Consider the following 57,671-nt stretch of genomic DNA (forward strand, 5'->3'; position numbering starts at 1 on the left):
AAGATGCCGCCGCCAATGGTTTTACGAGGCTCGAGCAAACTTGCGTTCCGGGCCTGAATAGTCAGGGTTGGTCTTTTGGCCGATGTGCGCCAGTGCTTGTTTTGCAACGTTTGGGGGTCGCCATGAGTATTTTTGCGTATCGGAAACACCTGCGTTTTCTCAGCCAGACGCATCGGCGCCAGTGGTGGGATCAGCGGAAACGGCTTACGCCACGGGTCAGGATCAGCGGAGCATACGTGCCACCCAGCGTCACCCGCGAATTCGCCTACGTGAAGGTGGGTTGAGCGCTTGAGTTGAGCGCCGTTTGCCTGAAAAAGCGGCACCATTTGAAGATGCCTCGCTTGACGCTTTCCGGTCGGCGGGGCTTTTCATTTTTTGGGCGCTAAAAGCAAAGTGTAATGAATCATTACTTTGGTGACATTCGGAATAACGTCCCTGACAACGGCGGGAGCCGGTGACTTTCTCAGCAAACCCTTAATCCGTCTCGAAACGCCCTTGCGTCAAGGCTGGCGCGGCTGTCGGCATGCTTGAAATTCGGCAGACAAAACCCACTTTTAGGACTGTACATATTGCAATTTGCAACAAATGCTTAAGGTGGAATTCAGGGTTTTTAGCTACATTGAATGCATGTCGTTGCGGTAACCGGTCATGTGTACAGGACCGCGGCGTGGAGAATAAAAGTGAAAAAGATAGTGCAGGTTCTGGCAGCTGCCGCGCTTGGCGTTGGCCTTGTGAGCGCCGCGCAGGCGCACGTTTCGGTGGGTATTGGCATTGGGGTGCCGATCGCGCCGGCTTATCCCGTGTATGCGGCTCCGCCCCCGCCCGTGTATTACGCGCCGGGCCCGGTTGTCTATGCACCGCCGCCCGTGGTCTACGCGCCGCCGCCCGTAGTGGTGGGTGGTTACTACGGTGGCGGCCCGTACTGGCGCGGTCATTATCGCGGTGGTTATGGGTACGGATACCATGGCGGATATCGCGGCTACCACGGTGGTTACGGTGGCTGGCGTCATTGAAATTCCACGTATGAGCGGATCGGCTAACTGACTATTTGACGGTTGGTTTGGCTGGTTGGTTTGGCTGATAAACAGCGCAACACTGGCGTCGAGCCGGGTTGCGCTGTTTTATTTTTGGCCGGGTTTTTCAACGCGGCGCAGACCAGGCGCTCGTGTTGGTCATTCGGCCAGCTTTCCAAACGCTCCACGATGCTGGGACAATAGAGCTTCCTCAACCGTCCCCTTGAGTTCCGATGTCAATCCTCCTTCCCGCACCTACCTACGCCGACGTCGCCGACGCCGCAGAACGTATTGCCGGCGCTGCGCATCGCACGCCCGTAATGACTTCTCGCACCGCCGACGCGCTCACCGGCGCGAGCCTGTTCTTCAAGTGCGAAAACTTCCAGCGCATGGGCGCGTTCAAGTTTCGGGGTGCGTTCAACGCGATCTCGCATTTCTCCGAGTCCCAGCGGCAGGCCGGCGTCCTGACGTATTCATCGGGCAATCACGCGCAGGCAATCGCGCTGTCGGCGCGCATCGCGGGCATCAAGGCGACGATCATCATGCCGGAGGACGCGCCGGCTGCGAAGATGGAAGCCACGCGGGGTTATGGCGGCGAAGTGATCACCTACGACCGGTACACCGAGAATCGCGAGGAGATTGGTGCGAGGCTCGCGCAAGAGCGTGGCATGACGCTGATTCCGCCTTACGACCATCCGCATGTAATCGCGGGGCAGGGGACGTCGGCGAAAGAACTCATCGAAGAAACAGGGCCGCTGGATTATCTGTTCGTGTGCCTGGGTGGCGGAGGCTTGCTCGCCGGGTGCGCGCTGGCGGCGGCTGAGCTGAGCCCGTCATGCACGGTGATCGGCGTGGAGCCGGAGGCGGGCAACGACGCGCAGCAGTCGCTCGAACGTGGCGAGATCGTCCATATAGAAGTGCCGCGCACGATTGCCGACGGCGCCGCTTCCACGCACGTGGGTGAATACAACTTCCCGATTCTGAAGCGCTACGTGGACCGCGTTGTCACCGTCAGCGACGACCAGCTCGTGCAGACCATGAAGTTCTTCGCACAGCGCATGAAGATGGTGGTCGAGCCAACGGGTTGTCTGGCTGCGGCCGCGGTGCTGCAGAACATCGTGCCGGTGAAGGGCAAGCGGGTGGGCGTGGTGATCAGCGGCGGCAATGTCGACCTGGCGCGATTCGCTCAATTCATCGCTTGATAGCGCCAACGTTTTAACCTCACAACGTCTGCGCGCCCTTCAGGATCAGGTCGTGATAACCGTTCACGATCACGCTGTACGCAAAGTACGCGAACAGCACCGCCGATAAAACGTGGCAAGCGCGCAGCAACGCAGTCCCTGCGCGTTTGCGGCCGTGGCTGGCGAGCGTACAAATAAAGACCGTCCAGGCGAGCCCGCCGCAAAAGAAGCCGATGAGAAACACCGATGCGCTTACCGGGCCCGTCGCGCCGGCTTTCGCGATTAGTGCGCCGCCCACGGCCGCGAACCAGAGGATCGCGCTGGGTGAAGACACAGCGAGCAGGGTGCCGCGCATGAAGCTGCGCAGGTGAGAGGGACGCGGCGTGGCAATGAGATCGGGTTCGCCCGCAACCGGCGGCGCCGATGCCGGGAACAGCGCTTCACGTGCCATTTTGAAGGTCAGGAACAGCAGCACGATCGAGCCGCCTATCCATACGACCCAACGCACGGTGTCGAACTGCAGTAGCGCAGCCATGCCCGCCAGCGCGAGCGCTGCATAGATGAGATCGCCGAAACAGGTGCCAAGGCCGAGCATCATGCCCGGCTTGAAGCCGTGGGAAAGCGTCAGTGAAATGATCGCGACGTTTGCGATACCAATATCCAGACACAGCGACAACGACAGAAAAAATCCATCAGACAGCAATGGCAAAACGTGCATCCCGACTTTCCTTTTTGATCTTTTTGTATTGAGCGAAGCGGATTGTCCGGCTTCGCGTATTCATCTTGCTGTGGCGTGCGGGGCAACCCGTCGAACGCCCGGGTCTGCGTACTAACTAAACGCGTTCGAGCGGCATCGACACCACCAGCCGTCCCGTCTCGATCCCCATCGTGTTGCGCATCGGCGGGTTTCTATACGCAGCGAGTTTCGCGCGCTGCGTTTCCTGGCCAATATCAAGTTGCGCCAGAACATGCGCGACGATTGCGTAAAGCACGGCCGTGTTGCCGTCTTCCACCTTGACCGCGATGCCCAGCGCCCCGCGCGTACTGGTAGCACGTACACCGATCGCATAACTCGCATCGGCGCCTACTTTGCCGACCAGATCGCCGTCGAAGGCTTGCATCAACGCGGTACAGAATCGGCCGTTACCCGCGACGAGTTCCGGATATGTCGTCATCGCGCGATAGATCCGGGCCAGGGCTTTCGCGCGCGGGGTGATTTCAACCTCAGCATTCGCCAGCTTCATGAACAGCCGGGCGAGCCGATCCAGCGGGAACGCAGGCGTAGGCAGATTGCAGCCATCAGTGGCCCATTGCACGCCGTCTTCCGGCAGATCGCAGAGCTCGGCAACGGTGCGTTTCACTCGAACCTGCAGCGGATGCTCGGGCAGGTGATAGTCAATAACTGCAGCGCCCAGCGCCCGCGCACCCGCCAGCATGCCCGCATGTTTGCCAGAGCAATTGCTGCATACGCCGGTTGGCGTGTAGTCACGCCTGATCCACTCTTTCCAGACCGCGTCCGACAAAGGCGCGTGGCCGCCGCATCGAAGATCGGCTTCGGCGACGTGCGCCTTTGCAAGCATGGCGCGCGTGCGCTCGATGTGGCGCGGCTCGCTGTTATGCGAGGCACACATCAGCGCGAGATCGGCGTCGTCGAAACCGAAACGGTCCAGCGCACCCGTTTCCAGCACCGCGAGCGCTTGCGCCGGTTTTGCCGCCGAGCGCGCAAGCGTCATCCGTGACGGATCGCCGAACGCGTAGATCAACCGGCCTTCGGCATCGACGACCGCCACATGCGCGGCGTGCGTGTTTTCAACCAGATCCCCTCGATAAACCGTCGCCGCAATGCTCATGAGCGCTTCCCTCCGGAAAAGCCGATTTCGTCCCACAACGCGTCGACGCGCCGTTTGACCGCATCGTCCATCGTGATCGGCCGGCCCCATTCGCGGTCCGTTTCGCCGGGCCATTTGTTGGTGGCGTCGAGCCCCATCTTCGATCCTAGCCCGGCCTTCGGCGACGCGAAATCGAGATAGTCGATCGGGGTGTTATCGACGAGCACCGTATCGCGCGACGGATCAATGCGCGTGGTGATCGCCCAGATCACTTCCTTCCAGTCGCGAATATTCACGTCGTCGTCCACCACCACGATGAACTTCGTATACATGAACTGGCGCAGGAAGCTCCAGACGCCGAACATCACGCGCTTCGCGTGGCCCGGATAACTCTTCTTGATCTGCACGATCGCCATTCGATAACTGCAGCCTTCGGGCGGCAGATAGAAGTCGGTGATCTCGGTGAACTGCTTTTGCAAGAGCGGCACGAACACTTCGTTGAGCGCGACACCGAGCACGGCCGGTTCGTCGGGCGGCTTACCTGTATAGGTAGAGTGATAAAGCGCGTCGCGGCGCATGGTGATCTTTTCGACAGTGAAGACCGGGAACCATTCTTGTTCGTTGTAATAGCCGGTGTGGTCGCCGTACGGGCCTTCGAGCGCATGTTCGTATTTCGCCGACGACGAATTGATTGGCCGCGGCGGCGCGCCGGCGGGCAGCGGCGCAACAGGACCGTCCTGCGGATAGATGAAGCCTTCGAGCACGATCTCCGCGCGCGCGGGTACCTGCAACGTATCGACACCCGGCGTAAGGCATTTCGCCAATTCGGTTCTTGCGCCGCGCAACAACCCGGCAAATTGATATTCGGAAAGCGAGTCCGGCACGGGCGTCACGGCGCCGAGAATGGTGGCCGGATCGGCGCCAAGCACCACCGCCACCGGATACGGTTTGCCCGGGTTGGCGAGCGCGAATTCGCGGAAATCCAGCGCGCCGCCCCGATGCGCGAGCCAGCGCATGATCAATTTGTTACGCCCGATCAACTGCTGCCTGTAGATGCCGAGGTTCTGCCGCGTCTTGTTCGGGCCGCGCGTGACCGTAAGTCCCCACGTGATGAGCGGACCGGCGTCGCCCGGCCAGCACGTCTGAATGGGCAGGCGCGCCAGATCGACGTCTTGTCCTTCCCATACGATCTCCTGGCAGGGCGGCGAACTGACCGTTTTCGGCGCCATGTCCCAGACGGCTTTCGCCAGCGACAGCAACTTGCCCGCGTCCTTCAGGCCTTTCGGCGGCTCCGGTTCCTTGAGCGCCGACAACAACCGGCCAACGTCGCGTAGCGACTCGAGCGCGGCTTTATCGCTGAGAAGACTGGGATCGGCCGCCGCCTGCGCTTCCGTTTCAATACCCATGCCGAGCGCCACCCGCCTTGGTGTACCGAACAGGTTGGCCAGCACAGGCATGGAGTGTCCCGTCGGTGCCTGGAACAGCAACGCGGGGCCACCCGAACGCAGCACGCGATCCGAGAGTTCGGTCATTTCAAGGACGGGCGAAACCGGCTGACTGATGCGGCGCAATTCGCCGAGTGTTTCGAGGCGGGCGGTGAAGTCGCGCAGGTCTTTGTATTTCATCGGCTAAAGGGAAGGGGGCCTGCGGGAAGCGCGATCTGTGTAAAGGGATACGGACAGCAGACGCGACGGCTGAAATAGCGGCTCAAGCGGCGTTCAGGTCCCTTGTGAGGAACTTTCGCGCGCGGGCGATTGTCGATTTTACCTGTCTTGAGGTCGGTACGTCAGAGCACACAACGGCACAATTCCGGCGCTTCCGCTGGAAAGTGGCTTGGCAGGCCGTTCTCGGCGCCCTGAACAGTGTTCATAATTACTGAAAGTAATAGCTTTTACATTTACCAGCATTGACGGATCATTTGAGCCTGCTAGAATCCGTTGGCATTGACAACACCAATTGAAACTTTTTACCACTGCCTCAGGTCTTTTGAAACGACGCGACGCGTCACCTGCGCCGGATTTGTACGGTGAATCAAGGCTTTGGTTTTCTTGCCGGCGCTCTTCTTCGCCGGTTTTTCGCGTGGTGACCTGTGTGCGCGCCCTGGCATGTCCTTCGTGCCGCGCGGACCCGGAAACAAAATGTTCCGGTCAGGTTTCCCCAACGGTTTGTACCGTTTTCCCGATACCGCTCGTGGCTAACCCAGAGCTGGCGGTGTCGATTTCTGCGTGGTGGACCAGTTTTTCAGGTTTTCATCTGCGGAAATCATGCAATTTGGGAGATCCATCCAATGAATGCTTGGTTGTCGTGGCGTCCCGACGCTCGCCTGGCGCTTCATCTGCGCGCTGTGCTGCGTCGCGCCAAACACATGAGTCTGACGGTTTTTAGCCTGGTTGGTTGTGCCGCTGTAGTGACCGCGCTGGCCCTCTGGCTGCTTCCAGCCTGGCGCGGCTCCTTGGCCGCCAAGCTGATGCCGCTGGTTTCGGCCGCTGTACAAGCCGGCCCGGCCCGGTTGCTCTCCGGACAACCCTTTCCCCCCTTCGCACTCGGTCATCAGCGTGAAGAGGATCTTCGCAACGGCAATGCCGAGCCAACATCGTTAGGCGCCGCAGCCAGCGACGACGACAGCACCCGTAAGCTGACTGGTGGCCTGAGTCTCGCCGTATCGCCGAACGGGCTCGATCCCCGCACGCTACCGACCGTTTCGACGCTTGCCAGCGCGATTTCGTCGCAACGGGTTGTCGCCGATGCCCGTGACGACCGCGTGCTCGTGTCGGATCGTGAGCAAAACTTGGTGGCGAACTTCATTGCGCGGCGTTATCACGTGGCGCAGGAGCCGGTTGGTGAGTTGGTGAAAGCCGCCTTCGATACCGGCCGCGAGGTTGGCCTCGATCCTTTGCTGCTGCTGTCCGTCATGGCGATCGAATCGGGTTTTAATCCGTACGCTGAAAGCGGTGTGGGCGCGCAAGGGTTGATGCAGGTGATGTCGAAGGTTCACTCCGACAAATTCCAGTACTTTGGTGGCTCGCACGCAGCGCTCGAACCCCTCGCGAACATCAAGGTCGGTGCGCTGGTGCTGAAAGATTGCATCGCGCGCGGCGGTTCGGTGGCAGGTGGATTGCGCTTCTACGTGGGTTCGACGGCACAGGACGACGGTGGTTACGGCGCCAAGGTGCTGGCCGAACGTTCACGCCTGCGCGATGTAGCGCGTGGCCGCAACGTGCCGATCATCACGCCGCAAGCGCCGGTACAGCCTGCGCCGAAGCAAGTGGTGGCGTCGGTTTCTCCGTCTAACTCCGGGTCAGGTGAAAAGCGCGTGCATGCAACGCTCGACGGCGCTCCCGCCATTACGGCGCCGGCCAAGGCGGCACCGCAAGCCAGCGCCCATAACAATACCGACGACGCAGACGCGCAAACGAAGCACGTAGCTTCGGCGGAGTTCGGCGCTTAAAGCGCGCGTTGAGAGCAAAAGCAGGACGCCCGGCTGGTTGATCGCAGGCCGGGTAAGACAAAAAAGCCGTTCCAACGCGAGTTGGAACGGCTTTTTTGCTTCTGTTTTCTGAGCGATCGCTAAAGAGACTCGAGCCACCTCAAAGCTGCCGTTCAAACCCTAAACAGCGCTCCCAGCCGTTGCACGGCCTCTTCAAGCTGTGAGTACGCGGTAGCATAAGACAGCCGGATATAGTCTTGCGGCGCATGGAAGCCGAAATCGGTGCCCGGTACCAGCACGACACCGGCGTCGTGCAGCATGGAACGCGTCAGAGCGTTGCTGTCGCCGGCAGCCGGATGCGCGACGTGCCGTGTATCGGCATAAACGTAGAACGCGCCGTCCGGCACGACAGGCACTTCGAAACCAAGCGAACGCAACGCCGGCACGATGAAATCCCGCCTGCGCCCGAATTCCAGGCGCCGCGACTCGTAAATCGCGAGCGTAGCCGGCTCGAAACACGCCAGCGCCGCGTGTTGCGCGAGCGCCGACGCGCAGATGAACAGGTTCTGCGACAGCTTCTCCATGGTGGCGACCATCGCTGGCGGCACCACGAGCCAGCCGAGCCGCCAGCCGGTCATGTTGAAGTACTTCGAAAAACTATTTACCGTGACCACGTCGTCGCCCAGCGAAAGGGCCGAAACGGGCTTCGCGTCGTAGCTCAGGCCCTGATAAATCTCATCGACGATCGTAAAACCGCCGTGCGCGCGCACCACATCGACGATTTTCGCCAATTCATCCGGTTCAATGGACGTGCCGGTCGGGTTGGATGGCGACGCAAGCAGGACGCCACGCGTGGCGGACGTCCAGTGCGCTTCGACCTGAGCGGCCGTCAACTGGAACCGCTCGGCCGGACCGCTCGGGATCAGGACCGGACGGCCTTCGGTGGCGGCCACGAAATGGCGATTGCACGGGTAGCACGGGTCAGGCATCAGCACTTCGTCGTCGCGATCGACCAGCGCGGTGCACGCCAGCAGCAACGCGGCCGACGCGCCTGCGGTCACCACAATGCGCGCTGGATCGATATCGAGCCCGAACGCGTCGCGATAGTGACCGGAAATAGCCTCGCGCAACGACGCCAGTCCAAGCGCATTCGTGTACTGCGTGACGCCGCGACGCAAGGCGTCGGTGGCGGCTGCGATCACCGGTTCCGGCGCCGTGAAATCCGGTTCGCCGATACCCATGTGAATGATGTTGCGGCCCGCCCGTTCGAGCGCCTGCGCTTCTTTCGCCAGTTCCATCACATAGAACGGCTCGATGGCGTCAACGCGGGCGGCGTACCGGATAGCGTCGCGTGGGATAGCTGCGTTCAACGGTTCTTTTGCGAAGTTCATGAATTGGAAAGACCGTTTGCTCAGCTGCGTTGCCCGCGGCCTTGCGCTTCCGTTGGCCGCAACTGGATGGCGAGTTTATCGAGCACGCCGTTCACGTATTTGTGGCCGTCAGAGCCGCCGAACGTCTTGGTCAGCTCGATCGCTTCGTTGATCACCACGCGATAAGGAATGTCCAGGTGATGCTTGAACTCGAACGCGGCGACCATCAGCACCGCGCGTTCGACCGGCGAAAGCTGTTCGAGCGGACGGTCGAGGCACGGCTGCAATTCGGCGGAAATGATGTCCGCTTCCTTGATCACGCCGTGCAGGATTGCGTCCAGATGTTCCTGGTCGGCCTTGTCGAAACCTTGCGCACCGCGCAACTGCGCGTCGATCTCGCCACTGGGCGCGCCCGATAGCAACCATTGGTAAAGCCCTTGTGTCGCGAGTTCGCGCGAGCGTCGTCGAGCGCTTTTCATGCGCGGTCCTCTTCGTCTTCGTCTTCATCGTCGCCGCCGAGTTGTTCCAGCGCGACCGACAGATTCGCCATTTCCACCGCCACGCGTGCTGCGTCGCGGCCCTTTTCCGTCATGCGGGCAACGGCTTGCTCGTCGTTTTCGGTGGTCAGGATCGCATTGGCGACCGGTGTGCCGAAGTCGAGCGCGATACGGGAAACACCGGCGCCGCTTTCATTCGATACCAGCTCGAAGTGGTACGTCTCGCCACGGATCACCGCGCCGAGCGCGATCAATGCATCGAACTGCCCCGATTCAGCCAGCTTTTGCAGCGCCAGCGGAATTTCGAGTGCGCCCGGCACGGTGACGAGCAGTACGTCTTCACCGATCACGCCAAGTCGTTCGAGTTCTTCCGTGCAGGCGTCCACGAGGCCATTGCAGACCGGTTCGTTGAAGCGCGATTGCACGATGCCGATGCGCAGTCCGTCGCCGTCGAGGTTCGGTTGGTATTGTCCGATTTCCATTATTTATCCGTTTTCAGTGTGTTGCAGTGTGGTGGTTGGCGCTGGTCAGACCGAGCGCAAATGGGCGATGGAAGCAGGGTCGGCCGAATCTGCCGAGGTCGTAGCGGGGCAGCCCGGCATGGGGATGAACCCGGTCACCTCCAAGCCGTAACCCGACATGCTGCCGAGTTTGCGGGGATTCGACAGCACCTGCATCTTGCCTACGCCCAATTCGCGCAAGATCTGCGCGCCGATGCCGTAGGTCTTGAAATCGACCGGGCGGCGTTTGAGTTCGGCCGCTTTGTCCTCGCGCTCGAACGCCTGGAAAACATCGACGAGATGCTCTTTCGTGTCGCCGCAATTGAGCAGCACGATAGCGCCCAGGTCGCGGGCGGCGATTTCCTTCATCGCGGCGTCGAGGGTCCAGGAGTGCGTGGACAAGTCCACTTCGAGCAGATCCAGCACCGACAGCGGTTCATGCACGCGCACCGGCGTTTCCCGATCCGGCGACGGTTGCCCGCGCACCAGCGCGATATGCGGCGAACCGCTAGGCTGGTCGCGATACAGCACCGCGCGAAACGCGCCATGCGCCGTCTGCATGGTGCGTTCGGCGACCCGCTCGACAATCGACTCCGTGCGCGAGCGGTAGTGAATCAGGTCGGCGATCGTGCCAATCCGGATGCCGTGCAATTCAGCGAATTCGATCAGATCGGGCAGCCGGGCCATTTCGCCGTCGTCCCGGATCACTTCGCAGATCACCGATGCCGGCGTCAGGCCCGCCATTGCTGTCAGGTCGCAGCCCGCTTCCGTATGTCCCGCGCGGACCAGCACGCCGCCCGGTTGCGCCATGATCGGAAAGACGTGACCCGGCTGGACGATATGCTCGGCTTTCGCGTCGTGCGCGACCGCTGCCTGAATGGTGCGGGCGCGGTCCGAGGCGGAGATGCCGGTGGTCACGCCTTCGGCCGCCTCAATGCTGACCGTGAACGCCGTCCCGTACTGGGTGCCGTTTCGCTGCGTCATCAGGGGCAGGTTCAGCTGGCGGCAGCGGTCCTGCGTGAGTGTCAGGCAGATCAGTCCACGGCCGTAGCGCGCCATGAAATTGATCGCTTCCGGCGTCACGAAATCGGCGGCGATGACGAGATCGCCCTCGTTTTCGCGGTCTTCTTCGTCGACGAGGATCACCATCCGGCCAGCCTTCAGCTCGGCGATGATCTCTGGGGTGGAGGCGAGCGTCATTGCAGTGGTCGTCCGGTGCGAGAAAGGGCGTATTTTACGCCACCGCCGATGTCAACGCGCTGGTTTTGCCGGTTTTGGGCTGGCGTTGGCCATCCGGCTGGGTATTGGCTAGACGTGAAGGCCGCCGTTCGCGCCTATCCGGGGCTCACGTAGGTATCGCCGACCATCAGGTGCACGATTTCATCCCCGTTGGTTTGCTGGACCTGCCGCTCGCCGGCTACCTCGCCGCGCCGCAGCACGACAATGCGATCGGCGATTGCAAAGATGTCGTGCAGGTTGTGCGAGATCAGGAGCACGGAGACACCCTCGGCCTTCAACGCCGTAATCAACTCCATGACCTTGCGCTGCTCGGGCACGCCCAGCGCGGCGGTGGGCTCGTCCATGATGAGCACTCGGGCGTTCCAGTAAATGGCACGGCCAATTGCAATGGCCTGCCGCTGTCCGCCCGAGAGCATCTTCACCGGACCACCGAGCTTGCGCTCGGGAATCACGATGTCGAGGCGCTTCAGCACTTCGCGTGCGACTTGCGCCATGCGCGGCCGGTCGATGACCTGAAAGCCCAGTTGCCGGCGTAGCGGTTCGCGTCCCAGGAAGATATTGCTGCCCACGTCCAGGTTGTCCGCCAGCGCCAGATCCTGATAGATCGTCTCGATCCCGCGGGCGCGCGCGTCCTGCGGATCGCGCAATTGCAACGGCGCGCCATCGAACAGCAGTTCCCCTTGATCGGCGCGGTAGACACCTGAAATGATCTTGATCAACGTCGACTTGCCCGCACCGTTGTCGCCGGCGAGCGCGAGCACTTCGCCCGGCAGCAACTGCAACGACACGTGCTTGAGCGCCTCCACGCCGCCAAAGCGGATCGAGACGTCGCGCACCTCAAGGATCGGCGTGGTCATTGGGCGCCTCCGAGACGATCCTTGTATTGATCGATCAGCACCGACAGGATAATGACGATGCCCACCACGATGAATTGCCAGAACGCGTTGACATCGACGAACACCAGTCCGAACTGGATCACAGCGATGATCAGCGCGCCGATCAGCGTCCCCACAACATTGCCGGTCCCGCCGAACAGGCTTGCGCCACCGATCACCACGGCGGCGATCGAATCGAGCAGCATCGGCTCACCGGCGTTGGCGGCGCCTGCGGCAAAACGCGCGGTATAGATGATCCCGCCGACCGCGGCGAACGCGGCGGCGATCAGGTACACCACGAGCAGGTGGCGTTTGACGTTGATGCCGGCCCGCACCGCCGACTGCGGATTGCCGCCGATCGCGTAGGTGTACTGGCCAAAGCGTGTCTTCGATAACAACAGATGCATGATCACGAGCAGCACCCCGGTCAGCACCACCGGCCTCCAACCGGCGCCGAGCCAGGCGAGCCCCACGTTGTCCACCGAGACCGTCATGCCGCTGCCGGCCGCGAGAAAGCCTGCACCGCGCGCCACGCCGTACATGCCGAGCGTGCCGATAAAAGCCGGCACGCCAAGCCACGCGATCAGCACGCCGTTGACTAACCCGGGGATCAGGCAAACCACAACCGTGAGCGGGAGCGACACGATCAGGATCCACGGCGAGCCGCTGCCGAACAGCGTGAACTGTGCAACGCAAACGGCCGCGAGTCCCATCACGAATCCCGCGGACAGATCGATGCCGGCCGTGATGATCACGAAGGTCTGGCCGATGGCCAGCAGTAGCGGAGCGGCGGCGGCAAGGCCAATCGATTGCAGGTTGTAGGCGTTAAAAAGAAACGACCGATGAGCCGAGATCTGCGCATACACCTCGAAAAAGGCGAGCAGGGCGGCGAGGAACAGCCACGGCCATAGCTTGGTAATCAGCGCGATCTTGTCGAGACGCGAGTTATCCATGAAATTATCCGCAATAGGAGGAAGACCCGCGTGCGCGGCGACGCACGCGGAGGAGACGATCTATGCGTCTATGATTTAAGCCACTCTGCTTGGGCTAGTTCGAATAGATGTATTTCTGCATGTCGGGTTTGTCGATATTGTCTTTATCGAGAACCTCGAAACCCGTGCTCTTGAGGGTGGGAATCTTCTTGCCGTGAATGACATCGGCGGCGTATTTGACGCCGTAATAGCCGATTTCGTCCGGGCGCTGTGCAATCGCGATATCGACCAGGCCGCTCTTGATTTGCTTGTCGATGCCTGGCACCGCATCGAATACGACCACCTTGACCACGCCTTGTTTGCCCGCCGCCTTGACGCCTTGCGCCGCACCGCTGCCGGAGAAGGTGTTGGCGCCGAACACGCCGGCGAGATCCGGATTGCGCGCCAATACCGCCGCTACGTGAGCCGCGGCCTGGTTAGCATCGTCCTCGTTGTACAGCGTTTGCAGCACGGTGATGTTCGGGTGCTTCTTCATCTCCTCTGCGAAGCCTTCAGCGCGCGCGTCCGTGCTCGAGATGCCTGGCTTGTTGTTCTCGCAATAGACCGTGCCCTTGTCGCCGATGGCTTTGGCAAGCGCGCGTGCCGCGACTCGGCCGCCTTCGAGATTGTCTGACGCAATATACGAAAGCGGGAAATCCGCATTGCCCTTGCCGGTCTGATAATGTCCATCGCCAATGTAGGTGTCGACGGTAATGACCTTGATGCCGGCGTCCGCAGCTTCTTTCAGCGGTCCAATGAGCTGTTGCTTATCGACGGGTGAAATCAGGAGTACGTCAGGATGTTTGGCGATAAACGCCTTGAGGATTGGCACTTGCTCGCTGGTATTCCATTCTTTGGGAACCTGGAACAGCAACTCGACTTTCTCTTCCTTGGCGGCTCGTTGCGCACCGCGATGCATTGTGAAGTAGAACGGATCAACTACGCCGGGCAGAAGTGCAACCACCGGATGAGCAGCATCCGCGTGTGCAAGTCCCGACAGCGAACAAGCGATGATCGTTGAGGCAGCGACGATACAGCGGGAAACGAAACGCTTCATTTTGTCTTCCTCCAGTTGAGTCCGACTTGGCGACGCCCGACTTGTTTTGCACGCTTCTTGGCGACGGCTATCGGTTGTTCGGCAGTATAGGCGCGAGCGGTGTCAGTGACCATTGGAATGACAGCGCCAGATTGCGTGTCAACCGGTAGCCCGTTTAGCGGTGTGGTGTTTAGTGGGTTCGCGAAAATTTTCGACTATGCGCACGGCGATCGGCTCGTTGCGCGCTCAATTCGTCGATGCGCTCAATGCAGGCGCAGCGGCCCATCTCATGCGGCGCTGCTACGCCCATGGCACCGCAATTAGCACGAATAAATCCGGAGCCAACTACGACCCATGCAAGGCGTTCGTTAGATTTGGTAAAGAGTTTTAACGCGTGGCGACACATAAGCGTTTGACTAAATAAAACCTCTCTATGAGTGATATTACCTAGCTCGGGATTTTTATTTTGAATTGCTAAAGATTACTTTTCTTTCGCCGTTAAAAGATGTACCCACGCTCCGTCGGCAAAAGAAAGTGCCGCAATACAGGGATCGTTGGTACGGCCTGCGACTTTAAAAAAGCGAGTCGTTACTTGTAACCACCTTACTTTATCGCTAGAGGGATGACCAAAATGTACACATTTCTGAACGCGTTTGTTCGCAATGAGCGTGGCGTCAGTGCATTGGAATACGCAATCATGGCCGGGATCGTCGTAGTCGCTCTGACCGCCGTTGGTACTACGTTCTCCGGCAGCCTCCAAGGCCTGTTCACAGCACTGTTTACGAAGATCACGGCTGCTTCGGCTACCTGATCGTTGAAGTTCCGGAATTCGGACCCCGTTCGAATTCCCGCCCGTCCCGTTCCTTTGGCCGACCATCATGCAGCTAGTGTCTCTCGCCATTCGCCTCGCCGTACTCTGCGTTCTGTTATGGCTTGCGGTGATCGACGTTCGTTCGCGACGCCTGCCGACAAAACTCGTGCTCGTAGTCGGTGTTCTCTTTTTCGCTGATGCATTCATCGTCCACATCTCGCTCGGAGAGTTGATGGTGCATTTCGCCATGGCCCTGGTGGTCTTTCTCGTCTGCGCCGGTCTGTTTGCCGCGAAGATGCTCGGTGGCGGCGATGCCAAGCTGGCAGCGATGATTTTCTTGTGGGCTGGCCTGCACCTTTCGTGGCCTGCCTTAACTCTTATTTCTGTGATCGGGACAGTTGTATCCCTGATCAGTCTTGCCACACGAAACATGGACCGGCATCACCGCTTGGCACCAATGCGAGCACTCGCCATGTTTTCGAGCGAGCGCGGCGTGCCTTACGGCGTGGCGCTTGCTGCAGGCGGAGGCACTGTCATCATCTTGCCCGCCTTGCTGCCTTTGATTCTGACGCGATAGGACGGCGCCCGTATGTCGAAAATCATTAAAATTTCGGTGCTGCTGGTAGGCGCGATGCTAATTGCATTGATTGTGCGCACGGTCATTGCGAGCGCTTCTCACCAGTCGGCACCCACGGTCACGACGCAAAAGGTGCGAGTCAGCGCTGCTGACCTTCCGCAAGGCCTCCTATTGCGCGACGACGACCTCAGCTGGAAGAACATTCCAGCGGCTGACGTGCCGCCTAATGCGATCGTCGCCGCCACCCCCAACAGCGTCGAACTGAAAGGTGCGCTGCTGCGTCATGCGGCGGTAAGCGGCACCGTGCTTTTCGCCGACGACGTCATCCTGCCTAACTCTCCTGGCTTCCTTGCCGCGACGCTCAAGCCCGGGATGCGGGCGGTCTCGGTGGCTGTCGATGACGTGTCCGGCAATGCGGGCCTGATCCAGCCGGGCGACTACGTCGATCTGCTGCTGACCCAGCAAATGGACCGGCGCACGGATTCTCCGGACCTCGCAGTATCGAGCGAGACGGTTGTCCAGCAAGTGCGCGTGCTTGCTGTCGGCTCGGAAATCAGCCGTCCCAAGACGAGTGATGCTCCAGATGCGAACAGTCGCGCCCGCACGGTTACGCTCGAAGTGACACCGCGCATGGGGGAGGTGGTCTCGGTGGCGGCACGCCTCGGCAGCCTGTCGCTTGCGCTGCGCAGCTTTGCAACCGCCAGGCGTGATCCTGATACGACTACTGCAGATCCGATAGCGGCCGCCTCGCAGGCAGCGCCCGTTTGGGCGGGAGACATCTCCCGCGCGGTGCGTGAATTGCCTAAGTCGCACACCCAGCAGGTGAACGCGATGAACGCGCCATCTGCGCCGGCCGCGCCGCGTGCCGTGATCATTTATCGAGGTTCCGATACAAGCGATCCGGCGGCGACCGTCGCACAGGGAAATGGTGGCGCGGCATACGGCGCACCTCCGCTGCCGCCGCTTGCCCCGGCGCATTGATGCCGTGAGAAAGCCGGTGGACCTGTCCATTCATCAGGAAAGTGTCATGAAAATGCGGTTCAGTTCGATTCTCCAGGGAGCTTTAGTTCTCGCCAGCGCGCTGGCGTGTACGGCTCCGATACTCGCAGCGCCTGCTCGAGCCGTGTTGCCTCGTGCCGTCGATCCGTCGCAGCAGATGCCGCCTGCCAACCCAACGGGTCCGCTTGAAATCAATGCGGGCGCGGGTGTACTGGTGCGGCTCAATGAGGATGCGACGTCGGTGTTCATCGCTGACCCGGCGGTGGCCGACGTGCACGTGCCCTCGCCACGAGCAGTATTTGTGCTCGGCAAAAAAAGCGGCACTACTACGCTCTACGTGCTCGGCCCGAACAACAAGACGCTCCTGCAGCGTACTGTTTCTGTTGCCCGTGACATGGGTGCGCTGCGCGCAATGATTGCCGCACGGTTTCCGAACCTGAACGTGCAGATCACGGGCGGCCAAGGCTCGCTGCAACTGTCCGGCCAGGCTTCCACCGCCACTGATGCCGACGCGGTCGTACAGGCAGTCACGCCCTATCTGTCCGACAAGGAAGTGCTGATCAACCGCATGACGATCGATCGGCCGCTGCAGGTGCAACTGCGCGTGCGGATCACCGAAGTCGACCGCAATGTCACGCAACAGCTAGGCATTAACTGGCAGTCGCTCGGCAATGCAGCCGGAAATTTCTTCGGCGGCATCTACAGCGGTCGCGCGATCTACAACCTGAACCAGACGGTAGTGAACGGGGGCAGTAACCCGTATCCGGTGAATCTTCCAACCAACAATGCGTATTCGATCTTCGGCCAGTTCAAGACTGGCAACACTAATATCCAGGCACTCGTCGACGCGTTGAACCAGGAGGGACTCCTTACCGTACTCGCTGAGCCAAACCTCGTAGCGCTTTCCGGCCAGACCGCTAGCTTTATCGCTGGCGGTGAATTCCCAATTCCCATATCGCAGGTCAATGGTGCGATTTCAGTCGAATTCAAGCAGTTCGGCGTGAAACTCGACTTCACGCCGACCGTGCTCGCCGACAACCGCATCAGCCTCAAGGTGCGTCCGGAAGTGAGCGAGATCGATACGTCGGTAAGCGTTACGACCGGGGGCGTCACGGTGCCGGGTCTGAGCCTGCGCCGCGCGGACACAACGGTTGAACTGGGCAGTGGCCAGAGCTTCGCGATTGCCGGCCTTCTGCAGAGCACCACGAACGACCTGATCTCCCAGGTCCCGGGCGTAGGCTCGATCCCAATCCTCGGCAAGCTGTTCCAGTCGACCAACTACCAGAACAACAAGACTGAACTAGTCATCATGGTGACACCGTATCTCGTGGAACCGACCGATCCGGCGAAGCTGCGCACGCCGCTCGAATCACTTGTTTCACCCAGTAACGACGTCGAATACAGCTTCAGCCATCAGGCCGGCGACACAGTGTCGACGACCGGACAACCGCGTCTGGTCGGCGCGGCCGGATACGTTTATTGAGCACAATGCCATGAAATCTACACGTCTCCTCACGGTCGTCCTGGCCTGTACTTTCGGAGTTGGCCTCAGTGGTTGCTTTAAGCCTCCGCGCGACATGCCCGACGCATCGATTCTCAAATTTGATGGGCATTCGGTCGTGCCGCCCGACTGCGCGAGCCTTTCGCGCCCGGCGGTCCTAACCGATGCGGGTTGGCACCGTCCCAGCATGGAATGGGGTTGCGCCACCTATACGAATCTCGCCGCGCAGATCGCGCACCCAAAGGACATAGTCGCACCGCAGGCGATTGGACCTGCTAACGCCGCGGTCGCCGCCGACGCAGTCCGTCGCTATGAAACCGCCAAACCAATTCCTACCGATAAAGCCACGACCTCAGATGGCAAGTGACACGCGCACTCTAATGGGAGCACACCATGAGCACGACTGAGTCCAATGTTTCGAAGGGCAAGGCCAGTACCCGCAGCGCCGATTTCATCGCCTTTGTCATAGACAAGAAGACAGAGCAGGTGCTCAAGAGCTACGTTCTTGAACAGGCCATGCCGCACACGTACATCGCGATTGGCGGAGTGAACGAGGCCATCGCCTATCTGGCAAAGCTCGACCGCTCCCCGCTATTCCTGCTCGTAGACTTGCACGACTCCGTGATGCCACTTTCCGATCTCGGTCGCTTGGCCGAAGTGTGCGAGCCGTCCGTGCAAGTGGTAGCGCTTGGCGAACGCAACGACGTCGGCCTGTTCCGTGCCCTGCTGCAAATCGGTGTCCGAGACTATCTTGTGAAGCCGCTCACGGTGGAGTTGATCAGGCGGACGCTCAATGTGTCCGACGGCAAGGTAAGCCAGGTCAAGCGTCTGCGCGCCGGCAAGACGGTCGTGTTTACGGGCTCGCGTGGCGGGGTTGGCGTAACGACGATCGCCCTCAACGTGGCGCGCCATCTGGCTGAAGACACACACCGCCGGATCGCCTACGTCGACCTGAACCTGTATGGCGGCGCCGCCAACAGCATGCTTGGCATCCAGAGTAACAACGGTCTCTCGGACGTATTGCAGAATGTGCACCGTCTCGACCCGCAGTACGTCGAGCGCACTCTGGTCGCCAAGGGCTCGCGCCTCTTCGTGCTCTCAGCAGAACTCGACTACGGCGCCCCGCGGTCGTTCGCGGACGGCTCGCTCGCGCCCGTGCTGGCACTTCTCTGCGACAACTTCCATTACGTGATCCTCGACGCCGGTGACCTGGCAGACCCGCTTGCAGGCGAAGCATTCGACCACGCGTCGCGCGCGTACCTGGTCGCCGATCGCTCGGTTCACTCGACTCGCGAGACAATCCGCCGTCTACGCTTCATTGAAGACCGCGAAAATAATCCCACCACGTCGATCTTACTCAACAACATGACTTCCTCGGCAACGGGCAAGGTCGAGTCGACCGACTTTATGTCGGCGGTCGGACGCTCCGTACTGCACGAAATTCCCTACGAAGCAAAAGCGGTGACGATCGCAGCGAACCTGGGCGAGACGCCCAAGGAAAAAGCGGCCAATGGTTTCAACCAGATAATCACGCGCATCGGCAGTGACCTGACCGGCCAGCACTCCAGCGCAGAGCGCACGTTCTTCCAGAAGCTCAGGTTAAGGAGAAGCTGATGTTCGGACAAAAGAAGGGCGCGCCCATAGTTGATGAAGCGGCACACGGAGCCGCCGCAGATGCCCCCGGGCTCGCGGTGCTCGATCCAGTAAGCCCTGTCGCGACCGCATTAGCGGCTGTGCCACACGCTTCCACGTCGGCGGGCAACGAGATGCTCGTGCGCTCTGACCTCTTCCGGATCATTCGCAATGGCGTGTTCGCGTCGATGAACGCGTCTGCCGTTGTCGGCAAGACACGCGAGCAAATGAAGCTCAGCGTCGAACAGTTCGTGCTGGATATCGCTGAACGCGAACGCCTGAACATCACGATCTCGGAGCAGGTGCAGATAGTCGGCGACCTGCTGAACGATATGTTTGGCCTTGGCCCGATCGAACCGCTACTCGCCGACGAAACTGTCACCGACGTGCTCGTGAACGGGCCCGATCAAGTCTACGTGGAACGACATGGCCGACTGGAATTAACTCCCTACAAATTCCGCGACAACACCCACGTGGTCAACGTGGCACAAAGGATTGCAGCGGGCGTCGGGCGGCGCGTGGACGAAAGCAGTCCGATGGTAGACGCCCGACTCGCCGACGGTAGCCGCGTCAACGTCGTGTTGCCGCCACTCGCGATTCACGGCGCGGTAATCTCAATTCGTAAATTCTCCAAGCGCAACATCACCCTGCACCGAATGGCGCAGCAGGGAAACCTGTCGCAAGCAATGGCGAACGTGCTAAAACTTGCGAGCACCTGCCGGCTCAACATTATTGTGTCGGGCGGTACGGGTTCAGGAAAGACGACACTGCTCAACGCGCTCTCACACTTCATCGACCTCGGCGAGCGCACCGTCACGATCGAAGACGCAGCAGAACTGCAACTTGTGCAGCCTCATGTAGTGAGTCTCGAAACACGCCCAGAGAACTCCGAGGGACTTGGGGCCGTCGCGCAACGCGACCTCGTGCGCAACGCTTTGCGAATGCGCCCGGACCGCATCATCCTTGGTGAGACCCGTGGAGCGGAAGCCTTCGACGTGCTCCAGGCAATGAACACGGGCCACGACGGCTCAATGACGACGATTCACGCGAACACGCCGCGCGACGGCATTACTCGCCTGGAGAGTATGGTCATGATGGCGAACGGCAATCTTCCTTTGCTTTCCATTCGCCGCCAGATCGCGAGCGCCGTGCACCTGATCGTGCAGATCGAACGGATGCGTGACGGCATGCGCCGTATCACACGCATCACTGAGCTTGTCGGTATGGAAGGCGAAATCATCATCACGCAGGACCTGTTCACCTTCCGCTACGACGCGAGCGCGTATAGCGAGGAAGTAAAGGGTGTGTTCGAGTGTGCCTCGGTGCGTCCGGCGTTTGCCGCTCGTGCGGCGTACTACGGCCTCGAGGAGGCCCTGATGGAGGCAATGAAGATATGAGCATCGTCGACCTTGTCACCTTCGCGTCTTTTGCAGGTGTGATCGTGCTCGGCGTGATGTATCTGACCGTGCAGGATCTTCGCAGCAAGCGGCCCGAAGCGCAGATTCACGCGCGCATGGCGAATGCATTCTCGTCGCAGGGGCACCGCCTGGCAACGAAGGTCAGCGAGCAGGTCGACGCGGACCTCTTTAGGGTCAGCAACGAAGACAATGCGATCAGCCGCTGGTTCGGCCCGAAACTCGCACGTCTTCGCACGGTCGCGGGGGCGAACGGGCTGCGTATCGTTATCGCGGCAACGATTGCTGGCGAACTGGTTGCGGTTCTCATGACGAAGTTCATGCCACTTCCGCGTTTCGCCACGCCACTGCTGGTGATCGGGCTGCCGGTTCTACTAGGCGTGCGTGCCTACAGCTTTCTGGTGAACCGCTTTCGAGAGCGTTTTCTCGATGGTTTCCCAGATTTGATTGACCTGCTCGTACGCGCAGTTCGCGCTGGCGTGCCGGTGACACATGTCATCGGCTCAGCCGTGGAAGAGCTTCAGGAACCATTGCGTCAAGAGTTCAAGCTGATGAGTGATTCGCTTCAGATCGGGCTGGATCTCGAGGCAGTCCTCGCGGTGGCGGTGCGGCGCATCGAAATCGCGGATTTCTCTTTCTTCTGCGTGTGCCTGGTACTACAACGTGAAACGGGTGGCCAACTCGGCGAGACGCTCGAAAATCTCGCCACTATCGTGCGATCGCGCCGCGAAATTCGCCAGAAGTCGCGGGCCCTGACAGGTGAAGCGCGTATTACGACGAAGATTCTTACGGCGATCCCGCTGGTCATCATGCTGGCGATGGCTTCACTCGACAAGACGTACCTCCCTGTACTCTTCGGCACCCCCGGCGGTCAGAAGTTGTTTACCTACGCAGTCGTTTCAGTCGTCATAGGCATTGTCGTCGTTACCAAGATGTCCAAACTGGATGCCTCGCGATGAAGCAGGAGTACATCGAAACGCTCATTAATCTACTGATGCTGTCCGCGCTCTTCGCCGGACTTGCGATCTGGTGGTTGACCAAGCGAGGCGGCCGGCGTGGAAGGATTGCTGATCGCGCGCGCGAGGTCGCGCTTACGCAGCGAACGGAAAGCGTTCTGACGGAGGAGGCTGAGGAATATGGCGGGTGGCGCGCGCAGCTCTTGCAGCGGCTTGGAAACATCGGCGACAGGCTCCCGCTATTCGACGCTAAATACCGGCTCAAGCTTAAAAAGGAAATGGCACGTAGCGGCTATCGCAGCGGCCGTGCGGTATCCGTGCTGCTCGCAGTGAAGTTTGTCGTCGGATTGACGAGTGCCGGGCTCACTGTGATGCTGGGATCGAATATTCCGATGATCGGGCAATACCCGGCCGTGCGCGGCTCAGCGATGTTGATGGCGTTCATCGTTGGCATGGTCGTTCCAGAGTACGTGGTCGGGTTTCGGGCATCACGCCGCCGCAAACAGATGGCCGGATGCCTACCCGACGCGCTTGATCTGCTGGTGATTTGCACGAATGCAGGCAACAGCCTGGGCGTGAGTATCCGGCGCGTCGCTGACGAGCTCAAGGCTATTTGCCCACCGCTTGCCGACGAATTTTCGCTTACGGCCGACGAACTCAAGCTCTCCGGTGATAGCACTCGTTCACTTCAGGGGCTAGCCGAACGAATCGACTTGCCTTCTATCCGCGCGCTGATCTCCACGCTCATACAGTCCATGCGCTACGGTACCCCGATCACGCAAGCGCTACGCACGCTTTCGCGTACGGAACGCCTTGCTCACATTGTTTCGCTAGAGGAGAAGGCCGCCAAGCTTGCCCCGAAGATGGTCGTTCCGATGATGTTATTTATTCTTCCGGCGGTAGTGTTGATTGCGGCCGGTCCTGCGGTTATCCAGCTTCTCGACCTCATTTCAAAGCAATGAAAAGAAACCACTACTCATTCACTCGCCGCCTGGTCGCTGGATCGGCTGCACGCTGCCTTTACCGGGCCGTTCTCGGCGCGATGATTCTCGGCACGACCGTCGCCTGCACCACGACCGCCCAACGCACGGCCAATACGCAACCGGTCACGCGCAATTCCTCGCCGAGCAGCATGAGTGAACTGCGCATTGCCGACACGGCTCTGGACTCGGGCAACATGGAAGTTGCAACGACCATATACGACCGGATAGTACAGGCCGATCCGCACTCGGTGGCAGGCCTGACCGGACTCGGCAACACCCTGTACGCCGTCGGCGATTTCACGCGTGCAGGCGTTTATTATCAGCGCGCCAGCCTGATCGATCCGGCTAACATCGCACCGCTCATCGGACTTGCGCGAGTGGCGATCCATCAGCGCCGTTTCAATGACGCGATCTCCTCCTATCAGCGCGTCCTCACACTCGCGCCGGGTGACCCGCTGGCGTCGGCGGGCCTGGGTGCCGCACTCGACTTAAGCGGGGACCACGCGGGCGCGCAGATCGCTTTGCGCGAAGCGCTCAAGGTCAATCCGGGCGATCCTGTACTGAGCTCGAACCTCGGTTTGTCGCTGATCCTCGGAGGCAATCCCCGTGACGGCGCAAACGTCCTGCTCGACGTCACCCGCTACCCGCAAGCGCCGCCCCAGGCCCGCCAGGATCTCGCCCTGGCCTATGGCCTTCTCGGTAATACGGAAGCAGCAGCCGAAATTCTCGGGCGGGACTTGCCCAAGGCATCAGTGCAGGACAATCTGCGCTATTACGAGATCCAGCGCCAACGCCTTTTGCAGCAGCCGGTGTCATCCGCTTCATCGTCCAAGGTCACGGCAGTACCGGCGCAGTCCATACAGGCCGCAAGCTTGCGCTAACCGGGCGCACAACGAAGCGTTCGTGAAGCAGGCGATTTATACCGATGCTTATGCAAGGCAAAAGATAAGGATTCTTGAATAGATAGCGCTGAGAGGGTCCACGCCGGATTTTGCCGACGGATCGATACCGTGCGCGGTGTCCGCGAATAAGTTTGTGAACCCATGAAGCGCCTGGCCGAACCGGCCTACATCCATAGCAGATCCGCACTCTGACGAAACCGAATCATGAAATCGAAAATTCCAGTGTTCACGGGTCAACCCGGTCAACCCGTTGTTTCCGAGGATTTCACCCAACCTCCGAAATGGAAGGGCGTACTCATGACCCGCGATCAGCTAGTGGGCGAGATCGTGATGCGACTGCTTGCAGTCCTGATGTTGTCGATGTTCATCTCGTCGACGATCTATCAGTTTCACAAAGATCCTTCACGGTACACGTTGCTGCTACTGGCGTTTTCTGAACTGCTGACGCTTGGGCTTGCTATCTGCACGCGCGTGCCGCGTGAGCGTGACTGGAACCCTGTAACCGTGGTGGTTTCCACCTGCGCCAGCTTCTATTTCGTAGCGTTCCGTCTCGATCCCGGGATTCACCTGATTTCCGAATCAGTTGCGGCCGGTCTGCAGATCGCGGGAGTAATGATTCAGCTCTACGCCAAGATATCATTGCGCCGCTCGTTCGGAATTTTGCCAGCGAATCGCGGCGTCGTTGTAAGCGGACCTTATCGTTTTGCGCGGCATCCGATTTACCTCGGGTATTTCGTCAATCAGGCCGGGTTTCTTTCGGCTAACTTTGGCGTGCGCAATCTCGCCGTGCTTTTGATTCTTTGGGCGTTACAGATCTTCCGCATCGCGCGAGAAGAAAGAATCCTGGTTAAGGATGAAAAATATCAGGAGTACGCTGCACGCGTGCGGTATCGATTGATACCTGGGGTATTTTGAAGGGGCCACGCATAGCGCGTTCGGCAGTCAAGCAAGCATTCTGCCGGTCAGGTTGTCGCTATCTTTCGAGCAAAGGAATCGCTTGGGCATCCTCGCGTAAAGCCGATTATTTCGGACCAGGGATACGACGCAGCAGCATTCGCGCAAACGATTCGTGTCACTCAATCCAAGGTAGTGGTGCGGCCACGTTTGCATCGTAAAACGAAGCGTTACGCTAACCACGGGCCGTAACCTAGTCAAGACAGTAGAGTCGTGAACCCGCCGGAGAAAATGAGACAGTTACACCCATCCATTTTCTCCCACAAGCGATGGGTGTGTTTCGCAGCCTTCATCTATTGCGTCAACACGACTTCCGTATAGCCCGAGCCACTGCCGCCGCTCGTAGTACATGTCGCCGGGAAGAAGTTATTCTTGTACTGGCAGTCTTCACCGTAACCGGGACCGTTCGCGCTTGTGGCCGAGCAGTGACTTGACGGGCTGTAGTATTGCTCGCCTGGCCCCACCCCCCCAGCGTCGTCCCACCAAAAAACTACCGCGGGAGCAATACCTGAAGAGCTGTTCGACAGTGCCGACATTTGGGAACAGCTTGGCGCCGCATAGGCCGCTCCGCCACCCGAAGTGGAAAAACAGTTGGAAAGCGCGGCTGCCGGTGCAGTACTAGAGTTGGACAGAGCGTTGACGTAGCTTTGCGTCACCCCGGTTTGCACGTACAGCGAGCAGTTCGGTGTGGTCGATGTCTTCGTCGTCAGATACTGGGTGGTGCAGGTATAGACGGTCGTAGTGTTCGATCCCGCCGTAGATGATGTGGACGTGCAGTTGGAGTAGCCTGAGCCGGGCGCATTGATGCCGAGGTAAGCCGAGAGGGTGTTATAGGATGACTGCGTGGGGGGCGGCACGAGTGTCAATCCGTTATAGACACTTGTGATTGAAGAACCCCCCCGGCTGTTGGTCGAGTTCACCGTAATTGTGTACGAGGAGTTGGCTTGTTCGCTGGGCGACTGGTTGTTCAGAAGAAGCGACGAATAAAACTTCTGCGTGTTCTGATTCGGCGCGCCATACGAGTTCGCTCCTGTGACCCCCACCCCGCAATTCGTATTTCCAAGGGTGTTGCCGTTTGTTATGTTCACCAGTGCCACGCCCAGCGGCTGGTTGGCGCTAAAGGAGGGCATGACCTGGCCGGCTGGAACAGACTGAAAGCTGCTGCCAATCATGTAGTAGTTGTTGGTGGGGAGGCCCCCTGGTGTCGTCCAGGCCGGCAACGACGAATAATCGTAGCCGTTGCCGCTCGCATTCAACGGCACCTTGTACAGATAAACCGAATTTCCGTCGCACGCCCGCGAGTTGACATGGCCAAGCGTCAGGTTCGCTGTGACGACCGGATCTCCGGCGGTTGCCGTCGCCGTGATGGTGGCCGAGGGGATGAGCAGCGACAACAGCGTTGTGGAAACCTTCGCGGTGGCGCTCACGGTGACGGTGTAGGCCGCAGAACTGCCAAGCGCAGGATTGATCGTGCCATTGCTGTTTGTCGAGACGGTTGGCGCTGTAATCGAAATGCTCGACGGCAGGATCGTGCGATTGAAGTAATTAGTTGCGACCTGAGTTGCTAAGGCGCTCTGACCAGGAACCGAGAAGACTGCGGCGCCCGCGATTGCGGCCTGATCGACTGCATTCTGCAGGCTCGCGCGGTATTGAATCATGCGTGCATAATCGACAGCGCCTCCCACAATCAGCATCATTGGGACGAGCAGCAATGCAAACGTCATGGCGATAGCGCCCGTCTCATCCGCGATGAGACGGGATAGCGTGCGCAAGAACTGGGGCTTCATTGACGGCGGCATGCGGGAATCCTCAGGAACAGGGTGCGGTGCACGCAATCGACAGGTTGTTGCGAGGCCGTGCAAACGCCGTCTGAGTCAGCGTGAAACTCGACGGGATCAGGTACTGGATCACCGAACTGTACTGATAGGTCGCCTTGACGATGATCACGCTGTCGCCGGGCGCGCCGGCATTCGGCAACAGGTTGGTCGGCGTCGTAGCGAGCGTTTGGGCCGTGTTGCCCAAGGTTGTCGCCGCAGCGGTGCACGAGTGATCGCTCTCCCAATCGACAGTTACGCCGCTGCTCGTGTAGTTGGTCACGCTCGCCATCGCCACCGAGAAATTGCCAGCACCGGTCGCCGCCCCGGTTGGAAAGGGCGTCATCATTAACTTGCCTGCCTGGCAGAAATTGCCCAGCACGCCGGTTGTTCCACTCGTTACGCCATTGGTTTGCTGCGATATCAGGTCGGCCATGGATGTAGCTGCGTTGGCCAACTGCATGTTCACCCTGACGAACTGCCCAAGCTCGTAGATACCGAACAGGAGCGCTGTCATGAGCGGCAGGACAAACACAAATTCCAACGTGGCAACACCACGCGCGTTTTTTAGAAATCGACAAAGCCCGGGCAGCATTAATAAGGCTCCGTCTGAAAGGCGAGGGTTGACATCAGCATTGCGTTTCCGGAAAGGAAAGACGCAACCCATGGCATGTTGTAGCCGACTTGCAGGATGACGTCGTACTTTGGCGACAATGACGCCTTGGTCTGGGTCATGACGCCATTGTTGACGTTCGCGACGGTCAGTGTCGTAAAACCAACGCCAGCTGGCGTCCCGGAGCTTCCCGCCGCGACATAGATCTGGATCGTCGCGGTGCACGACGGAACGAGGCTGTAGCCGCTCACGGTCAGGTCGTTGCAGACTGCAGTGACGAGATTGCTGGAGTACGCGCCGGACGCCCCGGTGAGCGTTCCAATACGGATCAACCGGGCGGCGTCGCGTGCCGCGTTGTCCATGAGCGATTGCCTCGTGAACATCAGGCCAAACTGGAATGTCCCAATCATGACCGCGAGGAGAAGCGGGAACACGAATACATACTCGAGTGCGGCCACACCGCCGTCCTCGGACCAGAGTCTCGCCAACGGCTTGACGGTGACCTTCGCGCGCGACGTTTCTTTGCGCCGCGTGTGACAAAACGCGGCGACGAAACGGCGTCCGAAACTGATGCATTTTTTTGGCACGGTTGCGCGAACGAGCCTGGACAGCGCTGCCTTCAATATTGAGCGTGCGCACTCGTTATGCGTGCGTTTTTTCATATGCCGCGAACCCTGAGTTCAGTAAATCATCTGTGTCAGGCGGTACTCAATGGACCCGAGCATTTGAGCGCTTGCTCGCTGAATCGACGGGCCGTTCTTCAGTCGCGTCTTTTGGAGATCAAAAGTCGAGATGCGTCTGACGCCAAGTGTGTTGGGATTTTTAATCATCCTCACTTGGGATAACGGCAGGGGATCTGATTTGCTTTAGGCCGTCGCGCATGGCGTCAGCGGTGGCCGCGAAAGTCTGGACAGCCGGTTAGGTCGAATCGCAGGATTCAGAGATAGGCAAAAACGCCTACAAAGGCAGGGCAAACATCGAACATCCGTTCTTGACAGGTTGTTCGCACGAGGCCTTCTGAGCGGCTTACTTTTGATGGCTGCTCAGCGCTCAGATGAACTGGCGCTATCGGCCGGTTTCGGCCATTCCTCCGAGATTGCCGACAACATAGGCGACGATTGCATCCTGAGGCGCGTGAAACTACCGCGCCGTAATCAATACGATGACGTCCCAGGCGAGGTCAATCACTGATCGGCAGTCCGGCGACTAACGCGATTCCATTCGCTGCCTGCTCGCCAACCGCATTCGAAACTTGTTCCATCGAACGAAAGCCGGTAATCACCCAATCTAGCCAAGTGTCTTCTTCGATTGCGAAACTGGCATCGCCCACCCTGACGACGCCGCTAAGATGATCCGCGCCGTCGAAGAAATTTAAGAATACGCGAGCGGTTTCGGATCTGCTTCTGACGCTTGTGATCTGGATAGTTACCGGAACCCCGTTCGGATTAATCTTGATCCCGAGGTGGGCTGCTCTCAGGTAGAACGCTGACATCATCGAATTGCGTACCCACGGCGTCACCAAATTCCCATTGGCATCGATCTTCGGCGCTTGTATACCGTCAGAAATCAACTGTCCCGTCTGAACGCTAGCAGAATGCTGCGCGTCAATCTTAGGGACAGTTGTAAGGCATCCCGCGAGTAATACGCATGTGAATCCGAGAACGCAGGCCAGACTTTTGTTCTTCATGGGGAATGCCGTGAGTTGAACGGTCCGTCTTGAACCGCGGTTGTCGAAGACTGTATTAACGGTCGATATCATATTTTCTTTAGTATTTTAGATAACCGTCGAAATAATTGGCCGGAAGACGCTTAAGCGTTGCTAAGTATGAAGACTTGCGGGGCGACCTGACTTGCGGCTGCCTGCACCTGCGAATCTGCAGATGTCCGCTGCCGGGGCATTGCCCGCCCGTAATGGATCGGGTTGGGCAACAAGTACCGAGCACAAACCAAGCACAAGCCGGCCATGAACGGCCGTTGATCACCGCCGTATCGTGAACGCCAGAAGGTCCATTCGCGCGAAAAACGTCTCTTCCGATAAGCTCGCTTCCGCGACTTATTTTGATCGGCTACCAAGTTTGGCTAAAGAACACATTTCCTCGGAAGTTCAAATTTCACTCCAGTCGGCTGCTTGGTCGCCAAAATATAAATCTCATCACCTAGCGATGCCTCGTGATAGTCGGATGGCATCTTACATTCCGTGGTGAATAATATCCTGACGTCTAATAGATATGCATATATTAAAAATGGATGCACAGGACGACATTGATATACAGTTGTTGATGACGATTGAGGCTTTCATGCCCGCCCAGCGCGGCATCCCGGATCTTGGTAAACGTAAATCTTGCCGGGCTTAAAATTTGCAAAATCCTCACGAGAGAAAAAATAAGCGCTAATAGAATTCCAGTAAAGAAATAAACGAACCGCCAACCAGCTGGAATAAAAATTAGCAGTATGCCGAGTAAGAAATGGAGATGATTCCTCGTTTAAATAAATCACGAAAATTTTCTTTTAGGCTCGCCGACTGATTGCGGGATTGCGTAGAATCATTGAAATTTTTTCGTTTTTTTATTGATTTTATTCCTCGATTAATATTCCTGCTTCGTAGAATACGATATTCCCACCGAAATATCGGCAAAATGGGGTCGGACTTGAGATGCCGGTGCGCGTGGGGACGCGTGGTCCTACTAGCGCTACGGACGTTAGAACGCTGCTGTCGATGATTGGCCTCCCGCTTTATCTTGCAAGCGGCCGTTGAATTCCTGGGGGATTGAAGGGCTGAAACGGGTCGACCGGTGTCAGACGCAGACCAACGTTTAGCGGACCCTAAGGGCGTTCAGCACGTTGTTTCGAGCGTTAGAAATTTGACCGACTTCAGTCCGATCCGCATTTCGCAGATAGGGCACGTCTATGTGTCCACTGGACCGTTGTCGCGTCCGGAGTATTCGCAGAATTCGGATTTCTTCGAGGGCTGCGACAGAGCCTCGCCATGAAATGAGTCGGGATCGCTTTTCAGGCTGTGCTCTCTTAACTAACTTGCTAATCATATGGGTACGGTGCGCATATGGGTACGGTGCGGCCGGCGACGTGACGGATAGCTAGGATGACGTGCGACTTACAGCTTTTCAATGTCGTGCGCTGTACGCAGAAGATCGGCAAAAAGTCGCGAATTCTCCGCTTCCCATGATCTCCGGCGAGAGCCGCCGATCCCAATGCTAGCGCGGCAACCAGTCGGGTCGGTTGCCTTGGGGGCATTGCTGCAGAGGCGTGACGGTATTCTTAGTGGAGAGAAAAACGGTAGACCGTCAAGCATACCGTCATCAAAACGTAGATTTAGCTTGATGCAGTGAGACGAGTTTTTGACAACGCTGTTTATTTCAACGGGTTATGGCCGTCTTGGGACGTGCTGAGAATCCGCTCCACATACCGCGCGATCAAATCGATTTCCAGATTGACCTTCGCGCCGGCCAACAAATGCCGCAATGTCGTCACTTCCACCGTATGCGGAATGAGGTTGATCGAAAACTCGCAGCCATCGGGCCGGTCGTTCACGGTATTCACCGTCAGGCTCACGCCGTTCACCGTCACGGAACCCTTATAAGCCAAATACTTGCCGATATCGCGCGACGCGAGAATCCGCAGTTCATGTGACTCGCCGACCGGTGCGAAATGCGTCACTTCACCCAGACCATCCACATGCCCCGACACCAGATGCCCGCCCAGCCGATCATGCGCGCGCAGCGCTTTTTCCAGGTTCACATCGCCGGGTTCGGACAAGCCTGCGGTCTTGTTAAGGCTCTCGCGCGACACATCGACGTCAAACGTCGCCGCCGACTTCTCGATCACGGTCATGCACGCGCCCTGGATCGAGATGCTGTCACCAAGCTCGACATCCGCGAGATCCAGGCCGCCGGACGCCACCGTGAGGCGCACGCCGGTATCGGCATCCGAGGCTGAATCCAACGGCGTAACCGCTTCAATGCGGCCGACTGCCGCGACAATTCCTGTGAACATCGTCGAGCTTCCTTAGGTTGTGCGTGTTGTGCGTTGTGCGTTAAATAATCGGTTTTGCGTCTGTAGGCGCATCGGTTTTCACCACCGCGAAGCGCGCCAGAATCCGGAGGTCGTCACCCAGCCGGTCGATCCGATGAAACCGCAAATGCGGCCGGGCATTGAGTGTATCGGGCGGCGTGAAATCGAACATGCCCGGCGCGTTGCCCAGCAAACTCGGCGCGAGATAGATCAGCAATTCGTCGACGCAACCCTCGCGCAGCAGCGAGCCATTGAGCTTGTGGCCCGCTTCCACGTGCAATTCGTTAATGCCGCGATCAGCGAGGACACCCAGCATGGCGGGCAAATCGACCTTGCCGTGCTCGTTCGTCAACGGCGTGAATTCGATGCCGCGTTCTCGCAGCGCATCAGCTTTCGCGGGGTCTGGCTCAGCGCCGCAAAACACCCACGGCGGCGCGCCTTCCAGTATCCGCGCCGTCAGCGACACGTCCAGCCGGCTATCAATCAGCACGCGTTGGGGCTGACGCGGCGTGTCGATGGCGCGCACGGTCAGTTGCGGATCGTCCTCCTTCACCGTGCCAATGCCCGTCAGGATCGCGCACGCGCGAGCACGCCATGCGTGACCGTCGGCACGCGCCGCTTCGCCGGTGATCCACTGGCTTTCGCCGGTCGGCAAACCCGTGCGTCCATCCAGCGTAGCCGCAACCTTCATGCGTACCCACGGACGGCGGCGCGTCATGCGCGACACAAAGCCGATGTTCATCTCATATGCTTCGTTGGCCAGCAGGCCGCAGCGCACATCAATGCCTGCATCGCGGAGAATCGCCAGGCCGCGCCCGGACACCGCCGGATTCGGATCTTCCATTGCGGCGATCACCTTCGCGACCCGCGCGTCGATCAACGCATGCACGCACGGCGGCGTGCGGCCGAAATGGCTGCATGGTTCGAGCGTGACGTAAGCCGTTGCGCCGCGCGGATCGTGGCCCCGCGCCCGTGCGTCTTTCAACGCGCGAACTTCGGCGTGATCCTGACCGGCGGGTTGCGTGAAACCTTCGCCGATCACATCGCCGTCCTTCACCAGCACGCAGCCGACGCGCGGATTCGGCGTCGTCGTGTACATGCCGCGTGCGGCCAGCGCCAGCGCGCGCTCCATGTGCGAGAAATCGGTCTGCGAGAACATGGCGGCGGCGCTTAAGCGGCGAGACGGGCGAACGCGCCGCGGGCGGCATCGAGCGTTGCGTCGATGACGGCATCGTCATGGGCGATCGATACAAATCCCGCCTCATATGCCGATGGCGCGAAGTACACGCCGGCATCGAGCATGGCGTGAAAGAACGCGTTGAAGCCTTTCGTGTCGCCTTGCGTGACTTCGGCGAAGCTCGCCGGGACCCGTTCGGCGAAATACAGGCCGAACATGCCGCCGATAGCATCCGCCGAGAAGGGCACCTTCGCTTCTTTTGCAACGGCCGCGAGGCCATCGGCGAGACGACGCGTCTGCTTCGTGAGCGTGTCGTAGAACCCCGGCGCCTGAATCAGTTGCAGCGTTTTCAATCCTGCCGCGACCGCGATAGGATTTCCCGACAACGTGCCCGCCTGATACACACCGCCGAGCGGCGCGAGATGCGCCATGATGTCCCGGCGACCGCCGAACGCTGCCGCCGGCATGCCACCGCCGATCACCTTGCCCAGGCAGGTCAGGTCTGCCGTGATGCCGTAGACCTGCTGCGCGCCGCCGAGCGCCACGCGAAAACCGCACATCACTTCATCGAAAATCAGCACTGAGCCGTACTCGTCGCAACGTGCGCGCAGCGCTTGCAGGAACTCGGGCGTGGCTTTCACGAGATTCATGTTGCCGGCCACCGGCTCCACGATAATCGACGCGATTTCCGCACCAAACGCGGCAAACGCTTCGTTAAGCTGTTCGACGTTGTTGTATTCGAGCACGGTCGTGTGCTTGGCAATATCGGCGGGAACGCCGGCGGAAGTGGGATTGCCGAACGTCAGCAAACCCGATCCCGCTTTCACGAGCAGGCTGTCAGCGTGACCGTGATAGCACCCTTCGAACTTGATGATCCGGTCGCGCTTCGTGAATCCACGCGCGAGGCGCAGCGCGCTCATGGTCGCCTCAGTGCCGCTCGACACCATGCGTACCTGTTCTATCGACGGCACCAGCTTGCAGATCTCTTCCGCGATCGCGATTTCGGACTCGGTCGGCGCACCGAACGAAAACCCGTTCGCGAGCACGCGCTGCACGGCTTCGAGCACCTCGGGATGAACGTGACCGAGGATCATCGGTCCCCATGAACCGATGTAATCGATGTACTGCTTGCCGTCGGCATCCCAGAAATACGGACCTTGCGCGCGTTCGATAAACCGCGGCGTGCCGCCGACCGAGCGAAACGCGCGTACCGGCGAGTTCACACCGCCCGGAATGGTTTTCTGGGCGCGTTCGAAGAGAGCTTCATTTCTGGACATGACGGGGCCTGCACTGAATGACGGGTTCGGCTGAAGAGGGCTGCGGCCGCTGGCTTCGTTTCAAGCCTGGATCGACGCTGGGATCGGATCTGGCGTGGTCCGCGCGTTGCTCGCGGCTGCAGGAAATCAAGATGAAATTGTACCGGAGTCGCTTGGCTTCGGCCCGCGACGCTCCGCCCCGGTGCCGCATTCCAAAAAGACGGCCGTGAAGCTTCTGAAAGCAGGGCGCGTACAATGCAGACTGTTTTAAGGCTCTGTTTAAGCCGTTCGCTTGCACGCCGGACGTGGCCCTTGCGAGGTTTTTTGCATTCGTATCGTGTTTGTCTCGGGTCGCTTCGGGGTCGTTTCGCCTTTTGTCGTTCGTCATTCGCCCGTCCCGAAAACCGCGCCTTTTTCCTCAAGCCTCCTTTCGCCTCTCATGCCCGAAATCATCAAGCGCCGTTCCGATCGCCGACTGATCCTGTTGCTCGGCGCGCTGGCGGCGTGCGGCCCGCTTTCCATCGATATGTATCTGCCGAGCCTGCCGGCGCTCGCCGCCTCGTTCGGCACGACCGCCGCCGCCGCGCAGATCACGCTGACCAGTTTCATGCTGGGCTTTTCGCTCGGCATGCTCGTGTACGGCCCGCTTTCCGACGCCTACGGCCGCCGGCCAGTGCTGCTTGGCGGCATCGTGTTGTACACGCTGGCTAGCGTGGGGTGCGCGCTGTCGTTTTCCATCGATTCGCTGGTTATGCTGCGCTTTCTGCAGGCGCTGGGTGCAGGTTCGGCGTCGGTGCTGGCGCGGGCGATTGCACGCGATGCCCACGCGCCGTCGGACGCGGCCCGTGTGTTGTCGATGCTCGCCATTGTCACGTCGATTGGGCCGTTGCTCGCGCCGCTGATAGGCGGGCAGTTGCTGCTGCTGGGAGGCTGGCGCGCGGTGTTTGTCACGCTCACGCTGTTCGGCACGCTGTGCGCGGTAACCACGTATTTGCGCGTGCCGGAAACGTGGCCGCGCGAGAAGCGCGCGACTTCAGCTCTTGGGCGCTCGTTTGCTGCGTACGGCCGTCTTCTCACCGATCCCGTCACGTGGGGCCACACGCTATGCGGCGGCATGGCGTTCGCGTCGATGTTCGCGTACATCACCGCGACGCCGTTTGTGTATATCGACTACTTTCATGTGAAGCCGCAGCACTACGGGTTTTTCTTTGGGCTGAACATTATCGGCATCATTAGCTGGAACGTGGTGAACACGCGCCTGGTCGGGACGCTGGGATCGCTGAAACTGATTTCGATAGCTTCGTTTGTCAGCGTGATCGCGGCGTTGGCGACGGCGTTCGTGTGTATCACGGGGTTTGGCGGCTTGTGGTCGATCGTCGGCTGCCTGTTTTTCGTAGTCGGCGTCGTGGGGTTGTTATCGGCTAACTGCACGACGGACCTGATGCATCGATACCCGCACAACGCAGGGGCAGCTGCCGCGGTGTTCGGCGCGGTGCAACTGGCGCTCGGCGCGCTGGCGAGCGTTGCGGTCGGGATGTTCCACGATGGCACACCGCAGGGCATGGGGATCGTGATCGGGGTGACGGGCGTGCTGACGTTCGTCGGCCGAACGCTGGTGCTGCGTTGGCATGGCACGCCGGTGCGCGCTGCTCGCGCAGGATGATTGTTGGGCGCACTCTCGCGCTAGTCTGAACAGCCGCTTGCGAGAAACCGAGCGCGTTGCCATGTCAGCCGCGCGCTCGGAAAAACGTCACTCGCCGCCGACCATCTTCTGCAAGAAAGCGAACGCAGTCGCCTCCACCCGGGCGATGCTTTCCGCCTCCACACCCGCGCCGTGACCCCCGTCGCGGTTCTCCAGATACCACACGCGGTCATGTCCCTGCGCCTGCATCCGGGCGGCCATCTTGCGGGCGTGGCCCGGATGCACGCGGTCATCGGTCGCCGATGACGTGAACATCGCCGGCGGATAAACCACGTCGGCTTTGACGTTTTGATACGGTGAGTACGTCATCAGGAAGCGCAGGTCGCGGTCGTCTGCGGGGTCGCCGTATTCATCGATCCATGAGGCGCCTTGCAGCAGTAAATGAAAACGCGCCATGTCGAGCAAGGGCACCTCGGATAACACCGCGCCGAACAATTCCGGTCGCTGGACCAGCATGACGCCGGTCAGCAAGCCGCCATTGCTGCCACCGCGAACAGCGAGTTGTTTCGATGTCGTCACACCTGACGCCACCAATGCTTCGGCAACTGCGATGAAGTCATCGAACGCGACCTGGCGCTTTTCACGCTGCGCCGCCTGATGCCACTCCGGCCCGAACTCGCCGCCGCCACGAATGTTCGCGACGGCGTACAACCCACCGCTTTCGAGCCACGCGATGCCGGTGGTTGCGTCGTAATGCGGATCGAGCGCCACTTCGAAACCGCCGTAGCCATAGAGCAGGCAGGGCGCTGATTGATGACCTTTCACGTTCGCTTCACGACCGATCAGCCAATACGGAATAGCGACGCCATCGGTTGATATCGCGTGACGACGCTCAGCAATGAGGCCGGTGGAGTCGAACTGAGCGGGAAGGCGGGCGAGCAGTTGCCATTCGCTGTCCGGTTGCGCGAAGTCGGCGTAGTAAAGCGACGGCGGCGTGAGGAAATGTTCGACGTGAACGAGCACGGTGTCGTCGCGTTCGCTGTCGATGGAATCTACGTACGACTGGCTCGCCGCCGGCAGCGCGAAATGACGACGCGTCCATTCGCCTTCGAGATCGGCCGGAGGGCCAAGCAATTCCACGCGTGGCGAACCATCGTCCATTTGCGACACCACCAGCCAGTGCTTCGTGAAGTCGATATCGGCGAGAACGGTTCGGCCTGACGGCGTGAACAGCACGGTGAAATTGCGCGCGCCTTTCAGGAAGGCATCGCGGCGAATGACGAGCAGCGAACCGCTCGCGTAGGCCGTTGCGCCCGATGTTGCACTTGCTTCGTAGGGCTCGCGTGGCGTGACGAACAGCCAGCCGTTCCAATGCTCCAGTTCTGCGTGCAGCGGGACATCGTATTGCTGCCACTCGCCGGTGGTTTCATCGAGCCAGTATTGGAGCGTCTCGAAGAAGGACGTCGCGCGCGAAGCAAGATGCAGCTTTTCGAGCTGATCGTAATCCACGCCCGCCGAGACATCGCGACGCTTGCCTTCGAAGACTACGGGGGCATCGGCCAGCTTCGTGCCGCGCTTCCATTTGCGCGCCTGGCGCGGGAAACCGGACGTGGTCAGCGCAGGCTTTTTACTGTACGCGCTATCGTCCCAGCCGACATACACCGTGTCGAGATCAATCCACGAGATGCCGTGCTTGCCAACGTCGGGGAGCGTGAAACCGTCTTCCACGAAGCGCTGCGTTTCGATGTCGAATTCACGGACCATGCATGCGTCCGAGCCGCCCGGCGACAAGCTCACCAGTGCCCGGTCCCAGGTCGGATAGAGCATGTCGAAGTCGTGCAGCGCCCAGCGGATGCCGTCTTTGGCGGCGCTCGTGTTCAAGTCGATCTGGTCGACGTCCAGGATGGTTTGCCATTCGGGCTTGCCTGCGAGCCATTTCTGCCAGGGCGTGCGCCGAACGATCCCGAGCGGATGAGTCTCGTCCTGCCACGTGTTATAGCCCCAGTCGTCATAGCGCGAGCAGGAAACAATGCGCTCCTGTGACGTGTAAGCGGTTTTCAGGCGTGCGGTCAGTGCATCGGTTTGCGCCGTTTTACCAAATGTGGCGGTCGTGCGGGCGTTTTGCGCATCGACCCACGAGTCGACACGGGCATCGTCAAGCGCTTCGAGTTCAATGAATGGATCCTCGTGGCTGGACTTTTTCGGCGTGGAAACCCACGCGAGGTCAGGATGGTCGTCGAGGAAGGTTTGCGTCATGTCGGGAGTGTCTGCGAAGCGGCAACGCGCAGCATGCCAGCGCCGCCGATATTGTCGGTGAACAGGGATTGTGCCTGTTCGACGCAAGGGACGTGCGGCGCTGTCGATGACCGTAGCCTGCAACCTGGGCCTAGGCCGACTTCGAACGCACAGTTTTTCGAGATGATTTATTCGGCTAGGATGCCGTTCCGCTCGCTCCAACAGGTTCCGAAAGGTATCAAAACTGAACGGGATAAGGCGCATGAAGGCCCGGCACGCAGGGCCATGGATTTCACCGTTTCCGGAGCTACCTTGACTACCGATGTAAAGATTCCCGCCAATGTATTTGTGGCCACACCCAGTTACGGCGGCGTAGTGACCACCAGCTATGTCCAGGGGCTGCTCGATCTGTACGACGCCTCCGACCGGCACGAATTCGGTCTCAGGATAAATTTCAACAGCTTCGACAGCCTGATCACACGTGCTCGCAATACGATGGTGGCGGAATATCTCGCGGACGATCGGTTTACGCATCTGATGTGGATCGACGGCGATATCGGTTTCAAGGGTTCCGATGTCGTTCGGCTGCTTCTGGCGGATCGTCCATTGGTGGCAGGCGTCTATCCGCTCAAAACTGATGGCTGGCCGTCGGAGGGCTTGCTGGAAGCCTTGCCGGCCGGCACGACGAAGGCCGATTTTCGCGAGCGCTTCGCCCGTTATCCAGCCACCGCGGCCGCGGGTGAACTGGAACCTGATGAAGACGGTTTTCTCGATGTCATCGACGCCCCAACAGGATTTATGCTGATCAAGCGTGAGGTGTTTTTGAATCTCGCGATCAGCTTTCCCGAGCTTCGCTACCAACCTGACCTGATCGGCCGGCCGGAACACACCGCAGGGAAAATGGCTGGGCTTCACTACGCGTTTTTCGATACGATGATCGACCCGCAAAAAGGCACCTATCTCTCTGAGGACTATGCGTTCTGCCGGCGGTGCGCGGCGATCGGCATTACGCCCGCAATCGATACGAAGTCGAATCTGAGCCATCAAGGTTCGGCCATGTTCGAGGGCGATCTGGGCCGGAGCCTGGAGCGCCAGCGCGCTGAGCTTCATGCGCGCGGGGCAGGGCGGTAAGCAGTCGGCAACACTCAGTAAGCAAGTGCGCATGCTAAACGCCCAAAACAGAAAAGCCGCGCACCCCTTCGGGCGCGCGGCTTTCTAATTCAGAGCGCTTGACCTCAAGCCAACCGTTCTTCGCTCTTCGAATCAAACAACACCGCCTTCGATACATCGAACAACAGCGTCATGTTCGTCAGCGGTTGCGGGTTGCTCGCCGGGTGCACGCGGCTCACGACGCGCTTGCCGTTCACCTGCGTGAACACCAGCGTATCCGGGCCCGTCGGTTCGATCACATCGATCTTCACCTCAATAGGCTGCAACCGCGCGTCTTCCACGTTATGCGCGCTGCGGGCATCCGTGATCCGCTCCGGCCGCAGCCCAAGAATCACGTTCTGGCCAATCTTGCCGCGGACCGCAGCCGCATCGAACGGCAGGTTCAGCACGGTGCGCGTCACGCCGGTATCGACCTCAAGCCCGATACCCGACCCAGCCTCGACCAGCTTGCCATCGATAAAATTCATCGGCGGCGCGCCGATGAAACCCGCCACGAACAAGTTCGCCGGCGAATCATAGATATCCTGCGGTGCGCCGAACTGCTGCACCACGCCATCCTTCATCACCGCGATCCGGTCGCCCAGCGTCATGGCTTCAATCTGATCGTGCGTCACATACACAATCGTCGTACCCAGACGCTGATGCAGCAGCTTGATCTCCGACCGCATCTCGATCCGCAGCTTCGCATCCAGGTTCGACAACGGCTCATCGAACAGGAACATCACCGGATCGCGCGCCAGAGCACGCCCCATGGCCACGCGCTGACGCTGACCACCCGACAACTGGCCAGGCTTCCGATCGAGCAAATGCTGGATCTGCAGCGTGTCCGATACGCGCGTCACAATCGCCTTCTGCTCGTCCTTCGGCACCTTGCGGATGTTCAGCCCGAACGAGATGTTCTCGCGCACCGTCATGGACGGATACAGCGCGTACGACTGGAACACCATCGCAATGTCGCGATCCTTCGGCGAGAGGTTGTTCACCGTCTTGCCGTCGATCATGATGTCGCCCTTGGTGACCGTTTCCAGCCCGGCGATCATATTGAGCAACGTGGACTTGCCGCAGCCCGAACCGCCCACGAGGATCAGGAACTGACCATCCTCGATGTCGATGTTCACGCCCTTCAGAACGGGAACGCCGTTCGCGTAAGTCTTGTACACGTCGCGGATTGAAAGGCTTGCCATGCTATGAATCCTTTAATGTCTCTGCGCTGAATTTCATCGCGCACATCAGTTGATCTTCTACCGCGAGCGCCGTTCAGCAACTGAACGCGCCCCGCGGGAATTCAGCCCCGGAAATCAGCCCTTCACCGCGCCCGCTGTCAGGCCGCGCACGAAGAACCGGCCGGCGACCATGTAGACGAGCAGGGTGGGCAGGGCGGCAATGATCGCAGCAGCCATGTCGACGTTGTATTCCTTCACGCCCGTCGATGTGTTGACCAGGTTGTTCAGGGCGACGGTGATCGGCATTGAATCGACGCCGGAGAACACGATCCCGAACAGGAAGTCGTTCCAGATCTGCGTGAATTGCCAAATCAGGCACACCATGAAAATTGGCAGCGATACCGGCAGCAGGATCTTCGTGAAGATGGTGAAGAAACCCGCACCGTCAATACGCGCCGCCTTCACCAGCTCCGCCGGAATACTCACGTAGAAGTTGCGGAAGAACATGGTGGTGAACGCAATACCGTAGACCACGTGCACGAGCACAAGACCGGCCGTGGTGTTAGCGAGTCCCAACATGCCTTGCAAACGCGCCATCGGCAAAAGGATGGCCTGGAACGGGATGAAACAACCGACCAGCAGCATGGTGAACACGGCATCGGCACCACGGAAGCGCCAATGCGTGAGCACGTAACCGTTGAACGCGCCGACTATCGACGAGATCAGCACGGCCGGGATCACCATGCGCACGGAGTTCATGAAGAACGGTTCCATGCCGTCGCAACGCACGCCGGTACACGATTGCGACCACGCCTTGACCCAAGGCGCGAACGTGAACGAGGTAGGCGGCGTGAGCAGGTTGCCGGTGCGCAACTGGTCGAGGTCCTTGAAGGACGTCGAGAGCATCACGTAGATCGGGAACAGGAAGTACAGGGCAAACAGAATCAGCGCCGCATAGATGACGGCGCGGCTGATCGTCATCTTAGATTCCATTGCGCGTGCTCCTCGATTCCAGATACATGAGCGGCACCAGCACGGCGACAACAGTAGCAAGCATCATCATCGACGACGCGGCGCCCAGGCCCAACTGCCCGCGGTTAAACGAAAACGTGTACATGAACATGGCCGGCAGCGACGACGACGTGCCCGGACCGCCCGCGGTCAACGCAACCACGAGGTCGAAGGTCTTGATGGTGATGTGGCAGAGAATCAGCAGCACGGAGAAGAACACCGGCCGCATGCTCGGAATGACGATACTGCGATAGATCCGCGGCAAGGAAGCGCCGTCCATCTGCGCTGCCTTGAAGATCTCTGCATCCACGCCACGCAAACCGGCGAGGAACAGCGCCATCACGAAACCGGTGGATTGCCACACGGCCGCGATCACGATGCAGAAGATCGCCTTGTCGGGGTTGCCTAGCCAGTCGAACGAAAAGCTCGTCCAGCCCCAGTCGTGGAAAATCTTTTCCAGTCCGAGTCCCGGATTCAGGATCCACTGCCACGCAGTGCCTGTCACGATGAACGACAACGCCATCGGATAAAGGAAAATCGCGCGCAACGCACCTTCATTACGGATCTTCTGGTCGAGCAAGATGGCCAGGAACAGCCCGAGCCCCACGCAGATTGCGATGAACGGAATGCCGAACCATCCAAGGTTCGCAGCGGACGTCCACCAGACGTCATTCGAGAACAACTCGGTGTAGCGCTGGAAGCCGGTAAATTCATAACGCGGCATCAATCGCGAATTGGTCAGCGAAAGCCAGCCGGTGATCAGGATAAAGCCGTACACGAACACCAGTGCAATCAGCACGCTTGGCGCGAGTACGAGCTTCGGAATGTATGTATCGGCAAGCGCCGCCAGAGGCGACGTGCGGCGAGGCGGGGTGCGCGATGTCTTGCTCGCGATACCGCTAGGGGAGGCAGCCACTTCTCGACTCCTGGAAATTTGCCGGCAAGAGTCTCAGGCCGGAACAGGGATGCAGCAGTTTTTTACGCCAACTCATGCTTGGGATTTGCTACAAGCGCGCGGCGGGTTAAAGCCGCGCGCCCGGTATTACCGAACGGAATGTTTACTTCGTCTTCGCGGCATTCGCGAGAGCGGCAACTGCGCTCTTCGAATCCTGCGTCGAGTTCATGAACTTCGTCACGACGTCGGTGATCGCGCCTGCCGTTGCGTCACCTTGCGCCATGCCGTGAGCCAGCGACGGCACATAACCGCCTGCCTTGATGGCCGTTTGTTCATCGGCGTACGACTGCTTGCCGCATGCGTCGAACTTAGCCATCGATACACCCAGGCGAACCGGGATCGAGCCCTTGTACAGGCTGAACTGTTCCTGGAATGCAGGCGACATGATGGTCTTGGCGAGCGCCAGTTGTCCCGGCGTCGCTTCCTTCGAGCCCTTCTGCTGGAAGAACACGAACGAGTCGACGTTGAACGTGTACTGCTTCGAGGTGCCCGGCACCGGTGCGCAGACATAGTCCGTACCGGCGGTCTTGTTCGCGCCTGCGAACTCGCCCTTGGCCCAGTCGCCCATGAACTGCATGCCGGCCTTGCCGTTGATGACCATGGCGGTTGCCAGGTTCCAGTCGCGGCCGGTGCGGCCGTTATCGAAATACGTTTCGATCTTGCGCACCGTGTCGAACACGCCAACCATCTGGTCCGACGTCAGCGTCTTCTGGTCCAGATCGACAATCGCTTTCTTGTAGAAGTCCGCGCCTTGCGACAGCACGACGTCTTCCCACAAGGTCAGGTCTTGCCACGGCTGGCCGCCTGCTGCCACCGGAACGATGCCCTGGGCCTTCATCTTGTCAGCCAGTTCGAAGAATTCCGGCCACGTGGTCGGAACCTTGCCGCCTGCCTTGTCCAGCGCTGCCTTGTTGATCCACAGCCAGTTCACGCGATGCACCGAGAACGGTGCTGCAACGTAGTGGCCATCGGCGTGCATGATCTTGTCGATTTCGGGCGGCAGGTTCTTCTTCCAGTCACCGGCAACCGAGTCGATCGGCACGAGCACGCCTTGTTCAGCCCATTCCTGGATCAGCGGACCCTTGATCTGTGCTGCCGACGGTGCGTTGCCCGAGATGACCTGGGTCTTGAGCGCCGTCATGGCCGCAGCACCCGCGCCGCCTGCAACGGCGAAGTCCTTCCAGGTGTAGCCCTCTTTGGTCATGTCGTCTTTCAAGACGCCAACGGCCTTCGACTCACCACCGGAAGTCCACCAGTGCAGTACCGACAGGGATTCAGCTGCCTGAACCGCTTGCGCCGACACGCCGCACAACAGACCTGCGGCGCCGAGCGCGCCGATGAGCTTGCGAAATTTCATTGTTTATCTCCTCCGAACACCTGAACAAAAAACGATTGGCCCCTGATGCCGCCAGGAAGCGATGGCTGGAACATGAACAAACTGAAGTGGCCGGTTATCGGCGGTGTCGGCGGGATAAGGCCAAGCATTGTCCAGGGCAAGTAACCTTGGGCAAGCCAGCCTGGCCGGCAGACCGAACCACGGCCGCACGGCTCTCAAGAGATGAGTGTGTCGAATCGCAACTGTGTCTCCTCTTTTGATTTTTGCCCGTTCACACTGGCATGAGCCAGCGCGGCGTGCGTCCGGGGTTTTGCATCAACGCGGTTTTTTCCCTTGCCGCACCGTTGCCTATCTGGCAAAAGCGTCATCGGCTCAGGTCCATTACCATGCAACTAGACATGAATCTCCGGGAAAACACGCATGTTCTGATTGACTAAGTGTTTTTTTCCGGGATCACGTTACCCCTTGATTTGAATTGTAGTTAAACTACAATTCAGTGTCAAAAAAAATTTTATCGGACTACGGTCCTACTGAACCCCAGCGGAGACACATGCAAAACGACTCGAATTTCACCTTTGTTCTGTTCGGCGGAACAGGCGATCTTTCGATGCGCAAGATCCTGCCGGCGCTGTTCGAAGCGCACCGGGGCGGAATGCTCGCTGAAGGCGGCAAGATCGTCGCGGTGGCGCGCGCCGCCGAAGATCGCGAGGCGTATTTGAAGTGGGTCGATGAACACGTCAAGCCGCACGTGTCGAAGAACGGTGTCGACGAAAGCGTGTGGAAGACTTTCCTTGCGCGCTTTGTCTACGTTCGTCTCGATCTCGGCAAGCCGGAAGACTTCAAGCTGCTGCGCGATGCGGTGAACGAGCACGGCGGCACGCGGGTGTTTTACCTCGCGACGGGACCGTCGCTGTTCGTGCCAATTTGCCGTGCGCTCGCCGATGTCGGCCTGAACGAAAACGCGCGGATCGTGCTGGAAAAGCCGCTGGGCTACGACCTGAAGTCGTCGAAGGCCATCAACGACGCGGTCGGCGAGATTTTCCAGGAAGAGCAGATTTATCGGATCGATCACTATCTCGGTAAGGAGCCGGTGCAGAACCTGCTGGCGTTGCGCTTTGGCAATGCGTTGTTCGAACCACTGTGGCGCCGCGAATGGGTGGAGAGCATCCAGATCACGATTGCGGAAGAGCTGGGCGTGGAAGCGCGCGGCGATTTCTACGACAACACCGGCGCATTGCGCGACATGGTGCAGAACCACTTGCTGCAGTTGCTTTCCATCGTGACGATGGAACCGCCGCATTCCATGGATTCCGATTCCGTACGGGACGAAAAGCTGCGCGTGCTGCGCGCGCTTAAACCCGTCGATCCGCGCGACATCAGCAAGGTTGCCGTGCGCGGCCAATATCATGCTGGCGTGATCAAGGGTACGTCGGTGCCGGCGTACGCTACCGAAAAGGGCGTGCGGCCGGATAGCCATACCGAGACGTTTGTGGCGTTGAAGGTGGAGATCGAAAACTGGCGCTGGGCTGGCGTGCCGTTTTTCCTGCGCACCGGCAAGCGGCTGGCGGATCGTACGGCAGAGATTGTCGTGAATTTCCGTCCCGTGCCGCATTCGGCGCTGGGTGCCAACGCGTTGCGGGCAGGCGCGAACCGGTTGGTGATTCGCTTGCAGCCGAACGAAACCATTCGCCTGTACTGCCTGGCCAAGCAGCCCGGCGAGGGCATGAATCTCGCGAGCGTCCATCTGGATCTCGCCTTCGACAAGTTTTTCAAGGAAGGGCAGATGGAGGCGTATCAGCGCCTGCTGCTCGACGTGATCAACGGACGTCTCGCGTTGTTCGTGCGGCGCGATGAGCAGGAAGCGGCGTGGCGTTATGTTGAGCCGATCCTGGACGAGTGGGCATCGTCGGGGAAACCACCTAAGCCTTATGCATCGGGCACGTGGGGACCGGCGGCGGCAAGTGCGATGCTGGCGCAGCACGGCACCTGCTGGCTGGAAGAAGAGAATTAAGACTAAGTATCAAGGCTAAGAATCAAGACTGGTATTGAGACCGTTGTAATGGGTCGGTGGAACGTGTTCTAAGACGTACGTGCTGTAGACATGTTGCAATTAAAGCCGAGACAAATCCCGTTGCGTGACGCTGAAAGCAGTTCAAGCGTTGTCGCAACGGGCGAAATGAAACCAAAACAAGGCAGCATGGAGGAGCAGTGATCCAGCTTCATACTTTTGATGAGCCAAGCGCCCAATCCGACGCGTTGGCAGAAGCGGTAGGCGACGCGCTTACCGCAACGCTCGCAGCTCGCGGAGCGGCGTCGGCTGACGCCGCTGTGGCTGGCAATCCCACCCAACACGCAACGCTCGCCGTATCCGGCGGCACGAGCCCGAAGCCGTTCCTGCAAACCCTTTCGGCCTATGCGCTCGACTGGACGCATATCAACGTCACCCTGGTCGATGACCGTTGGGTGCCGGAGTCGGACACCGCGAGCAATGCACGCCTGGTGCGTGAAACACTGTTGCAGAATGCAGCGAGCGGCGCCTATTTCCTGCCGCTGGTGGACACGGCGCGGCCATTGGATGCGCACATCGCAGATTTGAATGGTGATCCGCAGCGCCGGGTGCCTGACGTTGCCGTGCTCGGCATGGGCGAGGACGGCCATACGGCGTCCATTTTCGCCGATGCCCCCGAGTGGGACTTTGCGATATCGACGGCTGACCGGTTTATATCGGTACATCCGGGCAGTGCGCCGCACGCGCGTGTGTCGTTGTCCATGTCCGCGCTCAAGGACGTCAAGCAGCTTTATCTGTTCATTAGTGGGCAGAAGAAGCTGGATGTACTAACCGCTGCGCTTGCCGCACCGCAAAAAAACGCCATCTCGACGCTGGCTAATACTCAGGGAGTCAGGCTCGATGTCTACTGGTGTGCAAAGTAAGGCCGTAACGGTAGCGGCCGGAAGTCAGCACGCCGACGGACCCCGGCTTTTGGCCGATGTTGGCGGTACGAACGCGCGATTTGCGCTCGAGACGTCGCCGGGTGTGATTGGTGAAATACGGGTGTATCCCGGCCGTGACTATCCGGGCATTGCTGAGGCAATGCAGCAGTATCTGAAGGACATCAAGGTGGCCCGCGTCAACCACGCGGCCGTGGCGATTGCGAATCCGGTGGACGGCGATCACGTCTCCATGACGAATCACGACTGGAGCTTTTCGATCGAGGCTACGCGCCGCGCGCTGGGTTTCGATACGCTTCTGGTCGTGAACGACTTCACCGCTTTGGCGATGGCGTTGCCGGGCCTGACCGATGCCCAGCGCGTGCAGATCGGCGGCGGTGCGCGCCGGCAGAACAGTGTGATTGGCTTGCTTGGGCCGGGTACGGGCTTGGGCGTGTCCGGCCTGATTCCCGCCGATGACCGCTGGATTGCTCTTGGTAGCGAAGGTGGTCATGCGAGCTTTGCGCCGTCGAATGAGCGTGAAGACCTGGTGATGCGTTTTGCGCGCAAGAAATTTCCGCACGTGTCGTTCGAGCGTGTGTCGGCGGGACCGGGTTTGTTGCTGATTTACCAGGCGCTTGCCGAACGCGATAGCGTGAGCGTGGCGGACGATCTCGAGTCGGCCAGCATTACACAGCGCGCGCACGATGGCGAGGCGCTTGCGCTTGAAGCCGTGAACTGTTTCTGCGGCATTCTTGGCACGTTTGCCGGGAATATTGCGGTGACGCTGGGTGCGCTGGGCGGGATATTTATCGGCGGCGGGGTGGTGTTGAAGTTGGGCGAGTTGTTCACGAAGTCGCCGTTTCGCGAGCGGTTTGAAGCGAAGGGGCGTTTTCAGCAGTATTTGTCGAGCGTGCCCACGTTCATTATCACGGCAGAATATCCGGCGTTTCTGGGGGTATCGGCTATTTTGTCGGAGCAGTTGTCGAATCGTGCGAACGGCGGTTCGTCCGCGGTGTTCGAGCGGATTCGCCAGATGCGCGATGCGTTGACGCCGGCCGAGCGCCGCGTGGCGGATCTTGCTTTGAACCATCCGCGTTCGATCATCAATGATCCGATCATCGATATAGCGCGCAAGGCTGACGTGAGCCAGCCGACGGTAATTCGCTTTTGCCGGTCGCTGGGTTGCCAGGGCTTATCCGATTTCAAGCTGAAGCTGGCGACGGGCCTGACGGGCACGATTCCGGTGAGCCACAGCCAGGTGCATCTGGGCGATACCGCCACGGATTTTGGTGCGAAGGTATTGGACAACACGGTGTCCGCGATCTTGCAATTGCGTGAGCATTTGAACTTCGATCATGTGGAGCGTGCGATCGATATTCTCAATGGCGCGCGGCGAATTGAGTTTTATGGCTTGGGCAATTCGAACATCGTGGCGCAGGATGCGCATTACAAGTTCTTTCGTTTCGGCATCCCGACCATTGCTTATGGCGATTTGTACATGCAGGCGGCGTCGGCGGCGTTGTTGGGCAAGGGCGATGTGATTGTGGCGGTATCGAAGTCGGGGCGTGCGCCGGAGTTATTGCGTGTGCTTGAGATAGCGATGCAGCAGGGCGCGACGGTGGTGGCGATCACGTCGAGCAACACGCCGTTGGCCAAGCGGGCGACGGTGGCGTTGGAAACGGATCACATTGAGATCCGCGAATCGCAGATGTCGATGATTTCGCGCATCTTGCATCTTGTGATGATCGACATACTTGCGGTTGGCGTGGCGATTCGTCGTGCGGTGCCGGCGAGTGCCGATGTGAGCGATGCGATGGCAAAGGTGCGTGAAGCGGGCGACGACGATACGGGCGCGGTGCTTGACTGGCTGAGCCACGGCGCGGCGGGCATAGCACGCGACTGAAGGTCGTGAGACGTGGCGCGCCAGAGCGGGCGCTCCAATAAAAAAACCGCCAATGCGAAGTTCGCATTGGCGGTTTTTTGCGCTTAGGGGCGCGTAGCGCGTGAGGGAAAGCGAAGGGCCGTGCAAGTCCGTAGGCGAACTGATCTTGCCCGAGAGCACGGGTGGCGAAGCGTGTCTATGTCGGGATTCGCGAGAAGGAGGGTTTCAACCATTGGTGGTTCTGGCGAGCACCGTGCTTTTGGGGCACCTATGCATGAAAACTGCACGCTGTGGACACTTAGGGTAGAGCGTTTAAAGCGTTTTCTTTGCTTCGTTTCTTTGTCGCTTTGGACAAAGAAATGACGTGCTGCCACGCACAGTGGCTAACAGTGATAAAAAGATTAGCAAACCTAAGCAGACCAAAGACCCTAAAAGCAGCAACCGGGCAAAGACTCAATAACGACCACCTCGACCCACCCAATCAAACCCGCGTCCACCGGTGCGAACGAACAAATAAAAAACGGTGCGATGCCCTTTCAGACACCGCACCGATACGCGCCTCTCGCAGCAGCGTGAAAACCTTATGACTCTCTCTCTGTCGTACTTGCTCCGGCTGATTCGTTCGTTTTAGAACGAGTGCTGGATGCCTGCGTACACGCCCGTCTGGTTATGGCCAGGCAGTGGGTTGTCGGTCGAAACCGTGTCACCCGCGGCGTTCGCGTTCAGGCCAAAATTGGCGCTCTTGCTGTTGCGTGCCGATGCAACCTGGATGTCCAACAACGTACGCTTGGACAGGTTGTACGAACCGCCGACCGTGTAGATGTTGGCATTGCCGCCACCGTTGTTCGCATTGACGTGATAAACCGCTGCGATCAAAGCTGCAGCCGGCGTAGCTTGCCACGTCACACCGCCCCATTCCTGATCAGTCGTCGTCGGCGTGCCGATAGGTACATTGGTTTCACCCGAAGTACGCGACGCTTGATACACGGCCTGAATCTTGAACTGGCCGAGGAACACGTTGATGCCGGCGAAGTATTCACGACCGTAGTTGAACGGACCGTTCGGCGATCCCGCGGCTGTATCGCCCAGGCCACCATTCACGTTGTTGCGGATCTCGTCGTACAGGCCACGAATCTGGAACAGCGAGTTCGTGTAGGTCACTTGCAGACCACCTTCACGACCCGTCCCCGGTGTCGCTGGGTTGCCGCCGCTACCGTTGAAGCCCGTCGTGTTCGAGAAAGCGTACTGGCCATAGACATCAAAGCCCGCGATCTTCGGCGACTGGTACGACACGTTGTTGCTCGATTGCGGCCAGTTGCGGCCACGCACCAGCGACGCCGACGACCAGTTCGACTGACCGAACGGATCGAAGTCCCACACGCCGTTCGAGATGAACAGTTCGCGACCCAGCAACAGGGTACCGAACTGGTCGTTGGCGATACCGACTGTCGCCCAACGATTGAAGATACCGTTGTTACCCGGGCCCTGACCGGTCATGGTGTTGAAGCTGCCTTCCAACTGGAACACGGCCTTGTTGCCGCCGCCCAGATCTTCGACGCCCTTCATCCCCCACAGGCTCGTACCCCAGTCACCACTTTCCGCACGGAAACGATTTGAGCTGCCGGTGGTGACGCCAGGACCAGCAGATCCGTTACTTGTAGGCGCGCCCGACATATATTCGATACCAGCATCAAGCCGGCCATAGAGCGTCACGCTACTTTGAGCGTGTGCTGCAACGCCGACCGTCAGCAGCGAAGCCGCGAGCAAAGCTTTCTTCATCATCTCCTCCAACCCTGTCAAAAAATAGAAGCCCAAGTGCGGCGGTAGTGGTTCGGCGCCAGCGCACCGAACCGGAAACTATTTAGAGGGATGACACGCAAAGGGGTGGTGTCCTTGACATCCGGTGGGCCGTTGACTGACCTCCAGTGTCACAACCAACCCTTGGGATTGGTGTCTCCTCAGTTCTTTTTGAAGTAAAACTACTTTTAATGAACTTCGTTTCCGTACTTTGATTACTAATTTAGCAAATTACCTTTGTGCCGCCAAGAAAATTGTTGTCAACCCATTTTCTGTCTCGAAAATGCAATGAACGATGTGTTGCGAGTTTGCACAAAGAAGGTAAAAAACGGTGGAAAGCCTTATGGGCTAACGATGTGGGCGATCCTGACTCTTAACGGTATGGATTGCCTCTATTGACGGGCGATGCGCGTGAGGTTAATGCGCCGAGGGCTTAACAACGTTTGCCTGTTTAGATATACCAACTAAAAAAGCGCCCCGCGGGGCGCTTTCAGATGTGCAACGGAGGCGGTCTGTAGTTTTACTTCAGGCTGCCCGACAGAAATTGCCTGAGCCGTTCGCTGCGGGTATTGCCGAAAACGTCGTCGGGACGTCCTTCCTCTTCTATTCGTCCCTGATGCAGGAACACCACGTGATTCGACACATTCCGTGCAAACGCCATTTCGTGGGTTACCACGATCATCGTGCGGCCTTCTTCGGCAAGCGTCTGCATCACCTTCAGCACTTCGCCGACCAGTTCGGGGTCCAGCGCCGAGGTCGGTTCATCGAAGAGCATGACGTCCGGGTGCATGGCCAGCGCCCGCGCGATAGCCACGCGCTGCTGCTGGCCGCCCGACAGATGCGACGGATACTGCTGCTCCAGCCGCGGCGCAAGTCCCACTTTCTCGAGATAAGTGCGCGCACGGTCCTGCGCTTCCCGTTTCGACAGCCCCAGCACCTTCAGCGGCGCCTCCATCACGTTTTCCAGCACGCTCAGGTGCGACCACAGGTTGAAGTGCTGGAACACCATGGAGAGGCGCGTGCGCATGCGCTGCAACTGTTTGGGCTCAGCCGCCTTCAGCGCGCCGTACTTGTCCTTGAGCGTGCGGATTTCCTCGCCATCGACGAAAATCCGGCCCTGATTCGGCTGCTCCAGGAAGTTGATGCAGCGGAGCATCGTGCTCTTGCCCGACCCCGATGAGCCGATGACGCTGATCACATCGCCGGCTTTCGCCCGCAAAGAGACGCCCTTGAGGACCTCGTTGTCGCCGTACTGCTTGTGCAGGTTATCGACGAAAAGCTTTGATGCCGGTGTGTTCATGATGTGCCGATCCCGTTCCTGTTCCCGTTCCCGTTCCTGTTCCTTGAGGCTTATTTACCCTGCGGCCGCAAATAGGCGAGCCAGCGGTATTCGGCACGCCGAAACAACCACACGAGCGCGAACGAAATGCAGAGGTAAAGCACGGCGGCAATGCCGAACGCCTGGAACGACTGATAAGTCGCGGAATTCACGTCGCGGGCGATCTTGAGGATGTCCGGCACGGTGGCGGTGAACGCGACGGTGGTCGCGTGCAGCATCAGGATCACTTCGTTGCTGTAGTAGGGGAGCGCCCGGCGCAACGCCGACGGCAGGATCACGCGCCGGTAGAGCGTGAACGACGACATGCCGTAGGCGCGCGCTGCTTCGATCTCACCGTAAGGCGTCGCCCGGATCGCGCCGGCGAAGATTTCCGTGGTGTACGCGCAGGTATTCAGCGTGAACGCGAGCAGCGTGCAGTGCATGCCGTCGCGGAAAAACTGGTTCAGCAGCACGTGGTCACGAACCACTTGCAGACTGTAGAGCCCCGTGTAGCAGAGCAGCAGTTGCACGTAGAGCGGCGTGCCGCGGAAGATATACGTGTAGACCCAGACGCCGCGCGACAGGAACTTGTTCTTCGATACCCGCGCGACCGACAACGGGATCGACAGGCAGAAACCGAGCACGATCGATACAACCAGCAGCCACATAGTGATGGCGAGGCCGGTGATGCGATAACCGTCGGTGAACAAATAGTTGCGCCAGTATTCCTGGATGATTTCGAGCATGGATTCCGCCGCGTGGGGTTACCTGACAGTGTCTGGATTCGCTGTGATTGTCTTCATGCGCCGGCTACGGCTGCTTTCGGCTTCTCGTGCTTCTCGTGCTTCTCATGGCCATGGCTACAGGTCGGCCTTGCGCACGCCCGACGAGTAGCGCCGTTCAAGCCACATCAGCACGAGATTCGATATCGTCGTGATCACGAGATAAACCGCGCCCGCGAGCAGCGTGAAAAAGAAGAACCGCAACGTGCCCTTGCCGGCGTCCTGAGCGGCCTTGACCACGTCGGCCAGACCGATAATCGATACCAGCGCGGTCGCTTTCACCATCACCTGCCAGTTGTTGCCAATGCCCGGCAGCGCGAAACGCATCATCTGCGGGAACATGATTCGCGAGAAGGTTTGCCACGGCGTCATGCCATAAGCCGCGCCCGCTTCAAGCTGGCCGCGCGGCACCGAGAGAAATGCGCCGCGGAAAGTCTCGGTGAAATACGCGCCGTAGATGAACCCAAGCACGATGACACCGGCCACGAAAGGATCGATATCGATCTGATCCCAGCCTAGGAAGTCGGTGAGTTGATTCAGCCAGATCTGGATGCTGTAGAACAGGAGCAGCATCAGCACGAGGTCGGGAACGCCGCGCACGAGCGTGGTGTAGATCGTGCCGACACCCGATGAAATGCGGTTCCTCGATAGTTTCGCCGCGGCCCCGAGGAGTCCGATCACGAATGCGAACACGAGCGACAAGACCGCCAGCTTGACGGTTTGCCATGTGCCCGAGAGGATAAGCGGCCCGTAGCCTTGCAGAAACATGGTGATTCCTTGATGACGTGCGCGTGTGCCGTGGCCTTCGCTGTTTTCACTGTGGCCAGGTTAGCCGCGTTTTTTTGCCTGAATTCGCATAACCGCTCATAGCCGCTGTCTGGCGGACTGCTTTGGGTGTTCGGTGAACCTGCGCCTCTCGCCTTGCCTGGTTCCTGGTTCCTGATTTATCCGGTTGCTCTGGTTATCCGCACCCGCCGTCAGTAGCCGCGCTGCCGGGTTGCTTTTAACTGCCTCTATCCTGTTTTTGTTGCTGTTCCAGTTCGTCGACAAACCGCTGGTCGCTGACGGCTGCCGCCGCTTCGCCCGCACCCAGATGCACGGCTGCCGACTGACGGTCTTCGGCGGTGCTTATTCTAGGTGTCCAAAATTGGTGCGTTTATCGACAAAGACCTTTCACCCGAAAAAACGCTGTCTCGGCTGGAGCCCGCGACTGGAGCCCGCAACTGAAGCCCGCGACTTAAGTCCGCGGGCGCATCATGCGGCTTTCCCGGTGCGGCTTGTCTGGCGGGGCGTCGACATCTCCGGCCCGTTGACCCTTGAAAAGGCCGGTATTCTACCCGAAGCCGACCGGTGCGCCTGCGGTCCGGCTTAGGCTCCCGTTACCCTGATGCTACGGGCAAAGTCCGCCGGCCAAGCCCGTGCGCTGTCGCGATTGCATGCATTTTCAGGACGGTGTGGTGCCTGCGCGGGCGATTGTTTAGCGCGGTGCGTGCCCTTACATTCTCTCCATCGCAATATCACCGGGAGTTCGATATGTTTGAAATTCGACGCGCCAATGAACGCGGCCACGCTAACCACGGCTGGCTCGATTCGTATCACAGCTTTTCTTTCGCCGGCTACGACGACCCGAAGCACGTGCATTTCGGCGCGCTGCGGGTTATCAACGAGGATCGTGTGGCGGGTGGCCAGGGTTTCGGGACGCACGGCCATCGCGACATGGAAATTATCAGTTACGTGCTTGAGGGCGGACTGTCGCACAAGGACAGCATGGGCAATGGGTCGACCATCCATCCCGGCGATGTCCAGCGCATGAGCGCCGGCACGGGCGTGCGTCATAGCGAGTTCAATGGCTCCGCGACTGAAACCGCGCATTTCCTGCAGATCTGGATCATCCCGGACGCAGCGGGCAATGCGCCGGGCTACGAGGAAAAGCATTTCGACGACGCTGAAAAGCGTGGCCGGTTGCAGGTCATCGCGTCGCCGCAGGGACGGGATGGCGCGGTGAAGCTGGGTGCCGATGCCGAAGTCTACGCAGGTCTTTTCGACGGCGATGAACGCGCGGAATTCGACGTGCCGGCTGGCCGCCGCGTGTATGTCCATGTGGCGCGGGGCGCGATTTCGGTGAACGGTGAAGCGCTGGTCGCCGGCGATGCCGCCAAGCTGGAAGGAGTCTCGAAGGTCACGCTGGATCAAGGCGCCGGTGCTGAAGTGATCCTGTTCGACCTGGCTTGAGCTGAAGTAAGCGTTATCGGCCGGTTTTTCCAGGCATCGGCCGGGAGGTCGGGAAAACGTTAAAAGGCCGCGGAAGCCATTCCGCGGCCTTTTGTGTTGTTAGCGCGCGTCGGATTTTCGGATGCGCCTGAACGGCGCCGCTGCGTGTCCGCTGGATCATCACGGAACAGGATTGTGTCGGCCGTCGTTTCAACGCCAAACGCCAAACGCAATGTTGCATTGCGCTAACGCAAAAAAAGCCGTTCCAACGTTGATTAGAACGGCTTGGCCGTCACCCTGCGATTAAACCGGCGGCCCGCGCCGCTTCAATCACCCGCTCAAGGATTTGCGGCCGATGCACCTGCAGGCGCACCCGGCATGCCGCGATGCTGACCCCAGCGCTCACCCATCTTTTCCCGGCGCGCTTCCATTTTTGCGAAGCGCTGCTTGAGTGCCGTACTGACCGTGGTCTTCTGCTGGTCGTTCAGCGTGTTATAGAAGTTCAGCCACGCGGCGCTCGTCTGGTCGCGCAACTGGGAATTCTGCTGCTCGATCTTCTGGTGCGCCGCGTACATGGCGTTCAGATCGAGAATGGGCTGCTGTTTCATTGATTCCATTTGCGCGTGCATTTGCTTGTGGCTTTCACGCACGGCCTCATGGTTCTGCTTCATGGTGCCAAGCGCGGCCTGCCACGCTTTTTCCTGGTCTGCGTTCAGATTGAGCTGGCTGTGCAACTTGTCCATCTCTTTCTTCATCCGCATTTCCCCATGATGCCCGCCCGGGCCTCCAGGCCCGCCCATCATGCCCGGACCGCCGGGCGGCGGCGCGTCGGGCGCGGCGGCGCTGGCGGCGTTGACCGCGCCGATCGACAGGGCGAGCGCGGCGGCGGTGATGGCGAGGAATCGGGACTGCTTAAACATGGTCTACTCCTTTTTGATTTCCAGAGCCGATCTGGCTGCGCCGTTTCGGTGGTCGCGCCTTCGGTAAGACACAGCGTAGACAGTCGCCGCGACGCGCGTGTTACGAGCGGGGGCGCCGTTATTACGCCGGTTTACTTTCGCCTTTCGTGGTAACACCCAGTAAACGTTTCCGCTGTGATTGCAATGTGGAGGCCCCGCGCAGGCGTTAAACTGCGTCGCATGGCTACTCAAATACTTGTCGTCGACGACGACGCTGAACTGCGCGATCTCCTGCGCGACTACCTGGTCCGGCAGGGCATCGAGGTATCGGTGCTGCATGACGCGGGCACACTCGAACGGCGCCTCGAACGCGAGCGCCCGGACCTGATCGTGCTCGACCTGATGATGCCGGGTGTGGACGGACTGACCGCGTTGCGCAAGTTACGCGCTTCGGGCGACGACATCCCGGTGATCATGCTGACGGCGCGCGCGGATGACGTGGATCGCATTGTTGGATTGGAACTCGGCGCTGACGACTATCTCGGCAAGCCGTTCAATCCGCGCGAGTTGCTGGCGCGCGTGCAGGCGGTGTTGCGCCGGCGCCGTACGATTCCGTCGGCGGCGCCCGAGCAGCGCGAACCGTTCTCATTCGGGCGTTTCCGGCTCGACTTCCAGTCGCGCACGCTTCATCAGGACGAGACGCCGCTCACGCTGTCGGGCAGCGAGTTCGCATTGCTGAAGATTTTCGTCAATCACCCCATGCGCACGCTGACGCGCGAGCGCCTGCTCGAACTGCTGCACGGTCCGGAATACGACGGCACCGACCGCGGTATCGACGTGCAGGTGTGGCGTCTGCGCCGGATCCTCGAAACCGATCCGTCTACGCCGCGTTTTATCCAGACGGTGCGCGGACGTGGTTATGTGTTCGTGCCGGACGGCGAGCAAAATGCGTCGGCCCATTGATTCACTGTTCGGCCGGCTGGTTGTCCTGGTCATCGGCGTGCTCGTTTTGTCGCACGTCGCCTGGTTCACCGTCATCCGGCTCGAGCGGGATCAGACCCAAACGCGCTACGCGGTAGAAGAAGCCGCGTTCCTGGTCGACGCCGTCCGCCAGCACATCACGAATTCGCCAGATCAGCCGCTGCCGTCGAGCGTGCGCGTAGTCGAAGCCAACAGTCCTGACGTTCCCAAACCCTTCACCGACGCTGACACCAGCCGCGTGCCGCCGCAGTTTGGGCGATTTATCGAAGACTTGCGGGATCGTCTGCCGGACGGCACCGACGTTCGCATCGGTGAGCCGGGCGGCCCGCCGCGCCTGTGGGTGCGAGGCGCGAAGGATGCCAACTGGATTGTCGTGCCCGTGCAGCCCTTGCGTCCGCCGCGTTCGCGCGACCGGATGCTGCTTTGGCTCGCGATTATTTTCTCTACCGCTGTGATGGCTGCGCTCTTTGCTGCGTGGCAATTGCAGACGCCGTTGCGTTCGCTGGCCCAGGCTGTCGGACGTTTCGGCCGGGGTGAACCCACTCCGCCGGTACCGGAACGCGGTCCGCGCGAGTTGCGGCAGTTGACCCACGGGTTCAACCAGATGGTGCGCGAAGTGGAGCAGACGGAAAGCGATCGCGCGGTCATGCTCGCGGGGGTCGCCCATGATCTGAAGACGCCGCTTGCGCGTTTGCGCCTGCGCGCTGAAATGATGGATGAAGCGAAAGTGCGGGATGGCGTGGTGCGCGACGTGGAATCCATGGCGCATATCGTCGACCAGTTTCTCGTGTTCGCGCACGACGGCGCCGATCGCAGCGAGCCAGCCGAAGTTGATCAGCAGTGCGAGCGCATTGCGCGCAGTTATCGCGCGGTCACGGTGGGAGCGCCGTCTGTTCAGACCCGGCTCACGGCGGGGCGGGACTTCGCGTTGCCCGCGGCAACGCTCGACCGCTTGTTGTCCAACCTGCTCGATAACGCTCACGCGTACGGCGCACCGCCTATGGTGATCGAAACGTTGCGCGGGACACATGGCTGGATTTTGCGTGTCATGGACAGCGGCAGTGGGATCGCGGCACATGATCTGGTGAAGGCGAGCCGGCCGTTCGTCAGGCTCGATCCGGCGCGCGGCGGCAGTGGCCACAGCGGGTTGGGACTTGCGATTGTTGAGCGGCTCGTGCGGCGGGCGGGTGGTGAATGCGAAATTGGCAATCGTCCTGAAGGCGGCCTGCAGGTCGTGATGACCTTTCCTTTTGATGTCGTGGCACGCTCGGCCGAGATGTTGCACGGCGACGTGATGCACGAAGCGCGCGTGATGTGATTGTGTGATTGGCCATCCCGGGGCTAGATGTCCTCGGGCGAAGCGGTTTGAGGAGGCGGCCAAAACGCGGCCGCCAGAACCTCGCAGCGCCAGCGAACCCCAGCCTGGCGCCAGGCAATGTCTCTAGTCGAACAACGTATTGAGTGCGGAAGCCGCTTCGCTGTCGACGGTGTTGTACGTCACGGTCGCGGCCTCGAAAATATAGTGCGTGGTGTATTTGCCGAACCGCGCCAGGATTTCCTCCTGGATCACTTCAGGCGCGACATCGAGACGCAAATACCAGGCAGTCGAAGAGAGCCTCGTCTGGAACGCACCATACTCGGCCAGCAAGTGATCGAATGCTTCAGCGTCCTGATCGCGGCAAACAATGACCAGATTTCCCTTCATGCACCCCTCCTGATAACGGCAGATATCGAACTCGAAGGTCGATAATACCTGCTGTCGTGCCGCTGCCGCACCACTCCTTTCGGCCAACGTCTCGCC

Annotated in this window: 50 protein-coding genes and 1 pseudogene; 23 read left to right on the plus strand and 28 right to left on the minus strand. The window is 59.7% G+C overall.

Annotated elements, in window-relative coordinates:
* Positions 1–680: 680 nt before the first annotated feature.
* Positions 681–1,013 carry a hypothetical protein gene (locus tag GSQ93_RS15030; RefSeq protein ID WP_158936463.1) on the plus strand — a complete coding sequence of 111 codons (333 nt, stop codon included), beginning with the start codon at positions 681–683 and terminating at the stop codon, positions 1,011–1,013.
* 233 nt (positions 1,014–1,246) lie between these two features.
* Positions 1,247–2,215 (plus strand): threo-3-hydroxy-L-aspartate ammonia-lyase, encoded by a 969-nt coding sequence (locus tag GSQ93_RS15035; protein WP_158936464.1) that lies wholly within the window; start codon positions 1,247–1,249, stop codon positions 2,213–2,215.
* Positions 2,216–2,234: 19 nt separating this feature from the next.
* Here GSQ93_RS15035 and GSQ93_RS15040 read toward each other — a convergent pair whose 3' ends face one another.
* From GSQ93_RS15040 to GSQ93_RS15050, 3 genes are all read right to left on the minus strand, one after another.
* Positions 2,235–2,912 carry a LysE family translocator gene (locus tag GSQ93_RS15040; RefSeq protein ID WP_158936465.1) on the minus strand — a complete coding sequence of 226 codons (678 nt, stop codon included), beginning with the start codon at positions 2,910–2,912 and terminating at the stop codon, positions 2,235–2,237.
* Between the two features lie 115 nt (positions 2,913–3,027).
* Positions 3,028–4,044, minus strand: coding sequence for an asparaginase (locus GSQ93_RS15045; RefSeq protein ID WP_158936466.1), 1,017 nt, complete (start codon positions 4,042–4,044; stop codon positions 3,028–3,030).
* A complete protein-coding gene (locus GSQ93_RS15050) occupies positions 4,041–5,648 on the minus strand; it encodes a UbiD family decarboxylase (protein ID WP_158936467.1) in 1,608 nt (535 codons plus the stop codon). The genes GSQ93_RS15045 and GSQ93_RS15050 overlap by 4 nt, the downstream gene beginning before the upstream one ends.
* Positions 5,649–6,310: 662 nt before the next feature.
* On the opposite strand from GSQ93_RS15050, the gene GSQ93_RS15055 reads away from it, so the two are divergent.
* The gene (locus tag GSQ93_RS15055; RefSeq protein WP_158936468.1) at positions 6,311–7,471 is read left to right on the plus strand and encodes a lytic transglycosylase domain-containing protein; all 1,161 of its coding nucleotides are present in this window, start codon (positions 6,311–6,313) and stop codon (positions 7,469–7,471) included.
* A 152-nt stretch (positions 7,472–7,623) separates the two neighbouring features.
* Here the strand turns inward: GSQ93_RS15055 and GSQ93_RS15060 are convergent, their stop codons facing one another.
* From GSQ93_RS15060 to GSQ93_RS15090, 7 genes are all read right to left on the minus strand, one after another.
* The gene (locus GSQ93_RS15060) at positions 7,624–8,841 is read right to left on the minus strand and encodes a pyridoxal phosphate-dependent aminotransferase (RefSeq protein WP_158936469.1); all 1,218 of its coding nucleotides are present in this window, start codon (positions 8,839–8,841) and stop codon (positions 7,624–7,626) included.
* Positions 8,842–8,861: 20 nt separating this feature from the next.
* Positions 8,862–9,299, minus strand: a complete 438-nt coding sequence (gene nusB / locus GSQ93_RS15065; protein ID WP_158936470.1) for a transcription antitermination factor NusB — start codon at positions 9,297–9,299, stop codon at positions 8,862–8,864.
* The gene (gene ribH / locus GSQ93_RS15070; RefSeq protein WP_158936471.1) at positions 9,296–9,799 is read right to left on the minus strand and encodes a 6,7-dimethyl-8-ribityllumazine synthase; all 504 of its coding nucleotides are present in this window, start codon (positions 9,797–9,799) and stop codon (positions 9,296–9,298) included. The genes nusB and ribH overlap by 4 nt, the downstream gene beginning before the upstream one ends.
* 45 nt (positions 9,800–9,844) lie before the next feature.
* Positions 9,845–11,017 (minus strand): bifunctional 3,4-dihydroxy-2-butanone-4-phosphate synthase/GTP cyclohydrolase II, encoded by a 1,173-nt coding sequence (gene ribBA, locus GSQ93_RS15075; protein WP_158936472.1) that lies wholly within the window; start codon positions 11,015–11,017, stop codon positions 9,845–9,847.
* Positions 11,018–11,151: 134 nt separating this feature from the next.
* Complete coding sequence (locus tag GSQ93_RS15080; protein WP_158936473.1) at positions 11,152–11,913, minus strand: ATP-binding cassette domain-containing protein; 762 nt, start codon at positions 11,911–11,913, stop codon at positions 11,152–11,154.
* Entirely contained in the window at positions 11,910–12,884 is a 975-nt protein-coding gene (locus tag GSQ93_RS15085) for a ribose ABC transporter (RefSeq protein WP_158936474.1), read from the minus strand. The genes GSQ93_RS15080 and GSQ93_RS15085 overlap by 4 nt, the downstream gene beginning before the upstream one ends.
* 94 nt (positions 12,885–12,978) lie before the next feature.
* The gene (locus GSQ93_RS15090) at positions 12,979–13,959 is read right to left on the minus strand and encodes an ABC transporter substrate-binding protein (protein ID WP_158936475.1); all 981 of its coding nucleotides are present in this window, start codon (positions 13,957–13,959) and stop codon (positions 12,979–12,981) included.
* A gap of 610 nt (positions 13,960–14,569) precedes the next feature.
* Between GSQ93_RS15090 and GSQ93_RS15095 the strand changes: the two genes are divergently transcribed.
* The 12 genes and pseudogenes from GSQ93_RS15095 to GSQ93_RS38090 all read left to right on the plus strand — a co-directional run.
* Complete coding sequence (locus GSQ93_RS15095; RefSeq protein ID WP_158936476.1) at positions 14,570–14,749, plus strand: Flp family type IVb pilin; 180 nt, start codon at positions 14,570–14,572, stop codon at positions 14,747–14,749.
* Between the two features lie 67 nt (positions 14,750–14,816).
* A complete protein-coding gene (locus GSQ93_RS15100) occupies positions 14,817–15,326 on the plus strand; it encodes a prepilin peptidase (RefSeq protein WP_158936477.1) in 510 nt (169 codons plus the stop codon).
* Between the two features lie 12 nt (positions 15,327–15,338).
* Positions 15,339–16,307 carry a Flp pilus assembly protein CpaB gene (gene cpaB, locus GSQ93_RS15105; RefSeq protein ID WP_158936478.1) on the plus strand — a complete coding sequence of 323 codons (969 nt, stop codon included), beginning with the start codon at positions 15,339–15,341 and terminating at the stop codon, positions 16,305–16,307.
* A 46-nt stretch (positions 16,308–16,353) separates the two neighbouring features.
* The gene (locus GSQ93_RS15110) at positions 16,354–17,808 is read left to right on the plus strand and encodes a type II and III secretion system protein family protein (protein ID WP_158936479.1); all 1,455 of its coding nucleotides are present in this window, start codon (positions 16,354–16,356) and stop codon (positions 17,806–17,808) included.
* A 10-nt stretch (positions 17,809–17,818) separates the two neighbouring features.
* Entirely contained in the window at positions 17,819–18,193 is a 375-nt protein-coding gene (locus GSQ93_RS15115) for a CpaD family pilus assembly lipoprotein (protein ID WP_158936480.1), read from the plus strand.
* 26 nt (positions 18,194–18,219) lie between these two features.
* Complete coding sequence (locus GSQ93_RS15120; protein ID WP_158936481.1) at positions 18,220–19,440, plus strand: pilus assembly protein CpaE; 1,221 nt, start codon at positions 18,220–18,222, stop codon at positions 19,438–19,440.
* Positions 19,440–20,855: a CpaF family protein gene (locus tag GSQ93_RS15125; RefSeq protein WP_158936482.1), complete on the plus strand. Its 1,416-nt coding sequence runs from the start codon at positions 19,440–19,442 to the stop codon at positions 20,853–20,855. Before GSQ93_RS15120 ends, GSQ93_RS15125 begins: the two co-directional genes overlap by 1 nt.
* On the plus strand, positions 20,852–21,832 hold the full coding sequence (locus tag GSQ93_RS15130; protein ID WP_158936483.1) for a type II secretion system F family protein: 981 nt from the start codon (positions 20,852–20,854) through the stop codon (positions 21,830–21,832). The genes GSQ93_RS15125 and GSQ93_RS15130 overlap by 4 nt, the downstream gene beginning before the upstream one ends.
* Positions 21,829–22,791, plus strand: coding sequence for a type II secretion system F family protein (locus GSQ93_RS15135; protein ID WP_158936484.1), 963 nt, complete (start codon positions 21,829–21,831; stop codon positions 22,789–22,791). Before GSQ93_RS15130 ends, GSQ93_RS15135 begins: the two co-directional genes overlap by 4 nt.
* The gene (locus tag GSQ93_RS15140; protein WP_158936485.1) at positions 22,788–23,693 is read left to right on the plus strand and encodes a tetratricopeptide repeat protein; all 906 of its coding nucleotides are present in this window, start codon (positions 22,788–22,790) and stop codon (positions 23,691–23,693) included. Before GSQ93_RS15135 ends, GSQ93_RS15140 begins: the two co-directional genes overlap by 4 nt.
* Before the next feature lie 336 nt (positions 23,694–24,029).
* Positions 24,030–24,629, plus strand: coding sequence for an isoprenylcysteine carboxylmethyltransferase family protein (locus GSQ93_RS15145; RefSeq protein WP_254073879.1), 600 nt, complete (start codon positions 24,030–24,032; stop codon positions 24,627–24,629).
* 105 nt (positions 24,630–24,734) lie between these two features.
* Positions 24,735–24,839: pseudogene (locus GSQ93_RS38090) on the plus strand (IS5/IS1182 family transposase); the annotation flags it as partial.
* Positions 24,840–24,961: 122 nt separating this feature from the next.
* Here the strand turns inward: GSQ93_RS38090 and GSQ93_RS15150 are convergent.
* The 7 genes from GSQ93_RS15150 to hemL form a co-directional block, all read right to left on the minus strand.
* Entirely contained in the window at positions 24,962–26,467 is a 1,506-nt protein-coding gene (locus tag GSQ93_RS15150; protein WP_158936487.1) for a TadE/TadG family type IV pilus assembly protein, read from the minus strand.
* A gap of 10 nt (positions 26,468–26,477) precedes the next feature.
* Entirely contained in the window at positions 26,478–27,077 is a 600-nt protein-coding gene (locus GSQ93_RS15155; RefSeq protein ID WP_158936488.1) for a TadE/TadG family type IV pilus assembly protein, read from the minus strand.
* Entirely contained in the window at positions 27,077–27,682 is a 606-nt protein-coding gene (locus GSQ93_RS15160; RefSeq protein ID WP_158936489.1) for a TadE/TadG family type IV pilus assembly protein, read from the minus strand. The genes GSQ93_RS15155 and GSQ93_RS15160 overlap by 1 nt, the downstream gene beginning before the upstream one ends.
* A 593-nt stretch (positions 27,683–28,275) precedes the next feature.
* A complete protein-coding gene (locus GSQ93_RS15165) occupies positions 28,276–28,782 on the minus strand; it encodes a hypothetical protein (protein ID WP_158936490.1) in 507 nt (168 codons plus the stop codon).
* Between the two features lie 1,682 nt (positions 28,783–30,464).
* A complete protein-coding gene (locus tag GSQ93_RS15170; protein ID WP_158936491.1) occupies positions 30,465–31,106 on the minus strand; it encodes a riboflavin synthase in 642 nt (213 codons plus the stop codon).
* Positions 31,107–31,146: 40 nt separating this feature from the next.
* The gene (gene ribD, locus GSQ93_RS15175) at positions 31,147–32,283 is read right to left on the minus strand and encodes a bifunctional diaminohydroxyphosphoribosylaminopyrimidine deaminase/5-amino-6-(5-phosphoribosylamino)uracil reductase RibD (RefSeq protein WP_158936492.1); all 1,137 of its coding nucleotides are present in this window, start codon (positions 32,281–32,283) and stop codon (positions 31,147–31,149) included.
* Positions 32,284–32,294: 11 nt separating this feature from the next.
* On the minus strand, positions 32,295–33,578 hold the full coding sequence (hemL, locus tag GSQ93_RS15180) for a glutamate-1-semialdehyde 2,1-aminomutase (RefSeq protein WP_158936493.1): 1,284 nt from the start codon (positions 33,576–33,578) through the stop codon (positions 32,295–32,297).
* Between the two features lie 418 nt (positions 33,579–33,996).
* Here hemL and GSQ93_RS15185 point away from each other — a divergent pair, with 418 nt between their 5' ends.
* A complete protein-coding gene (locus tag GSQ93_RS15185) occupies positions 33,997–35,220 on the plus strand; it encodes a Bcr/CflA family multidrug efflux MFS transporter (protein ID WP_158936494.1) in 1,224 nt (407 codons plus the stop codon).
* Between the two features lie 87 nt (positions 35,221–35,307).
* Here GSQ93_RS15185 and GSQ93_RS15190 read toward each other — a convergent pair whose 3' ends face one another.
* On the minus strand, positions 35,308–37,455 hold the full coding sequence (locus GSQ93_RS15190; protein WP_158936495.1) for a prolyl oligopeptidase family protein: 2,148 nt from the start codon (positions 37,453–37,455) through the stop codon (positions 35,308–35,310).
* A gap of 180 nt (positions 37,456–37,635) precedes the next feature.
* Here GSQ93_RS15190 and GSQ93_RS15195 point away from each other — a divergent pair, with 180 nt between their 5' ends.
* Complete coding sequence (locus GSQ93_RS15195) at positions 37,636–38,565, plus strand: hypothetical protein (RefSeq protein WP_254073880.1); 930 nt, start codon at positions 37,636–37,638, stop codon at positions 38,563–38,565.
* Between the two features lie 104 nt (positions 38,566–38,669).
* Here the strand turns inward: GSQ93_RS15195 and GSQ93_RS15200 are convergent, their stop codons facing one another.
* The 4 genes from GSQ93_RS15200 to GSQ93_RS15215 all read right to left on the minus strand — a co-directional run bounded on the left by GSQ93_RS15200 (position 38,670) and on the right by GSQ93_RS15215 (position 43,090).
* Positions 38,670–39,788 carry an ABC transporter ATP-binding protein gene (locus GSQ93_RS15200; RefSeq protein ID WP_158936496.1) on the minus strand — a complete coding sequence of 373 codons (1,119 nt, stop codon included), beginning with the start codon at positions 39,786–39,788 and terminating at the stop codon, positions 38,670–38,672.
* Between the two features lie 114 nt (positions 39,789–39,902).
* Positions 39,903–40,760, minus strand: a complete 858-nt coding sequence (locus GSQ93_RS15205) for a carbohydrate ABC transporter permease (RefSeq protein ID WP_174254624.1) — start codon at positions 40,758–40,760, stop codon at positions 39,903–39,905.
* Positions 40,750–41,673 (minus strand): carbohydrate ABC transporter permease, encoded by a 924-nt coding sequence (locus tag GSQ93_RS15210; RefSeq protein ID WP_367889759.1) that lies wholly within the window; start codon positions 41,671–41,673, stop codon positions 40,750–40,752. Before GSQ93_RS15210 ends, GSQ93_RS15205 begins: the two co-directional genes overlap by 11 nt.
* 163 nt (positions 41,674–41,836) lie before the next feature.
* Positions 41,837–43,090 carry an ABC transporter substrate-binding protein gene (locus GSQ93_RS15215; RefSeq protein WP_158936498.1) on the minus strand — a complete coding sequence of 418 codons (1,254 nt, stop codon included), beginning with the start codon at positions 43,088–43,090 and terminating at the stop codon, positions 41,837–41,839.
* A gap of 529 nt (positions 43,091–43,619) precedes the next feature.
* On the opposite strand from GSQ93_RS15215, the gene zwf reads away from it, so the two are divergent.
* From zwf to GSQ93_RS15230, 3 genes are all read left to right on the plus strand, one after another.
* Positions 43,620–45,080 carry a glucose-6-phosphate dehydrogenase gene (gene zwf / locus GSQ93_RS15220; protein ID WP_158936499.1) on the plus strand — a complete coding sequence of 487 codons (1,461 nt, stop codon included), beginning with the start codon at positions 43,620–43,622 and terminating at the stop codon, positions 45,078–45,080.
* Positions 45,081–45,277: 197 nt separating this feature from the next.
* Positions 45,278–46,000, plus strand: coding sequence for a 6-phosphogluconolactonase (gene pgl, locus GSQ93_RS15225; RefSeq protein ID WP_158936500.1), 723 nt, complete (start codon positions 45,278–45,280; stop codon positions 45,998–46,000).
* The gene (locus tag GSQ93_RS15230) at positions 45,978–47,903 is read left to right on the plus strand and encodes a bifunctional transcriptional regulator/glucokinase (RefSeq protein WP_158936501.1); all 1,926 of its coding nucleotides are present in this window, start codon (positions 45,978–45,980) and stop codon (positions 47,901–47,903) included. The genes pgl and GSQ93_RS15230 overlap by 23 nt, the downstream gene beginning before the upstream one ends.
* Positions 47,904–48,509: 606 nt before the next feature.
* Here the strand turns inward: GSQ93_RS15230 and GSQ93_RS15235 are convergent.
* The 4 genes from GSQ93_RS15235 to GSQ93_RS15250 form a co-directional block, all read right to left on the minus strand.
* Positions 48,510–49,661: a porin gene (locus GSQ93_RS15235; protein WP_158936838.1), complete on the minus strand. Its 1,152-nt coding sequence runs from the start codon at positions 49,659–49,661 to the stop codon at positions 48,510–48,512.
* Between the two features lie 538 nt (positions 49,662–50,199).
* Positions 50,200–50,979, minus strand: coding sequence for an ABC transporter ATP-binding protein (locus tag GSQ93_RS15240; RefSeq protein WP_158936502.1), 780 nt, complete (start codon positions 50,977–50,979; stop codon positions 50,200–50,202).
* 50 nt (positions 50,980–51,029) lie between these two features.
* A complete protein-coding gene (locus GSQ93_RS15245) occupies positions 51,030–51,743 on the minus strand; it encodes an ABC transporter permease (RefSeq protein WP_158936503.1) in 714 nt (237 codons plus the stop codon).
* Between the two features lie 114 nt (positions 51,744–51,857).
* Positions 51,858–52,547 (minus strand): ABC transporter permease, encoded by a 690-nt coding sequence (locus GSQ93_RS15250; RefSeq protein WP_158936504.1) that lies wholly within the window; start codon positions 52,545–52,547, stop codon positions 51,858–51,860.
* A 765-nt stretch (positions 52,548–53,312) separates the two neighbouring features.
* Here GSQ93_RS15250 and GSQ93_RS15255 point away from each other — a divergent pair.
* Positions 53,313–54,011, plus strand: coding sequence for a pirin family protein (locus GSQ93_RS15255; protein WP_158936505.1), 699 nt, complete (start codon positions 53,313–53,315; stop codon positions 54,009–54,011).
* Positions 54,012–54,328: 317 nt separating this feature from the next.
* Here GSQ93_RS15255 and GSQ93_RS15260 read toward each other — a convergent pair whose 3' ends face one another.
* The gene (locus GSQ93_RS15260) at positions 54,329–54,910 is read right to left on the minus strand and encodes a periplasmic heavy metal sensor (RefSeq protein ID WP_158936506.1); all 582 of its coding nucleotides are present in this window, start codon (positions 54,908–54,910) and stop codon (positions 54,329–54,331) included.
* Between the two features lie 219 nt (positions 54,911–55,129).
* Between GSQ93_RS15260 and GSQ93_RS15265 the strand changes: the two genes are divergently transcribed.
* Together GSQ93_RS15265 and GSQ93_RS15270 are read left to right on the plus strand one after the other, a co-directional pair.
* Positions 55,130–55,852 (plus strand): response regulator, encoded by a 723-nt coding sequence (locus GSQ93_RS15265; RefSeq protein WP_047896230.1) that lies wholly within the window; start codon positions 55,130–55,132, stop codon positions 55,850–55,852.
* Complete coding sequence (locus GSQ93_RS15270) at positions 55,836–57,188, plus strand: ATP-binding protein (RefSeq protein WP_158936507.1); 1,353 nt, start codon at positions 55,836–55,838, stop codon at positions 57,186–57,188. The genes GSQ93_RS15265 and GSQ93_RS15270 overlap by 17 nt, the downstream gene beginning before the upstream one ends.
* Positions 57,189–57,311: 123 nt before the next feature.
* Here the strand turns inward: GSQ93_RS15270 and GSQ93_RS15275 are convergent, their stop codons facing one another.
* On the minus strand, positions 57,312–57,575 hold the full coding sequence (locus GSQ93_RS15275; protein ID WP_050381213.1) for a hypothetical protein: 264 nt from the start codon (positions 57,573–57,575) through the stop codon (positions 57,312–57,314).
* Positions 57,576–57,671: the final 96 nt, after the last annotated feature.

The sequence above is a fragment of the Burkholderia sp. S171 genome, from assembly GCF_009766085.1.
Taxonomy (GTDB): Bacteria; Pseudomonadota; Gammaproteobacteria; order Burkholderiales; family Burkholderiaceae; genus Caballeronia.

Bases quoted from the DNA above. Each gene is read 5' to 3' on its own strand.
- ribBA (WP_158936472.1), bottom strand. From the start codon at position 11,017: ATGACGCTCGCCTCCACCCCAGAGATCATCGCCGAGCTGAAGGCTGGC.
- GSQ93_RS15130 (WP_158936483.1), top strand. From the start codon at position 20,852: ATGAGCATCGTCGACCTTGTCACCTTCGCGTCTTTTGCAGGTGTGATC.
- GSQ93_RS15240 (WP_158936502.1), bottom strand. From the start codon at position 50,979: ATGAACACACCGGCATCAAAGCTTTTCGTCGATAACCTGCACAAGCAG.
- hemL (WP_158936493.1), bottom strand. From the start codon at position 33,578: ATGTCCAGAAATGAAGCTCTCTTCGAACGCGCCCAGAAAACCATTCCG.
- GSQ93_RS15120 (WP_158936481.1), top strand. From the start codon at position 18,220: ATGAGCACGACTGAGTCCAATGTTTCGAAGGGCAAGGCCAGTACCCGC.
- ribD (WP_158936492.1), bottom strand. From the start codon at position 32,283: ATGTTCTCGCAGACCGATTTCTCGCACATGGAGCGCGCGCTGGCGCTG.
- GSQ93_RS15170 (WP_158936491.1), bottom strand. From the start codon at position 31,106: ATGTTCACAGGAATTGTCGCGGCAGTCGGCCGCATTGAAGCGGTTACG.
- cpaB (WP_158936478.1), top strand. From the start codon at position 15,339: ATGTCGAAAATCATTAAAATTTCGGTGCTGCTGGTAGGCGCGATGCTA.
- GSQ93_RS15150 (WP_158936487.1), bottom strand. From the start codon at position 26,467: ATGCCGCCGTCAATGAAGCCCCAGTTCTTGCGCACGCTATCCCGTCTC.
- GSQ93_RS15135 (WP_158936484.1), top strand. From the start codon at position 21,829: ATGAAGCAGGAGTACATCGAAACGCTCATTAATCTACTGATGCTGTCC.
- GSQ93_RS15140 (WP_158936485.1), top strand. From the start codon at position 22,788: ATGAAAAGAAACCACTACTCATTCACTCGCCGCCTGGTCGCTGGATCG.
- GSQ93_RS15165 (WP_158936490.1), bottom strand. From the start codon at position 28,782: ATGAAGAACAAAAGTCTGGCCTGCGTTCTCGGATTCACATGCGTATTA.
- GSQ93_RS15275 (WP_050381213.1), bottom strand. From the start codon at position 57,575: ATGAAGGGAAATCTGGTCATTGTTTGCCGCGATCAGGACGCTGAAGCA.
- GSQ93_RS15115 (WP_158936480.1), top strand. From the start codon at position 17,819: ATGAAATCTACACGTCTCCTCACGGTCGTCCTGGCCTGTACTTTCGGA.
- GSQ93_RS15215 (WP_158936498.1), bottom strand. From the start codon at position 43,090: ATGAAATTTCGCAAGCTCATCGGCGCGCTCGGCGCCGCAGGTCTGTTG.
- GSQ93_RS15255 (WP_158936505.1), top strand. From the start codon at position 53,313: ATGTTTGAAATTCGACGCGCCAATGAACGCGGCCACGCTAACCACGGC.
- GSQ93_RS15095 (WP_158936476.1), top strand. From the start codon at position 14,570: ATGTACACATTTCTGAACGCGTTTGTTCGCAATGAGCGTGGCGTCAGT.
- GSQ93_RS15035 (WP_158936464.1), top strand. From the start codon at position 1,247: ATGTCAATCCTCCTTCCCGCACCTACCTACGCCGACGTCGCCGACGCC.
- nusB (WP_158936470.1), bottom strand. From the start codon at position 9,299: ATGAAAAGCGCTCGACGACGCTCGCGCGAACTCGCGACACAAGGGCTT.
- GSQ93_RS15270 (WP_158936507.1), top strand. From the start codon at position 55,836: ATGCGTCGGCCCATTGATTCACTGTTCGGCCGGCTGGTTGTCCTGGTC.
- ribH (WP_158936471.1), bottom strand. From the start codon at position 9,799: ATGGAAATCGGACAATACCAACCGAACCTCGACGGCGACGGACTGCGC.
- GSQ93_RS15100 (WP_158936477.1), top strand. From the start codon at position 14,817: ATGCAGCTAGTGTCTCTCGCCATTCGCCTCGCCGTACTCTGCGTTCTG.
- GSQ93_RS15110 (WP_158936479.1), top strand. From the start codon at position 16,354: ATGAAAATGCGGTTCAGTTCGATTCTCCAGGGAGCTTTAGTTCTCGCC.
- GSQ93_RS15200 (WP_158936496.1), bottom strand. From the start codon at position 39,788: ATGGCAAGCCTTTCAATCCGCGACGTGTACAAGACTTACGCGAACGGC.
- GSQ93_RS15185 (WP_158936494.1), top strand. From the start codon at position 33,997: ATGCCCGAAATCATCAAGCGCCGTTCCGATCGCCGACTGATCCTGTTG.
- GSQ93_RS15045 (WP_158936466.1), bottom strand. From the start codon at position 4,044: ATGAGCATTGCGGCGACGGTTTATCGAGGGGATCTGGTTGAAAACACG.
- GSQ93_RS15190 (WP_158936495.1), bottom strand. From the start codon at position 37,455: ATGACGCAAACCTTCCTCGACGACCATCCTGACCTCGCGTGGGTTTCC.
- zwf (WP_158936499.1), top strand. From the start codon at position 43,620: ATGCAAAACGACTCGAATTTCACCTTTGTTCTGTTCGGCGGAACAGGC.
- GSQ93_RS15265 (WP_047896230.1), top strand. From the start codon at position 55,130: ATGGCTACTCAAATACTTGTCGTCGACGACGACGCTGAACTGCGCGAT.
- GSQ93_RS15085 (WP_158936474.1), bottom strand. From the start codon at position 12,884: ATGGATAACTCGCGTCTCGACAAGATCGCGCTGATTACCAAGCTATGG.
- GSQ93_RS15195 (WP_254073880.1), top strand. From the start codon at position 37,636: ATGCCGTTCCGCTCGCTCCAACAGGTTCCGAAAGGTATCAAAACTGAA.
- GSQ93_RS15230 (WP_158936501.1), top strand. From the start codon at position 45,978: ATGTCTACTGGTGTGCAAAGTAAGGCCGTAACGGTAGCGGCCGGAAGT.
- GSQ93_RS15245 (WP_158936503.1), bottom strand. From the start codon at position 51,743: ATGCTCGAAATCATCCAGGAATACTGGCGCAACTATTTGTTCACCGAC.
- GSQ93_RS15050 (WP_158936467.1), bottom strand. From the start codon at position 5,648: ATGAAATACAAAGACCTGCGCGACTTCACCGCCCGCCTCGAAACACTC.
- GSQ93_RS15250 (WP_158936504.1), bottom strand. From the start codon at position 52,547: ATGTTTCTGCAAGGCTACGGGCCGCTTATCCTCTCGGGCACATGGCAA.
- GSQ93_RS15235 (WP_158936838.1), bottom strand. From the start codon at position 49,661: ATGAAGAAAGCTTTGCTCGCGGCTTCGCTGCTGACGGTCGGCGTTGCA.
- GSQ93_RS15080 (WP_158936473.1), bottom strand. From the start codon at position 11,913: ATGACCACGCCGATCCTTGAGGTGCGCGACGTCTCGATCCGCTTTGGC.
- GSQ93_RS15125 (WP_158936482.1), top strand. From the start codon at position 19,440: ATGTTCGGACAAAAGAAGGGCGCGCCCATAGTTGATGAAGCGGCACAC.
- GSQ93_RS15155 (WP_158936488.1), bottom strand. From the start codon at position 27,077: ATGCTGCCCGGGCTTTGTCGATTTCTAAAAAACGCGCGTGGTGTTGCC.
- GSQ93_RS15055 (WP_158936468.1), top strand. From the start codon at position 6,311: ATGAATGCTTGGTTGTCGTGGCGTCCCGACGCTCGCCTGGCGCTTCAT.
- GSQ93_RS15040 (WP_158936465.1), bottom strand. From the start codon at position 2,912: ATGCACGTTTTGCCATTGCTGTCTGATGGATTTTTTCTGTCGTTGTCG.
- GSQ93_RS15260 (WP_158936506.1), bottom strand. From the start codon at position 54,910: ATGTTTAAGCAGTCCCGATTCCTCGCCATCACCGCCGCCGCGCTCGCC.
- GSQ93_RS15205 (WP_174254624.1), bottom strand. From the start codon at position 40,760: ATGGAATCTAAGATGACGATCAGCCGCGCCGTCATCTATGCGGCGCTG.
- GSQ93_RS15060 (WP_158936469.1), bottom strand. From the start codon at position 8,841: ATGAACTTCGCAAAAGAACCGTTGAACGCAGCTATCCCACGCGACGCT.
- GSQ93_RS15090 (WP_158936475.1), bottom strand. From the start codon at position 13,959: ATGAAGCGTTTCGTTTCCCGCTGTATCGTCGCTGCCTCAACGATCATC.